Source organism: Malaciobacter pacificus (genome assembly GCF_004214795.1).
In the GTDB taxonomy this organism is placed as follows: Bacteria; Campylobacterota; Campylobacteria; order Campylobacterales; family Arcobacteraceae; genus Malaciobacter_A; species Malaciobacter_A pacificus.
The window spans coordinates 1,730,147-1,787,817 of the sequence record NZ_CP035928.1 but is presented as its reverse complement, the minus strand read 5'-3'; the positions used below and the strand labels follow the sequence as shown (position 1 = coordinate 1,787,817).

Below are 57,671 nucleotides of genomic sequence, written 5' to 3'. Positions count from 1 at the left end.
TTTGAGATGAATTAATTATCTTTAAATTCATCCTCTTTTTTCTTTGTAAAATATGCAAGTATCAGTACTGTAAATGTAATTATGATAAATGAAATTACTTCTTCTAAAAATGTATCCATATTAAAAAGGTATTACCATATCAACTACATCACCTGTTGCAGAGATAGTATCTCCTACAATATCTGGTGTTACAGTATTTACAACTGCACCTGCAACTTTGAATGGTGCAGCTACAACTGTACCTACAATACAACCTTGAAATAAAAAAGTAATTAATAGTATAAAAATTGATTTAAGTAATAAACTCATATAAGTTAAGCCTTTGTTTTTTTGAAAGTCTATCTAAATATTTATAAATAAATAATATTTATTTAATTTTATTTAGTATCACTCCTTGATATACTATTGTTTAAGAAATATTAACAGGATAAATATGATTAATTATAGAGCCACTTGCAGATTATAAAAAACAACCCGTAATTTAAGCTGATTTAAATTTTAAAAAGTTGAATCAAACTTCAGATAAGTTATAATTTTTTACTACAAAAATTTAACAGAAGAGCGATTCAACTTATGGAAATTATTCTACCAAAAATATCTTCAAGTCTATCTAAAATGTGGACTAAGGTTTTAAATCTTGAAAATTCACTTTTTCCTTCTTTGAAAAGAGAGCTTCAATTAGAAGAGTTGTCAAATAAAGAGCAAAAGCTTATTAAGATATTAGACTTTGCTGCGATTGAAAAAAATATCACTGTCGTATCTATTACAAACACTCCAAAGCATAGAGAAGAGATTGCACGAGCATTTATTGCAAAGAGTGTTTACAATATCCAAACAACCAGAGACCTTATCGATAGACTTCATAGTGATAGAACGCTGAGGATCTTGTGTGGGTGGAGATATAAAAACGATATTCCAAGTGAGTCTAAATTTAGTAGAGTCTTTAAGGAGCTCAGTGAGCTTAAAATTGCACAAAAGACGCATGAGCAGTTTGTGAAGGAGTATCTAAGGGATACACTCTTTTTTTATAATGCAAGTGATGCAACAAAAATACCACTGAGAGAAAAACCTGTAAAAGTAGAAAAAGAAAAGTTTAAACCAAAAAGAAGAGGACGACCTAAAAAAGGTGAAACAAGAGAGCCTAAAACACCCAGTATCTTGCAGCAACAAGAAGATATGAAAACCACAAAGCAGATGCTATCTTTGGTATCAACGCAGTGTGGAGTTGGAAGAAAACAGAATTCCAAAGGCAACTTTGAAACATGGATAGGAGGGAAACTCCATATCAGTGTAGTAGATGGAGATATCCCTATTACTGCTATTTATTCAGGGGCAAATGTTCATGATAGCTCAGTAGCACTTCCTCTTATAAACGAGACAAGCAAAAAAGTATCATATCTTTATGACTTACAAGATGCAGGATACGACAGCAATATTATCAGAGATTTTTCCAAAAAACTAAATCATAGACCGCTTATTGATATCAATCCGAAGAACTCCAAAGAGTTAAAAGAAAAAATTCAACTTATAAAAGATGAAAAAAAGAAATTTAAAATTCTAAACCTTACTCAAAGTTTAGATACCCATCACTATAATCAAAGAAGTATGGTTGAGAGAGTCAATAAATACCTCAAAGAAGACTTTGGATGCAGTAATATTTATTATAAAGGAGCTACAAAAGTAGCTTCTGTTTTAGCATTTGGTATTTTATCAGTTTGTATTCATCAGAGTTTGAAACTGGTAACATAACTTTTAGCTAAAAACACTAAAAATTAGCCATTTTTAAAACTCAACCATCAAGCACGCACCCAATAATAGTTTTTTATCTAAAATTGACCCATAAAGCGGTAAAATGATTAAAAGTTTAAAAGATCTGCTTGATAAGCTTAGTAGGTTTACAAATTCACTAGTTTATGATGGTGGAATTTGCAAGCGGCTCTATAAAAAAAGATTTACTTTACATAGAGAATTTTACCCATCATTTAATATAGAAACTTCAATCGAAAGTAATAGAGGTAGAATATTATCTTCTCCAGCTTTAAGAAGATTACAAAAGAGAACTCAAGTTTTTGCACTAGAATTAAATGCTTCAATAAGAACAAGACTTACTCACTCAATGGAAGTAGGGCAAAATGCAAGATTTATAGCAAAAACAATATTAGATAAGCTAAAAAAAGAGAAAGGACTTGAAGCTTATGGTTTAGAAGAGTTAGAAAATGCTTTTATCTCAACATCAGAGATGACAAGTTTACTTCACGATATAGGAAATCCTCCTTTTGGACATTTTGCTGAGCAAACTATAAATGCTTGGGCTAAAAATAATTTAGCAAATATTTTAAATAATTTTAGTTCAACAACAAAAGAGAATCAAAAATTAAAAGAAGATTTAATACGAGATATTTGTGATTATGATGGAAATGCCCAAGCAATAAGAGTAATTACAAAACTTCAAAGACTTAATTTATCTTATAGCCAAATACTTTCAGTTTTAAAGTATACAAGAGGTGCATATGAAATAAAAGATTCAAATGATAAATTAAACTACTTAAAGAAAAAGCCAGGTTTTTACTATAGTGAGAAAGATTTAATCGAAAAAATCCAAGATACTTTAGAGGTAAAAAGAGCTCATAGATTTCCTGTAACATACATCATGGAAGCAGCTGATGATATCTCTTATTTAACTGCTGATTTAGAAGACTCTGTAGAAAAAGGAATTTTGTCTTTAGAAGAGATTTATAATTTGATTATAAAAGAGTGTGAAAAGCAAGGTGAAACTTACTTAAAAGAGATTTTAAATAAACAGTATGAAAAAGCAAAAAAAGATGATGAACCATATCAATTTAATATGTTTTTTACTCTAGTTCGTTCAAAGCTTGTAACAGCTTTAGTGGCTCATGTATCAAATGTATTTATCTCAAATCATAAAGAGGTTTTTGAAGGAAGTTTTAATAGTGCATTATTAGATTATGATGAAAATAGTGAATTTCATAAAAGTATAAAAGTCATAGAAAAGGTTTCACAAAAGTATATCTATCAAAACAAAGAGGTTCAAACTTTAGAGTTAAAAGGTTATACAATTATAAATACACTTCTTGAAAAATACAAACCTCTTTTATTATTAAGTAGTGAAGATTTTAGTAAACTTTTAAAAGATAAAAAGATTGATTGTTTTATATCTATGAGATTGATAAAAAGAATATCCTCAAAACAAATAGTTGCTTATAAGCACGATGTTGAAAAATTAGATATAAAAGAAAATGAGAAATATGACTTATTAGAGTGGTACTTTAGAGCTAGATTAATCATCGATTATATAAGTGGTATGACTGATGATTATGCACTTGAAGAGTACAGACTTTTAAGTGCTTTGAAATAAAAATATAAAATAAAGGATTTTTTATGCAAACAAATTTATTTGGAGAGCCATTACAAATATGCTCAACTTCACCAATGACGGGATTTTATAGAGATGGAACTTGTAGAACTTCAATAGAAGATGGAGGAAGTCATAGTGTTTGTGCTGTAGTTACTGATGAGTTTTTAGGATATTCAAAAGCTATGGGAAATGATTTAACAACTCCAATTCCACAGTATGGTTTTACAGGATTAAAAGATGGTGATAGATGGTGTTTATGTGCAGCTAGATGGTACGAAGCATATAAAGCTGGATATGCACCAAAAATAGACCCAAGTGCAACTTCTAGCCAAGCTACAAAGATAGTAGATAAAGAAATATTACTAAAATATGCTATTTAACTTACATTTTGTAATATTTTTATAGCACAGTTTTTTATTTTGTTAATATTCTAAAAAAAGTTTGGAGAATATTAATGGATGGAAAAATTGTGGTAACTTATAAAATAGTATATAAAAATGATTTTAATTTAGAATTGACACTTAATAAACTTTTAGCAAACGAAAAAGTTGCAAGAGCTATCAAAAATGAGTTTGCTAAAGGTGTGAGAAACTTAGATTTATTTACAAAAGATACAAATAGCAAAGTATTTATAGAAACTAAAAAAGAGTTATATGAATTAGAAGTAAATAAAGATGATTTCGCAGACTTATTAACACTTGCAGAAGAAGATGCTGCAACAAGAAAACTTATAAAAAAAGACCACTCTCATATTGAACTTGTAAATATTGAAACTATTGATTGAGATATTTACAAATTGAGCCATTTCTGAGACAATTATAAGATATAATTAAATAATTTAAATGAAAATAGGTTATATATGCGTATCTTACACACCTCAGATTGGCACTTAGGACAAAATTTTATGGGTAAAAGTAGAGTTGAAGAACACTCTACTTTTCTAAACTGGCTTTTAGAAATAATCAAAGAACAAAACATCGAAGTACTTTTAGTATCAGGGGATATTTTTGATACGGGAACTCCTCCAAACTATGCACTAGAGCTTTACTATAACTTTCTAAAAGAGTTAGCAAATATAAAGACTTTAAAAAACACTATCATAACAGCTGGAAATCACGATAGTATCTCAACACTAAAAGCACCAAAACAACTACTTGAAGTACTTAATGTAAATGTAATCACAACTGGTGATGAAGATGAAAATATCATAATACCAATAAAACAAGATGAAAGTGTAAAAGCCATAGTATGTGCAGTACCATTTTTAAGAGATAGTGTTATACGACAAGCAAACTCTGGTCAAACGATAAGCGAAAAAGAGAAAGTAGCAAATAGTGGTATAAAAGCATACTATGAAAGTGCATATAAAAGAGCAAAAGAGTTAAATCAAAATATTCCTATAGTTGCTATGGGACATCTTACAACAGTAGGAAGTAGAACAAGTGAGAGTGAAAGGGATATCTATATAGGTGGAACACTTGATATTGGTGGGGATTATTTAGGAGGTCTTTTTGACTATGTGGCATTAGGGCATCTTCATATCAATCAAACAGTTTCATCAAATCATGTGAGGTATTCTGGAAGTCCAATACCTCTAAGTTTTTCTGAGTCTAAAAATACTCAAAAGGTAAATATAGTAGATATTAATGATAGTGTAGAAGTTCAAGAACTAGAAGTACCACAAATGCGAAAGCTAATAGTTATCAAAGGTGATAGTAAAACTGTACAAAATGAACTTAAAAATATAGAAGATAAAACCTCATGGATAGAAGTTCATCTAAAAGATGATAATCCTATGTTTGCAAATACAGAAATAAGAGAACTAGCCACAAAATTAGAACTTACCATCTTAGCTATAAAAATAGAAAAAAGTGAAAAGCAAATAAGAGCAAAAGAGTTAAAAGCTATAAGCTTAGATGAACTTAGTGTCAATGATGTATTTGCAAAAAGAGTTGAGCTTGAAAAAATAGAAGACAAAGAGTTTGAAAGTGAACTAATCAAGAACTTCAAAGATGTAGCTTCGAAAGTGTCTCTTAATGGAAGTGCTACATGAAAATACTAAAAGTAAAATCACTAAATATAAACTCCCTAAAAGGTGAGTTTGAAATAGACTTTGAAAAGTTCTTACAAGACGAATCCCTATTTGCCATCACTGGACCAACTGGTGCTGGTAAAAGTACGATACTAGATATCATCACTTGTGCTATGTATGGAAGAACTGCAAGACTTCAAAGTCCTCCAAATGACTTGATGAGTAGACACACAGGTGAGTGTCTTTGTGAAGTAGAGTTTGAAGTAAAAGCTAATCGATACCTTTGCTCATGGAGTCAAAAAAGAGCAAGAAAAAATCCAAATGGAAATTTCCAAACTGCAAAGATGGAGATAGTAGATTTACAAACTAATAAAATACTAGAATCAAAACTTCGAGAAGTACCAAAGGTAGTAGAAGAGTTATCAGGACTTGATTTTGATAGATTTGTTCAATCTATGATGTTAGCCCAAGGAAGTTTCGATGCATTTTTAAAAGCAAAGGAAAATGAGCGTTCCAACTTACTAGAAAAGATTACTGGTACATATATCTATAAACAAATATCACAAGAGATATACAACACATACGCAAATAAGAAAAAAGAGATAGATACAGATACTATTGCACTTGGAAGTATAGAGTTACTTGAAAAAGATGAGTTAGAAGAAAAAACAAACAAACTAACACAATCAAAGGAAGAAAAACAAAACCTAGATACAAAAGAAAAAGAGTTAAAAACTATATCTTCTTGGCTAGAGGGTTTAAAAAAGCTAGAAACCGATAGTATCAAATACACACAAGAGTTTGAAGAGATAAGTAAACAAAAAGAGCAAAACAAAGAACAGTTTACAAAACTAGACTTAGCAAACAAAGCTTTACAAATACAACCACTATATAAAGAAAAGACAATACTATCAAATACTCTTACTCAAGATAAACAAACACTAGAATCTCTAAAAGTAAACTCAACAAATATCAAAAAAGAGTGTGAGTCTAAAACAGAAGAATACAACACTACAAAAGAGCAGTACGAAAAAGAGAAACTCTCATATGAGCAAAATAGTTCTAAACTAAAAGAGGTAAGAGTTCTAAACACTAAAATAGAAGCAAATCAAAACTCATACTCGCAACTTCAAAACAAACTACTAAATCAAAAGCAAGAGTTAGCAAAACTATTTGGTATAGATATAAACACATTACTAGAAGATGAATCACAAATAAATCAAAGGTATCAAGAGTTTATAAAACAAACACAAGAGCTAACAAAAGAGTTTAAAGCAAAAGTAGAAGAGTACAACAAAGCACAAGAGAGTACAACTAAACTATCAAGTGAAGAAAATAGTACAAGAGCAAAACTATCAAACCTAGAGCAGCTTCAAAAAGCACTAGTAGAGTATGAAACAGTTTTAAAGAATATAAAAGATGAGGTAGAGCTACAAAGTAAGTATAAAGTAGAGCTAGAAGCAAACACAAAACTAAATGATGAAAAATCAAAACTACTAAACCAAATAAATACAACACTAGAAGCCCTAAATCAAACAAAGCAAAAAGAACTACTAATCAAAAACTATGAAGAAGACAGAGCAAAACTACAAAGTGGGCAAGAGTGTTTCTTGTGTGGTTCGGTAGAGCATCCATATATCACTGATAGTATAGTTGTAGATATAGATACAACTACACAAAAGATAAAAGAGCAAGAATCAATCTTAGCAAAAGAACAAGATGCCAAAAAAGAACTAGAGTTATCAATAGTAAGATTAAACTCAAAACTAGAGTCTTCAACATTACAAGAGCAAAAACTACAAACTACAAAACAAACTATAGAAGAGCAATTTAGCCAAAGTGAATTCAAACTAGATAGTGATGCAAAAGCAAACATAGAAGAACAAAAACAAAAGTGCCAAGAGCAACTAAAAGAACTAAACACTCAAAGAGAGCAAAGAGATAAACTAAACACACAAAAAGATAGTTTACAAAATGCAGTAAATCAAAAGCTAAGTGATGAACAAAAACTAAAAACTATCATAAGTGCTATAGAAGAGATAAACAAAGAACAAAAAGACCTAAGTGAACAAATAGCTTTAAACAAACAGCAAAGTAAACAAATACTTGATGTAGAGGATATAAACGAGTTTGAAAAAACAATCACTGAGTCTATAAACACAATCATAAAAAAATACAACACTTTACAAAATGAACTATCAAGTCTAAAATCAAAAGATGAATCACTAAGTACTCAAATTTTAAGCCTTGATGAAAAGCAATCAAAAGATACAAATACACTAGAAGAGTTAAACCAAAAGTTTGAAAAAGAACTTGCAGTGTATAACTTCACTTCAAAAGAGGAATTTGAAAAAGCACTACTAGACAAAGAGCAGTTTGAAACACTATCAAGCTTTTGTAAAAGTATAGAAGATAAATACACACAAACACAAACACTAAAAACTGATACAACAAACAAACTTCAAGAGCAAAAAGAACTAAATCTTAGTGTACGAAAACTTGATGAGGTAAATGAAGAACTAAACGAAATATCAATTACGATAGATGAACTTCAAAAAGCCATAGGAAGTTTAGAAAAAGAGTTAGAAATAAACGCCCAAAATATCAAAAAATCAGAAGATAAGATAAAAGAGCTAGAAAAGAAAAAAGAGTCTTTTAAAGTATGGGTAAAACTAAATGACATGATAGGTTCAAGCCAAGGGGACAAGTTCGCAAAATTTGCCCAAGGTATCACACTAGACCAGCTAATCTATCTAGCAAATAAACACCTAGAAATACTAAGCCCTAGATATGAACTTCAAAGGGGACTTGATAGCTCAAAACTACTTGAAATAGAGATATGTGACGGTTTCCAAGGTGACGTGGTAAGACCTGTAAATACTCTATCAGGTGGAGAGAGTTTTATAGTGAGTTTGTCTTTGGCTTTAGGATTATCAAGTCTAGCTAGTCAGAAGATAAGTATAGATTCACTTTTCTTAGATGAAGGATTTGGGACACTAGATGCTGACAGTTTAGAACTAGCACTAAATGCACTAAATCAACTACAAAGTTCAGGAAAGATGGTAGGTGTGATTTCCCATGTGGAAGCACTAAAAGAGCGAATTCCATTGCAGATAAAGGTTGAGCCTAAGGGTGATGGGACGAGTGGTTTGGATTTGAGTTAAATTGGTAATATTCAAAACATCTATATCTTTTATAATTATTGTTTCTAGAGATTAGATGATTATTGAGTCAAAGTAATAAATATTCTATTTATTTTTTATGATTTATATAGTATACTTTCGACTTTTTTATAGGCTATATAATTTTATAATGTTATAATTTATTTAAAAACTGGAGAAATAATGTCAGAATTCAAAAATTTATATTTAAAAAGAGAACTTATAATAGATGCTATTAATTCATATTCAGATAATACAAATTTTGTTAAAGAAGAAGGTTCAGCAAAGGATAGAAAAAATTACATAATTAATTCTGAGGGAAAAGAAGTAAAAATAGGTATTTTTTTTAAAAGTTGTGGAGAGACAACATTAAATCCTAAAATTGGCAAGAATCAAGAGATTGGTACAAATATTGCAACTCATATAAAAGAATATGCAAAAATGAGTGAATTTTCACAAAAGAATATTACTTTTAGTAACAAAAATATAATTGATGAAAACTTTGACTTATTGTTAGAATTTTTAAAAGAACAATTTACTGTAAAAGAGCCATTAGATGTAAATGGAAAAGGAAAACAATATATTATAAATAATGAATTAGGACAAGATTCTTTTTCAATAATTAGATATAACAATAAAAATACTTTTTTTCAGGGGAAACCCTTAGGAATATTTTTAGAAATTTATAGTTTATTAACAGAGTTATTAAATTTAGAAGATATTATTATTGTAAATGAAGAAGTGTATAAAATTGAAATAGATAAGAATAATGTTAAGGAAGAACTTAGTTGTTTTCTTCCTAGATCATATGATTATATTGATGATACAAATAAGAAAATACTTCAAACTTCATTAACATTAAAAAAAATAGATATTGATTTACCAGATTATACACCTTTTGCCTTCAATGCATTAAGAGGATTAGAATTATATATGAAAAGGGTTCTTTTAGATAATGGAGTGGAAACAACAAGAAAAGGAAATTTTAAAGATATTTTTACTGAAATTTCAGCTTCAAGATTTGTTTTAACACAAAATGCTGAAAGTAAAATTGCAAATACTAATATTTGTAATAAACTTAATGAATGTTGTAGTTACTATTCTACTCATAGGCATCCACTATTTCATTCTGACCCAAGACCTGAAATAAGTAGAATTATAGAAGATAAGCAAGAAGCTGATAGAATAATTACAAAAACATTAGAATTAATTGAAAGGACATATTGTGAAATATTATAAAATAAATAAAATTAACAATGATACTATTTTTATTCATTCTCTTTCTCATCATAGTCCAACAGAGCAATTAGAAACAATAGAAAGAGAACTAAATAAAATCTCTTTTCAAGGTACTTTAATATTTGATTTATTGCTAACAAATGGGAATACTAAACAAAGATTCTTTGAAACAAATTTTGAAGGAAAATTTACAACAGATAAATTTATTAATGTTTATTCTAAATCTTCAGAATTGAGAAATATTGCATTTTCTTTTTACAAACAAAACTTATCATTTGTAGAAAATAGCCTGATTTTAAATAATGCTTGTAAATTTCTAATAAAAAAGGGTAAAGTTATATAATAATATATCTTCAAAATTAAAAAACTTTTAAAATCTTAGCTTTCTGTTTCCCGTTTTTCTGATTCTCTATTTTAAATTTAACTTTTTTATCTTTCTGAATTTTGATACATAACTTAATATGTGAAGGAATTGAAAAGTAATAACTTCCTTTTTTAGATTCAATAAATCCATTTTTCCCTTTTTCATTCTCATTAAGTATCTTTTTTATATATCCAGAAAAAATTTCATCTTGTTGTGTGTTTCTATTATTTGATTCTTTATCATTTTTTGAAAAAGAATTCCAATATTCGTTCAAGTGCTTTAATAAGTTTGTATCATCAATATTTATTTCTAATGAGTTTAATTCATTTTCTAAGTCCAAAGACTCTTTCCATGAATTATTATTTCTAATTTGTTTTACTAAAAGAAAATGCATTTTAGCTAAAGCAAATTCTTTTTTTAATTTTAAAATTTTACCAATCAACATTATTAACGAAACTTTAAATTCAATTTTACTTTTCGAATTTATTGCTATGAGAGCATTTTCAAAAGATTTTTCAAAATCATTGCTTTCAAAATATAACTCAGCTATTTCTTTTTTTATAAACCAATCTTTCTTTTTTAAATAAATTTCTTCAAGGTCTAGAATAGCTTCATCTAAATTGCCTAAGTATTTTTTTGACAAAGCTAACCTTCTCGCTAACCATAATTCATTACCAAAATGAAATTTGTTCAAGTTAGCTAATGCATCCTTAGAAAATTTAAACGAATTATTATACATTTCTAATTCAAACAAAGATTTGGACATTTCACTATACCATTTTTCTTTGTCTGAATCTTGTTCTACATCTTTCCCTTTAATATTATATATTTCACAATCTTCAGATAATTTTTGAACATCAAATAATTCACAAAATTCTTTAATAAACTTAAAATCTCTATTTTGACTTTCTTTTGATACTTGAATACCAGCTCTAAAAATATTAGAAACAATATTATTAGAATATGTGTCATTCTTCTCTTGTAGAATAGAAATTATATTTTTTATATTAGTTAGTATGTCATTCTTATTATAATATCTGTTTTTAATATTGTCATAGATAGACCAACCATATAAATTCAATAAGATTTGATTAGTCTTATTATTTATTGGAATATTAAATTCAGTTAAAAAACTATCTATATATTTAGAATTATTTGTTTTTCTTAAAGCAGTTAATATATTTGGTATTAAATATTTATCATTAGCAATTTGTTTTTTTGGGAAATTCAATTTATTTTTTTTAAAATGATTAAGCAACTCTTTATATTGATTATTTTTCTTAAATTCTATAATCTTTTTATTGAATTCAAAATAGTTATCTATCAAAATTAATATGACTCCATTTTTAGTATTTCATATATATCATCATATATATACTCTGTATAATTGACTTCTTTAGTTTTAATTGCATATACAGCCATTCTATCTGATAATTCATTACCTTCTATTCCAGAATGACCTTTAACATGTTCTAATCTAATTCTATCTTTCATATTTTCAAATAAAAAATGACCTTCTTTAATAAGTTCAAGGTTTTTAATTTCTCCACCTTTTTTTGTCCAATTATTTTCTTTCCACTTATAAGACCAATTAGAAATACAATCAATAGCGTATTTTGAGTCTGAATAAATAATTACTTCACTATCATGACTATTAGCTAATTTTAAGCCATATAATAATGCATTTAATTCTGCGGTATTATTCGTTCCAAAACTATCATAATTCCCAAAAAATAATTTTGGTTTATTTTCCCCCTCATAAACGATAATACCACTTCCTGCCTCACCTGGATTATTTTTACAGGCACCATCTGTATATATCTCTAATTTATTATTTGTATATGATTTTAAATTCTTTTTTTCATCTAAAATACTTTCTTCATTAATTAAAATTGTCTCTTTTAAAAAAGAATAATTTTTAGATACTTGCTGTTGATTTTTTATAGATAAATCACCTCTTAATAATATTAGAAGTTCAGCTTCTGTGATTAGAATCTCTTTTCCTAAAATACTTACTTCCCAATTTTCAATTAAAGGAAAATCTATATTTAAAATTTTACATTGCTCTTTATTTAATTTAAAATTATGAAGTATTTTTTCAACAAAATCTTCTGTAATCAAGATTTTATTCATGTGACACCTTTTATTAATTAAAATATTTTCTATAATTAGATATGTTTAGGATTTATTATACCTATCAAAGAATTAAAAAATAATGATTTGTAAAATTAAATAATACTTTTTAAACTGTCTGAACTTTCTTGTTGAACTACTAAAACATATCTAAATGACAAACAAAATGAACCAAATATAGATATAGGAAAACACTGTAATAAACCTTACGAATGCGATGCAAAAGAGTATTGTTGGAAGACTCAAAGGCAAATTCCAGATTATTCTATATTTAATATCTTCAATCTAGGAAGCAAAAAACAAATCGAACTATACTCAAAAGGCATAGTAAATATCGATGATATACCCCATGATTTTGACCTCACGGCAAATCAAAAGCAAGCAGTAGAAAACTACAAATCAAAACTTACATATATAGATACATCATCTATCAAAGAGTTTCTAAAAGATATCACATATCCTATCTATCATCTTGATTTTGAGACATACCAGCAGACAATACCACAGTTTAAAGGTATAAAACCCTTCGAGCAAATTCCATTTCAATACTCACTTCATATACAGCACGAAGATGGAACATTAACTCACAAAGAGTATCTAAGCCAAGATAGTGTTGATAGTAGATATGACTTAGCTTTGAATTTTTGTGAAGATATACCAAGTGATGTTACAGTATTGGCTTATAATATGAGTTTTGAAAAGGGTGTGATAAAAAGACTAGCTAGTAATTACGATGACCTAAGAGAACATTTACTTAGTATAAATGAAAACATGCAAGACCTTATGATACCTTTCCAAAAGAAGTGGTATGTAACACCAGATATGAAAGGAAGCTACTCTATCAAGTATGTATTGCCCTCACTAGTTCCACAGTTTGAAAAAGCATACAAAGAACTAGATGGAGTACAAAATGGAAGCCAAGCTATGAATGCCTTTGCAAATCTTGGTAAGCTTGATGAAGAAGAAAAACAGAAGATGAGAACTTCACTTTTAGAGTACTGTAAACTTGATACTTTGGCTATGGTGAAGATTTTGGAAGTGTTGAAAAAGGTTTAAAACTTTTTATGAACTGGTCACAAATTGTGACAGGTTTAATATATTGAGTACAGTTTTGGAATTTGATGTAGAAGTAGTAAATCAAAAGATATAGTAACACCCCAAAAGTCATTGGGGAGCGTCCCGAAGGAATAGTAAATTATCTTATCAAAAATATGGTATGAAGTCAATTTACAAAAGCCAAGTTTACTAGAACTTTGTTATACAGAAAAAATAAACTGGACACAAAAAAAGTCTTTAGAATCTTTTGATTACAAACTGTAATATTTTTAAATAAAAATACTTTTTAATGTTATTATTTCTTCAAATGAGGACTATAACATGAATGAATTGATAATAGATGAAGATATAAAAAATAAAATATATACCATAAGAGATATGCAAGTTATGATAGATAGAGACTTAGCAGAGTTGTATCAAGTAAAAGCGATAAGGCTTAGGGAACAAGTAAAAAGAAATATTGAGCGTTTCCCTGAAGATTTTATGTTTCAACTTACAGAAAAAGAAGTAAAAATTATGGTATCGCAAAATGCGATACCTTCAAAACAACACTTGGGTGGTAGTTTGCCTTATGCATTTACAGAGCAGGGTGTTTCTATGCTAAGTGCAGTACTTAAAAGTGAAATAGCAATAAAAATAAGTGTAGAAATCATAAGAACTTTTGTAAACATGAGAAAAGTTATTTCAACTAATAGTTTGATATATCAAAGATTGGATAGCCTAGAAAAGAAACAAATATCAAATGACGAAAAGTTCGAGAAACTATTTAATGCTTTAGAAGATAAATCTATAAAAGAAAAGCAAGGAATATTTTACGATGGACAAATGTTTGATGCCTATAGTTTTGTATCTGATTTAATAAGAAGTGCAAAAACTAAAATCATCTTGATAGATAATTACGTTGATGATAGTGTCTTAACATTATTATCAAAAAATCAAGATGTAGAAGTAATGATACACACCAAAACTATCCCAAAACAATTGAGCCTAGATTTAAAAAAGTACAATTCACAATATAAAAAAATAGAGATAAAAAAGTTTGAAAACTCCCACGATAGATTTTTAATACTTGATGATAAAGAGCTTTATCATATTGGAGCTAGTTTGAAAGACTTGGGTAAAAAGTGGTTTGCTTTTTCTAAGATGGATATTGGGAATTTTGATATTTTAGAAAGATTGAAAAGTCTTTAAAACTTTTTATAATATACTTCCATAAAAAAGGAACTCCATGGCAAAAGTAACAGCTAGGCATATTTTACTAAACAACGAAAAATTAGCTAGAAAACTAAAAAAAGAGATTATCAAAGATGAAATCACTTTTGAAAAAGCTGCTAAGAAGTTCTCAAAATGCCCTTCTAAAAAAAGCGGTGGAAACCTAGGAACTTTCTCAAAAGGCGAGATGGTAAGAGAGTTTGATACTGTTGTTTTCAAAGAAGATTTACACAGAGTTCATGGACCAATTAAAACAGAGTTTGGATATCATCTAATAGAGATTTTAGCTAGATACTAATAAAAAATTAAAGGAGCAATTTATGGCAAAATTTATAAAAATAAAACTTGAAGAGACTTATCAAATCCCAGATGAATGGGAACTTGTTACAAATGAAGAAGGAATAACAAAAATAAAAGTATCAGAAAATGAATTCTATGACTTTGGAACGATTCCTTATTGTTCACCTTCTTTACAGTCTGATGAAGAGATGATGTTATTACCAGAAGAGTATCTTGAATTACAAACTAAGGGATTAGATTTGATTATGGCTGATGGTAAAGTATCTGTTGTTGAAGATGAAAATGAGATAAAAGAGATAATTGATTTAGCAAATGAAGAAGATTAAAAACTAGGATACTTATGAATAAAATAGTTATAAAAACAAATAAAAAAACAAAATTTAGTTTATATTGCCCATTTACAAATGAAAAATTATACAATGAAGATAGTTCATTTGAGATTTATGAAGGTGCTGGAAATTATCTTTTTTCTATCTGTGAAGATTGTCTTTTCTTTGATGCAGGAAACAATGATGAGATTGAAAAATATTGGAATGATTCAGCCTTAGAAGCTATTGAAAAGTTTGTTGAAAATCATAAAGAAGAGAATATCTTAGTTATAGAAGTTCAAGATGGTGAAGATACTTATTGGTTTGGTTTTTTAAATGAAAACAATATGGAATTAAGCAGTAAAGAAATAGAAGAAAAATTTATTAGATAAATTAAAAGTTTGGTGGAGTAAAATATTACTCCCCAAACAATATATTCTCTTTTTGATGTATGATTTTAGATGTAAATAAACTCACAACCAAAATAGTAATAAGTGGGATCAATAAGAAATAAATAGCAAGTACATCAGCTCTAAAGTCCCAATAAGATTCAAAAAGTAAATTACTTATTAAGTATGAACCTAAACTTCCAATTATTATTCCAATACAACTTGCCACAAAAGATATCAATCCATACTCAAGTAAAAAAGAGTTTTTGATTGTTTTATTTTTTATTCCAATCATTTTTAATCTTAAGATATTGTTTTTTTGTAGATTCATTTGATATTGAATTATTATAAAACTCATTAGTAAGCCAATAATAATAGAGTAATAACTCATTTTTTCAGTTATAGCACTAACATCTTTTACAACTGTAGCAAAGGTTTCAAATAGATTTTTTACATCAATTACTGTTAAAGTTGGGAATGTATCTGTAAGTTTTAAAAGCATTTGAGTTGCATCATAGTTACCAGTTGATATTGTAGCTAGCATAGTTTTAGGTGCGTCATTTATAGCTTTATCTTGCATGATTAAGAAAAAGTTTGGTGTAAACTCTGTCCATTTCACCGTACGGATATTTACTACTTTTGCAACAACCTCTAATCCTAATACATCAAAAGTTATTGTATCTCCTAGTTTTATCTTTTTTCTTGAAGCATATCTCTGCTCAACACTTAACTCAATTGGTTTTGAAAAATTATTTGAATCATAAGCACCACTAAAATCTCTACCTTCTACGATAGTTTCACTTTTCTTAAGTTCAGTTCTATATGATAAGTTTACTGTTGATTGAGTGCTATTTTTTTCATCATTTTCTATACGGTCATTTATTTTTATAATTCTAGCTCTAATCATAGGAGCAATATTTTCTAGTTTTGCTCCTAAAGTTTCAACTTGAGAGCTTATATCTTTTATTTGTTCCTCTTTTGCATCAATTACAAAAAATCTTGGTCTTTCATTTACACTTTGAGTTAAGGCATTTGAAAGAGATGAGCCAACTTGAGGAATTAAACTAAAAAATGCTGTACATAATAATATAGCTGTAAAAAGAGTTAACGATGTTCTTTTTTGTCGTGTTATATTTTTAAGGGCAAGGGATAAAGAAAGATTATCTAAATGCCCAATAAAGTCAAGTTTTTTTAGAACAATTGAACCAACAGCGAAAAATATGATTATAAGTAATAATACACTTAGGGCAAAATATAAACCTATATTTCTACTTGGAGTTACTAAGTTTGATAATAAAAGTAAAAAAAGTACAAATGGAGTAAAACTAATAATTACATTTAAAAAACTTCTTTTTTCTTTTTGAACTAAAGGCAAAATCAAAGGTAATCCAACACTAAGACTTAGTGCAAATAAAACAACAGATGACTTTAAAAAGAACATATAATCAAGTGAAAAATCAAAATTAAACTCTATATATTTTTGAATAAAAGGTCCAATAAATTGTGAAGTAAGAGCTATAAAAGAAAAAACCAAAATTGTTGCAATACTAATTAAAACAAATAAATGCACAAGATAAGTAAGTATAAGATTTTTTTTACTTACTCCAATATCACTTAAAACATTTATGTCATTTTGATGTTTTCTTAAAAATCCAGAATATAAATATATAAGACCAACTAAACCTAAGAAAAATGATATAAGTGAAACTAGAGATAAAAAGTTTGTAAGGAAGTTTAATACTCTTAGAAGTCTATCTCTTCCATCATTTGGAGATGAAACTCTAAGTGTTCTATCTAGTTTTTCTTCTAGGTTTTTTTCTAAATTCTCTAATTCATCATTTGTGAAATTTTCATTGAATATATAATTAAGTTTATATCTTCCCGTTGAACCAAACTTTAAAAGTTCACTTCTTTTTAGTCCTTGGCTACTTAGATAAACTTTTGGCATAAATCCATTGAAATTGATATTTTTTAGTGAGTCTGAATCAATCACTTTTTTTATAATATACTCTTTATTTCCTATTTTTAAAGTGTCATTAATTTTTAATTCTAATAAGTCTAAAACCTCTTGATAAACCCAAACTTCATTCTCTTTTAGTATTTGTAAGTCTTGGGGATAAGTTGTTTTATCTTTGAAAACCAATCCTCCATAATATGGAAAACCCTCATTTACTTGAACTAACTCCATAAGTCTTGCTCTTTTTGAAGAAGATACCATACTAACAGTTGATATCCCTTCATCATAACTTTTTATAGAAGGGAGTAAACTATTTACTAACTCTTTTTGATTTTCACTAATAGGAAATCTTGAAGATATTACAATATCAGCTCCAAGCAAGCTTTTTGCTTTTGCATCTAAAGATGAATCAATACTACTTTTAAAAAATTGTAAATATGAAAGTGAAGCAATAGCAAGACAAAAATTTAATATAAAAATAAAACTAAAAGATTTTGACCTTGATAAAGCTTTTGTAACTAATTCTAAAACTAGCATTTTTTTAGATTACCTGAAACTAGTTCATAAGTATCTTCACATCTAGCAGCAACTTCTTTTGAGTGAGTTACTAAAATCAAAGTTGTATTATTTGCTTTGATAAGTTCAAAAAGTTTATCCATTACTGCTATTCCAGTCTCTTCATCTAAGTTTCCACTTGGTTCATCTGCTAGTATTACTTTTGGATTATGAATAAGTGCTCTTGCTATTGCTACTCTTTGTCTCTCACCTCCACTTAATTGTGATGGAAGATGATCTAATCTATGTGATAGACCAACACTTTTTAAAAGCTCAATTGCTTTTTCTTTTGCATTTTCTATGTTATTTACTTTAGCTGGTAACATTACATTTTCTAAAGCATTTAAATATGAAACTAAATGAAAATTTTGAAATACAAAGCCTATATTTGAGGCTCTAAAGTCATTTATTTCACTTTCATTCATAGTTTTATATGAAGTGTTATTTAGTATTATATCTCCACTATTTGGTTTAATTATTCCAGATATTAGTGAAAGTAAAGTTGATTTACCACTTCCTGATTTTCCCATAATCGCAACTCTTTGAGCCTCTTTTACTTGGAAGTTTAAATCTTCAAAAATCTTTACTTCTTGATTTCCTTGAGTATATGATTTTTTCAGTGATTTTATTTCTAACATTATAACTCTTCCTTTAAAAATTCAAAAACCTCTTTTGCCATTATTTCATGTCCTTTAATATTAGGATGAATACCATCTGCTTGATTTAAACTTTGCTCTCCTGCAACACCTTTTAGTAAAAAAGGCATGAACATTAGATTATATTTTTTTTGTAAGTTTTTATACATATTCTCAAAATCTTGTGAATATTTCATCCCATAATTTGGCGGAATTAACATACCTGCTAGTAATACTTTTGCATTTGATTTTAAGGCATGGTTTATAATCTCTTCTAAGTTTTTTTCACTTTGAATTAGATTTAAACCTCTTAAGCCATCATTTGCACCAAGGGCAATAAATACAATATCAGGTTTTCTTTTTAAATACCATTGTAGTCTTGATAAACCATCACTTGTTGTTGAACCACTTACTCCACCGTTGATTACATTAATGTTTTTATTTAATTTAGTTTTGAATAAATTTTTTACTAAATTAGGATAGGCTTGTTCTTTTGTAACTCCTAAGCCTTCAGTTAATGAATCACCTAAAAATAAAATAGTTTTGCTATTTGTATTTGCGCTTAATATTTGTAATGTAAATATAAATATGATAATAATTGTCTTTTTCATAATTGTATATTAACAAAAAGAATTAAAAAGATAATAAAAATAAATCTAATAAATGCTAAGATTAAATTAAATTTATATAAGCCCTAGGATATTTTATTAATGGACAATAATCAACAAAAAAACGTAGCAATGTTTATTGATTGTGATAATGTTAGTGCAAAATACATAGATAGTATTTTTAAAGACCTTTCTCAATATGGAAGAATCACAATTAGAAAAGCATATGGTGACTGGACAAATAGACATCTTCACAATTGGCAAAATGTTTTATTAGACTACAACATTCAACCATATCAACAGTTTGCTTACACAAATAATAAAAATGCCTCAGATATCGCAATAGTAATTGATGTAATGGATTCGATTTATACAAAAGATATAGATATTATAGCTTTGGTTACAAGTGATAGTGATTTTACACCTTTAGTTGCAAGAATTTTATCTGATGCTAAAACAGTACTTGGATATGGAGAAGAAAAAACTCCTGACTCACTTGTGAAAGCTTGCTCACAATTTATTTATGTAGAAAAGTTTATTCAATTACAAGAAAAAAATAAAGAGTTTGAGGATGTCGCTGAAGATAAGCATGATTTTAAAAATCGTTACAAAGGTAATGATTATGATGCAAAAAAAGATTATCACCTTAAGAAATCTCTTTTAAATGCTATTGAACAGGTATCTGGAGATACAGGTTGGGCTGATTTAAAAGATGTAGGTTTATATATCAGTCAAAATAGTTCTTTCTCTCCAATTAATCATGGATTTAATAAATTAGGAACTTTGATAAAATATCTTGATATATTTGAAGTTAAATATATAAATGATAATTTAACTATGTTAGTAAAACCTAGCAAGAAAACTTTTGATAAATATTAATTTGTATGGAAGTTTATTAACTTCCATACATTAGATTTGGTAGCCACAGAGCAATATCAGGGATATAAGTCACTAATAATAATCCGGCTAAGATAGTCATTGTCCACGGGAATGCTGCAACAATAACATCTTTAATACTCATACCTGTAAGTCCTGAAGTTACAAATAGATTCAGACCAACAGGAGGGGAAACCATTCCTAGTTCCATATTGATTGTAATTACAATACCAAAGTGAATTGGGTCAATTCCTAAAGCAATTGCCACTGGTAATAATAGTGGAACCATAATCATAATAATAGCACTTGGCTCCATAAATGAACCTGCTAAAATTAGAAGTAAGTTAACCATTAATAAGAACATTACTTTATCTACATTTGCTGCAACCAATGCTTCTGTAATTTGTTGAGGAATATTCTCAATTGTTAAGAAGTGAGCAAATAACATAGCGTTTGCAATAATAAACATAATCATTGCTGTTGTTTTAGCTGAATCTAAAGCTGTTCCCCAAATTTGTGATACTTTAATATCTTTGTAAACAAATACTGAGATGAAAAATGCCCAAACACAAGCAACAGCAGCTGCTTCAGTTGGTGTAAAAATACCACCATAAATACCACCAATAACAATAACAATTGTCATTAATCCCCATGCTGCATCTTTCATTTTTGACAGTCTAACTCTTAATGGAGCTGGTTCAGTTCTTTCAAATCCTAATCTTCTTGCACCAATATAAGTTACAACCATAAGCATAATACCAAGCATAATACCTGGAACAACACCTGCCATAAATAGTTTACCAATAGAAACTTCAGCAGTAACACCGTATACGATTAATACAATTGAAGGTGGAATTAAAATACCTAAAGAACCAGCAGTTGCAATAGTACCAACAGCATATTTTTTAGGATAACCAGCTTGCATAATTGCACCAAACATAATAGATCCAATTGCAACAACAGTTGCAGGAGAACTACCTGAAACAGCAGCAAAGATAATTGATGCAAAAATAGCAGCGATTGGTAAACCACCTGGTAAGTGTCCAACACAAGCTTTTGCAAACTCAATAATTCTATTTGCGGCACTTCCTTTACTTAACAGATTTCCTGCAAAAATAAACATTGGAATTGCCATTAATGAATAGTGATGAACTTTTTCAAAAATCATTGCAGAAATTTCAATTGGAGAAATATCTGTAAATAGCATTAATGTTGTGAATGTTGCAGCACCTAAACAAATTGCAATAGGAGTACCAAGAACCATTAAGAAAAGGAAAATACTAAATAATACACCAACACTACTCATAGCATTCCTCCTGTTTTCTTTTCAACATCTTTAACCATTTTTTCTAAACCTTTATCTTCTTCAATATCACCAGCCATTCCATGTAAATGCATTTCATGTTCACTTACTCTTACAACTTGTTCATGTGGTGTTTTAATAATTTCAACAAGTTTTTCAATAACTCTATATCCACCAAATAAAAATGAAATAGGAACAACTAAGTAGATAATCCACATAGGCATATCCCATAAATCGATAGATCTTTCATCTAAATCTATAACTAACAATAAGTATTCATATCCATAATATGATACTGCTAATAAGAAAATGATTGTAACAACATGAGATAATATCAACATAATTTTTGCAATTTTAGTTGGCATAATATCTAATATAATTGTTACAGCAATATGAGCATCTTTTTTAAAACAGTACGCTGCTGCAAAAAAGGCACTCCATAAAAATAAATAAACTGTTAACTCAGTTGCCCATGTAAAAGAGGCATCAAAGCCATACCTAGCAACTACATTAATAAATGCAACTGCAACACCGGCTGTTATACCGATTGCTGCAATTGATTGATTAATAAAACCGATGATTTTACTAATTACATTAAACATAATAAACTACTTAGTAGCGATTGTTTTTTCGATTAAATCTTTACCAATTAATCTATCGCTGTAGAATTCTGGATAAATTTTGCTAACAGCTTTTCTCCATGCTTCTCTTTGCTCATCAGTTAATGTGTAAATTTCTAATTTACCAGTTTTTTGTGCATATTCTTGGATAGCTTTAAATTGTGTATCATTTAATTCTTTTGCATATTCTCTCTCTTTTTCTGTAGCTTCTTTCATAGCTTGTTTTACATTTGCTTGTAAATCAGCAGGTAAAGAGTTCCAGAATTTTTTAGACATTACAACTAAGTAACCTAAGTAACCATGGTCAGAAACAGTTAAGTATTTTTGTACTTCATGGAATTTTTTAGTGTAGATGTTAGAAAATGGGTTCTCAGCTGCATCAATTACACCTTGTTGTAATCCAGAATATACTTCAGAGAATGGCATCATTTGTGGGTTACCACCTACTGCTTTAATTTGTGCTTCTAATACTTTAGAAGACATAATTCTAAATTTTTGACCTTCTGCATCACTTGGATTAATTAATGCTTGTTTAGAAGAAGAGAATTGTTTAAATCCATTATCCCAGAAATCTAATGCAACAATTCCTTTTGCCGTAACCATATCTTTTAATGCTGTACCAACTTCACCGTCTTGAACTCTGTGTAAGTGATCAATATCTTTAAAGATAAAAGGCATATCAAATAATGCTAATTGAGGTACAATTTTACCAAATTTAGAAAAACTTGGTGCTGCCATTTGAACTGAGTTTAATCTTAAAGCTTTTACAACTGCACCATCAGTATATAATTGAGATGATGGGTAAACTTGAACATCAATTTTTCCACCTGATAACTCTTCTAGTCTTTTTTCAAAGAAATCAGCTGCTTTACCTTTTGGTGTGTTTGGACTTACAACGTGAGAAAATTTAAGAGTATACTCTGCTGCTAACCCTGAAGTTGCTACCATTGCTGCTGCAATAGTTCCTAAAACTAATTTTTTCATATCTTTACTCCTTAATGTTTTGATATAAATTAATTATAGTCAAATGTTATGTACCTATTATGTATGAAAAACCAAATTTAAAAATTTTTTATTGCAGTTTTGTATATATATAATAATGTATATATTTTAATACTTTTTTTTCTCAATTAGTGTTACATGTTGTGTAAAATGTATTTACTCAAACATACCTTATGTTCAGTGATTAACCGTTTTTTAAACAATTTTACTATATACTATTCGACTTTACTAGGAGTATGAAGAGTACGCGGAATATAAAAGATTAATATAAAGGAAAAAGATGGGTTGTAATTTAGACTTATTAACATCTTTCAAAGACAACTGTGGTTTTGGTCTTGTTGCTGATATGAAAAACAGACCAAGTCATGGAAACTTGGAAGATGCAATCACTTCACTTGAAAGAATGATGCACAGGGGTGCAATCGCAGCAGATGGTAAAACAGGAGATGGTTCTGGTTTATTATTATCTATGCCTGATTCTTTCATGAGAAAAATTGCTACTGCACAAAATGTAGATTTACCTGAAATTTATGCAGTTGCTATGATTTTTGCAAAAGATTTAAAAGATATTGATACTTTCAAAGAGTATTGTGAAAAGAATGATTTAAAGGTAGTATTAACTAGAGAAGTTCCTGTTGATACAGATGCATTAGGACAACAAGCTTTAGATAGCTTACCAAATATTATTCAAGTATTTGTAACACCAAATACACTTATGTCATCAAAAAGATTTGATGCAATGCTTTACTTAACAAGAAAAGAGTGTGAGCATAAATTAATAGATAAAAAAGATTTTTATATTCCAACTTTCTCATCTAAAGTAATTGCGTATAAAGGGCTTGTAATGCCTACGCATATTAAACATTTTTATATTGACTTAAGAGATGAAGACTTCAAAATCTCATTTGCCTTATTTCACCAAAGATTCTCAACAAATACATTACCTCAGTGGAGATTAGCTCAACCATTTAGAGCAATCGCACACAATGGTGAGATTAACTCTGTTGAAGCAAATAGATTTAATACTCAAATTAAATCAGAACAAATTAAATCTGAAATATTTACAGATGAAGAAATTGATAGATTATTACCAATTTTACAGCCAGGTGGTTCAGATTCAGCATCATTAGATAATATGTTTGAGTTTATGTTAGCAAATGGAGTTGATTTCTTTAAAGCTGCTAGAAGTTTAGTTCCAGCTCCTTGGCAAAATGCACCACATATGGATGCTGATTTAAGAGCATTCTATGAGTATACTGCAACAGCGATGGAAGCTTGGGATGGACCAGCAGCGGTTTCATTAACTGATGGTAGACATATTGGTTGTTTAATTGATAGAAATGGATTAAGACCTTCTAAGTATGTTATTACTAAAGATGATAAATTATATATTACATCTGAGTATGGAACATTAAAACTTGATGAAGAGAATATTTTAGAAAGAGGAAGATTACAATCAGGACAAATGATTGGACTTGACCTTAAACATGGAAAAATCTTAAAAGAAAATGATATTAACGATTATTTAAAATCATCTCAAAACTACTCTAAGTGGTTAAATGATGATATGGATTACATCCAAGAGTATATTGAAGATTCATTTTTAAATACAAAAGATTATAAAATTGAAGATTTAGAAAAGAAACAAAAATATTTTAATATCACTTATGAAGCATTAGATCAAATTATTGAACCAATGGCTAAAGATGGTAAAGAACCAGTTGGATCTATGGGTGATGATACACCATTAGCATGTTTTTCTACTGTAAACAGAAACTTTACAGACTTCTTTAAACAAAAATTTGCGCAAGTTACAAACCCACCAATTGACCCATATAGAGAAAAATTAGTAATGTCTTTAGAAACAGGTTTTGGTAGAATTCACAATATTTTAGATGAAAAACCAGAATATGCAAAAAGATTAAAAGTTGCTAGTCCAATTTTAATGAAAGAAAAATATGATGTTTTATACTCATTTGGTGATGAAAACTCTCCAAGATATGATGAGTACTATAAAAATAGAGTATTCTCAACTATTTTCAAATCGAACTTAAAAAAATCATTAGAAAATTTAGCATCATATGTTATTAAAGCTGTTAGAGATGATAATGTTAGTGTTGTTATCTTAGATGATAGAACTTTAAATGAAAATGAAAAAGTAATTCCTATGGCTATGGCTGTTGGATATGTAAATCAAACTTTATTAAAAGAGGAGATTAGACATAATGTTTCAATTATCTCTATCACTGGTGAAGTTTATGATCCACATATGGCAGCAGTTTTAGTTGGGTTCGGTGTTACAGCTATTTACCCATACATGATGTATGCTTCTACTGTTAATTTATTTAAAAGAGAAGAACCATCAAAATATGAGATGCAAAGATTATTAAAAAATACTCAAAAATCTTTAAATGCTGGTTTATTAAAAATCATGTCTAAAATGGGTATTTGTACTATTGCTTCATATAGAAACTCTGGATTATTTGATGTAATTGGATTATCTGATGAAATCGTAAATGATTGTTTCACAGGCGCTCATAGTGATTTAGCTGGTTTATCTTATGATGATATTGAAGAAAGAATTAATAAATCACACTTTAATGCATTTAAAAAAGAAGGGACTATGCTTCCTATTGACCTTGGTGGTTTCTACAAATTTAGTAGAGGTGGTGAGTACCATGATTATGGTCCAGCAACTACTAATGCAATGCATAATAAAAATGCTTCTAAAAAAGAAGACATTTCTGATTTCAAAGGTTTAAAAGAATTAATTGAAAATAGAGATAAAAAATTCATTAGAGACTTCTTTGAATTTAATTCAGATAGAGAACCAATTTCTATTGATGAAGTTGAGCCAAAAGAAGAGATTTTCAAAAGATTTGCAACTGCAGCTATGTCATGTGGTTCTATTTCTCCCGAAGCTCATGAAGCTTTAGCTCAAGCTATGAATACAATTGGTGGAGCTTCAAACTCTGGTGAGGGTGGAGAAGACCCAGCAAGATTTAATACACTTAAAAACTCTAAGATTAAACAAATTGCTTCAGGTAGATTTGGTGTTACTCCAGGGTACTTAAGAAGTGCTATTGAGTTACAAATTAAAGTTGCTCAAGGTGCAAAACCAGGTGAAGGTGGTCAGTTACCAGGACATAAAGTAACTCCATTAATTGCTACACTTAGACACACAGTTCCAGGTGTTACATTAATTTCACCACCACCACACCATGATATTTACTCTATTGAAGATTTAGCGCAGTTAATTTATGATTTAAAACAAATTAACCCATTAGCTAAAATCACAGTTAAGTTAGTATCTTCAATTGGTGTAGGAACAATTGCAGCTGGTGTTGCAAAAGCATATGCAGATAAGATTATTATTTCTGGTGGAGATGGTGGTACAGGTGCTGCTCCATTAACATCAATTAAGCATGCGGGTAATCCATGGGAACTTGGTTTATCAGAAGCTCATAATGCATTAAAAGCTAACCACTTAAGAGAGTCTGTTCATGTACAAACAGATGGTGGATTAAAAACTGGTATGGATGTAATTAAAGCAGCAATGCTTGGTGCTGAATCTTACGCATTTGGTACAGCTTCATTAACTTTAGTTGGATGTAAAATATTAAGAATTTGTCATACAAATAAATGTTCTGTTGGTGTTGCAACTCAAGATGATGATTTAAGAGCACACTTTACTGGAACTGTTGAGAGATTAATCTCTTACTTTACATTTATTGCTGAAGATGTTAGAGAAATTATGGCATCTTTAGGTTACAAAACTATGGAAGAATTAGTTGGTAGAAGTGATTTATTAAAAGTTATTGATGACAAATTTGCTCAAAAATTTGATTTCCAAAATGTTTTAAGAAGAATTGATGGTGTTGATACTTGTCAAAAAGAATCAAATGATCCATTCGATGATAATAAATTTGAAAAAGAGTTATTAAAGAAAGTTCATAGAACAATTGAAAATCCAAATACTCCAGTTAAAATCAATACTGAAATTAGTAACTTAAATAGAAGTTTTGGTGCTTTAATTTCTGGTGAAATTGCAAGATTCTATGGAGATAAAGGTCTTCCTGAAAACTCTATTAATATTAATTTAACTGGTATTGCGGGTCAATCATTTGGTGCATTCTTATCTAAAGGAATGAATTTACATTTAGATGGTGCAGCTAATGACTACGTTGGTAAAGGTATGAATGGTGGTAAAATTATCATTAATCCAAGACACCAAGGACCAGAGTTTGCTGGTGGTGGTAACACTTGTCTATATGGTGCTACTGGTGGTAAACTTTACATTAGAGCTGCTGTTGGTGAGAGATTCGCAGTTAGAAACTCTGGATGTACAGCTGTAGTTGAAGGTACTGGAGATAACGCTTGTGAATATATGACAGGTGGTATTGTTGTAATCTTAGGAAATACTGGTGTTAACTTCGGTGCTGGTATGACTGGTGGTATTTCATTTATCTATGACCCAGAAAAAACTTTTGTTGATAAAATGAACCAAGAGTTAATTGAGCCAGTAAGAGTTGATACTGATGATACAGAAAGAGAAAGATTATATTTAAAAAGATTATTATCTGATTATGTTCATGAAACAGAAAGTGAAATTGCAGAAAGAATTTTACAAAACTTCAGAGCAGAGATTAGAAACTTCTGGATGGTTAAACCTAAGAATATGACAGTTTTACCTCTTAACCCAGAAGAAGGAGTATAAGAGATGTTAAACTTTACAAAATTTGAAAGAATAAACCCTGAGAAAAGAGATGTACTTCAAAGAATTAAAGACTTTGATGAAGTATATCAAGTATTTAACAAGCAAAGAGCTAGAGAACAAGCTGATAGATGTATGCAGTGTGGTGACCCATACTGTCATACAGGATGTCCATTAGGAAACTATATTCCAGCATGGCTAAAACAAACAGCTACAAAAAATCCTGATTATGCTTTTGCAATTTCAAATGAAACATCTCCTTTCCCTGAAATCTTAGGAAGAATTTGTCCTCAAGATGTATTATGTGAAGGTGCGTGTTCTTTAAATACAGGACATGGTGCAGTTTCTATTGGTGCAGTTGAAACATTTATCTCTGAAGATGCTTTTGCAAATGGTATGAAACCAATTTTCCCAGCAAAATCAAATGGTAAAAAAATTGCCGTTATTGGTTCTGGACCTACGGGAATTTCAGCAGCAACTTTCTTAATCAGACAAGGTTTTGAGGTTGAAATGTTCGAAAGAGCAGATAGAGCTGGTGGATTACTAATGTATGGAATTCCTGGGTTCAAACTTGATAAAACTACAGTTGATAGAAGAATTAACTGGTTATTAGAAGCTGGAATGAAACTTCATGTTAATTGTGAAATTGGAAAAGATAAATCAATTGCTGAGTTAGAAAAAGAGTTTGATGGTATCTACTTAGGTATTGGAGCAACAAAAAGTAATTCAGTAAGAATTGAAGGTGAAAACTCTTCTAATGTTCATTTTGCAATTGACTTTTTAACGGGTATTCAAAAAAGAAACTTAAATACTAAAACTGAATATATTGATGTAAAAGATAAAAAAGTTGTAGTTATTGGTGGTGGAGATACTGCTATGGACTGTGTTAGAACATCTGTTAGAGAAGGTGCATCTTCAGTTAAATGTCTTTATAGAAGAGATGAAGCTAATATGCCTGGAAGTAAAAAAGAGGTTGTTAATGCAAAAGAAGAGGGCGTTGAATTTGTATTTAATGTTTCTCCAAAATCAATTAAAACTGAAGGTGATAAAGCAGTTGCAGTTGAATTATTAACTACATCTATGAGTGAACCAGATGAATCAGGAAGACAAAAAGTTGTTATCAATGAAGGAAGTGAATACTTAGAAGATGCAGATGTAATTATTCTTGCTCTTGGATTCTCTCCAGAAGTTCCTGAATTCTTAAAAGAATTAAATGTTGAAACTAACTCTTGGGGTGGTGTAATCATTGATTCTAAATTTAGAACATCTAACTTAAAAGTATATGCAGGTGGGGATTGTAGAAGAGGTGCTCACTTAGCTGTTACTGCTGCTGTTGATGGTAGAGAAGCTGCTAAATCTATGGCAGAGGCTTTATCTTAATATTATGAAGACTCTTACAGCCTTTGATAAAAACTCATTTATAAAGGCTGTAAAACTTGCAAACAAAGAGATATTTGATTATATAAATAATCAAATATCATTTAAAGATTATCAATACTCAAATACAATTGGCTTTGGTGGAGATAACTCTTTAAACTTTGATTTAACTGCTGAAAATATATTTATTAAACATCTTGAAAAATTTGGTAATATTTATTCTGAAGAGTGTGGTTTTTTAGATAATAACAGTGAGTATACAATAGTTATAGACCCACTTGATGGAAGCAATAATTTTTTGAACAATTTACCATATTATGGTACATCTGTTGCTTTGAAAAAAAATGAAAAAGTTGTTGCAGGATTTGTTACTAATTTAATTAGTTCAGTATTAACTTACAAAATTTTTGAAGATGATGTTAAATACTTTTCATTAAAAGATAATTTATATGTTCAGTCAGAAAACTTTTCTAAATCTAATTTAGCAATTTTTGAAAGAGCCTATAAGTTCCCAAATATTTGTTATAAATTAAATGAAAATAAAATAAAGTTTAGATGTTTAGGTGCAGTTGCATTGTCATTATGTGATGCTAGAAACTATGATTTTGTTTTATTTGGCGGAGAGCATAGAGAGTTTGACATCGCAGCTGCTTTATATATTTGTGAAGACTTTTTTACTCATAAATCAAACAAATTTCTACTCATATCAAAAAATAAGCTTAAATTTGAACAAGTTTTAGAAATAATTAAAGAAATATAGGTTATAACTCCAACATAAATATTAATAGTAGGAAGAAGTCAAATGTCATTAATTATTACTGATGAATGTATCGCTTGTGATGCATGTAGAGAAGAATGCCCAAATTATGCAATTGAAGAGGGTGATCCAATATATGTAATTGATTCAGATAGATGTACTGAGTGTGTGGGACATTTTGAAGAGCCTCAATGTGTTGAAGTTTGCCCAGTTGACTGTATTATCATAGATCCAGATAATCAAGAAACAATGGAAGAGTTAAAGTTCAAGTATGAACAATTAATGGAAGAAGAAGCTTAATATGGCAAAAGTCACAACTATTATCGACATTGGGTCAAACTCAATGCGAATGGTTGTATTACAAAAGAGTAGTCGATATGCTTTTAGTTTAATTAATGAGACTAAAAGTAGAGTTAAAATCTCAGAAGGTTGTTATGAGAATAATGGAAACCTTCAAGAAATTCCTATGCAAAGAGCATACGAATCTTTTAAATCTTTTTTAAATATATCTAATTCACTTAAATCACGTAAAATTATCTGTGTTGCAACATCTGCACTTAGAGACGCTCCAAATGCAAAAGTTTTTTTGAATAGAATAAAAAATGATTTTGGAATAAATATTAAAGTAATTGATGGTGAAAAAGAAGCATATTATGGTGGGGTTGCTGCACTTAATTTAATTGATAGTAATGATTTTGTTACTGTTGATATTGGTGGTGGTTCTACAGAATTTTCATTTATTCACGATGGAAATATTACAAAATCAATTTCATTAGATTTAGGTACAGTTAGATTAAAAGAATTGTATTTTAATAAAAATGATGTAGATGGTGCAAAGAAATATATATTAGATAATTTGAAAAAGATTTTTGATTTAGGTATAGAAATTCCTCAAACGGTTGTAGGTATTGGTGGAAGTATTAGAGCCCTAACTAAAATGATTATGAAAAAAAATGAGTATCCACTTGATGTTTTGCATGGATACAAATATAAAGTTGAAAAGGAAATAAATCTTTTTAAAGATATTGTTAATGCAAAAAATGAAGATGAACTAAGAGATTTAAATGTTAAAAAAGATAGGCTAGATACTATTAAAGAGGGAACATTTATTTTTAAAACAATTTTAGAAGAGTTAAATACAACTAGCGTTATAACTTCAGGGGCTGGAGTTAGAGAAGGTGTTTATTTAGCTGATTTATTAAGAAATTGTAATCATAAATTTCCAGCAAATTTCAATGTAAGTGTTAGAAGTTTACTTGACAGATATGGAATTGATAAAAAGCAAAGTGCATATTTAGGTAATAATGCTGCTAAAATTTTTGATGTTTTAAAACCACTTCACGAACTTGATGAGAAGTATAAAAGTTTGTTAATTGTTGCATCAAAACTTCATTCAATTGGTTCAACGCTTAATTTTTATAAATCAAACGACAATGCTTTTGATTATATTTTAAATGGTCTAAGTTATGACTTTTTACATTCATCAAGAGTTGTTGTAGCACATACAATTAAGTTTTCAAAAAAATCTTTACCTACTAAAAATGACATTGAAAAATATGAAGAATTTTTACCTGATATAGAAGTTTTAAGATGGATGAGTTTTATGATATCTTTAAATCTAGCTATTAATCTTGATTATTCAAGACCTAATGTAAATTATGATTTGATTGATAATGTTTTAAATCTTGAATTACCTAATAATTCTTTTTTAATTACTTCAAATATTGAGAAATTAGAAAGTCCTAAAGAATTAAATATTAAAATACTATAATGAAAAAAATAGTATATAAAATATTCTTAGGATTAGTATATATCTTAAGAAAACTACCTAAAAGTATCAGACGTGGATTTTTTAAAGTTATTGCAAAACTAGCATATCTTTTTGCAGGAAAAACAAATAGAATTATTGAATCAAATCTAAAATTAGTATTTGGAAATAAAATTTCTAAAGATGAAATAAAAGAGATACAAAAATATTCATATTTTAATATGGTTTTATGGGTTCAGTCTTTAATTGAAAATTTAGATGTCACTGATGAAGAATTAAAAAAGAGTGTTTCAATTGAAAATACAAAGTTTGTAACTGATTTAATAGAAAATAATAAGCCAATAATTTTTATATCAGCACATTTTGGTAATATGGAAATGTTAAGTACTTATATGAATAAATTTGTAATTCCTATACATCAAGTAGCTAGACAATCTAATTTTGCAGAGTTTGATGAATTTGTTGTTAATGCAAGAGAGAAGTCAGGAAGTAAAATAATTTTTAGAGATGGTGCATTAAAGAAACTATTTAAGGCATTAAAGAAAAATGAAGTTATTTCTTTAATTATTGACCAGAATATTAATTCAAGAGAGGGACAAGAGGTAACTTTTTTAGGTAAAAAAGCAAATCAAACAGCTTCTAGTGCATCTTTAGCTAGAAAATTTGATGCATATATTATACCTCTTGCAATTTTTAATAAAGCAGATTACAAATATCATATAAAAATATATGAACCAATTAAGCCAGTTAAAACTGAAAATGAAAAAGAAGATATAAAAGTTATTTCTCAATTAGAAGCTAATGCAATTTCTGATATAATATTAGAAGATAAAAAACAGTGGTTTTGGCCACATAAAAGATTTAAAAGCCACTATAGAGAGATATATGAAAAGAATTTTAATAATTAGTGATGGTAAGCCAGGTCACTTAAATCAATCAATTGCTTTTTGTAAAATTAAGAAGATTAGTTACGATATTTTAGAAGTAAAATTTAAATCTAAATTTCATAAGGCTATATCATATATCTTTGATAAGATTGGGCTTTATACTGATAGTTTATATAAAGATTATAAAAAATACTACTATGAGTTTTATGATGCAGTTATAAGCACAGGTTCATCAACATATTATTTAAATAAAGTTATTTCTAAAAACAATAACCTGAAGTCCATCACTCTAATGTATCCAAAAGGTTATAAAACCAAAGATTTTGATTATATTATTGCACAAGAACATGATAGTTTTAAAGAGGATTTTAATATTGTAAAAATTCCTTTAAATTTATCATATATTAAATCTAAAAAAATATTGAATCAAAAAGAAAATGAAAAATCTCTAGCTATTGTAATAGGTGGTAATAATTCTATTTTTTCAATAAACAGTGAAGATATTAGAGAAAAATTAGATTCTATTTTTGAAGAATACCCTGATTATTTAAAGTATATAACAACTTCTCCTAGAACCTCTTTTGAAATTGAAGCGTTAATTGATGAGTATGATTTTGATTATAAATTGATTTATTCAAGAGAACCTAATGTAAATCCAATAGGTGATTTTATAGAAAATTGTGAGAAGTTTTTTATAACTATGGATTCTACTTCGATGATTAGTGAAATTAGAGCAAATAGTGATGCTAATATTGAGATTATAAAATTAGATTCGAAAAAAGAGAATACAAAATATCATAGACTAATAAATATCGTAGAAAATATTGATAATAAGTTAGATTATGAAAAATTATTGAAAAGAGTAGAGATTTAAATGATAGATTTAAAAAATAGTAAAATATGTATTATTGGTTTAGGTTATGTAGGACTACCTTTAGCTCATGCATTTGCAAAAAAGTTTGATGTTGTTGGATTTGATATCTTTGAAGAAAGAATTAATGAATTAAAAAAATGTTTTGATAGAACTTTAGAGTTAGATAAAAAGCAATTAGATGAAGTAAAGGATAACATTATTTACACAAATAAGATTGATGAGATAAAGGATTGTAATATTTTTATTGTTACAGTTCCAACTCCAATTGATAGTTCTAATAGACCTGATTTAACTCCATTAATTAAATCTTCTCAAACAATAGGAAAAGTTCTTAAAAAAGATGATATTGTAATTTATGAATCAACAGTTTATCCAGGAGTTACAGAAGAAGTTTGTGTTCCTCAATTAGAAGAAGTTTCAGGTCTTAAGTTTAATGAAGACTTTTACTGTGGATATAGTCCAGAAAGAATTAATCCAGGGGATAAAGAACATACTGTTACAAAAATATTAAAGATTACTTCAGGAAGTACTCCTGAGATTGCAAATCTTGTGGATGATTTATATTCATCAATAATTACTGCTGGAACACACAAAGCAAGTTCAATAAAAGTAGCAGAAGCAGCTAAAGTTATTGAGAATACTCAAAGAGATGTAAATATTGCCCTTATAAATGAATTAGCTTTAATTTTTGATAATTTAGGAATTGATACAAATGATGTTATTGAAGCAGCAGCAACTAAGTGGAACTTTATTAAATTAAAGCCAGGATTAGTTGGTGGTCATTGTATTGGAGTTGATCCATACTATTTAACACATAAAGCAGAAGAGTTAGGATATAAACCAAATCTTATTTTAGGTGCTAGACAAATAAATAATGGTATGGGCAAATTTATAGCAGAAAAAACTATAAAATTAATGATTAAAAATGGAAAAATAATCAAAGACTCAAATATTTTAGTAATGGGATTAACTTTTAAAGAAAATTGTCCTGATGTTAGAAATACAAAAGTTGTAGATATTATTGAAGAGTTAAAAGATTATGGTGCAAATATTGATGTTTATGAACCATGGATTGATGAAAAAGACAAAGCTTATTACAATTATAACTTTATTGCAAATCCTTTCGAATCTACAAAAAAATATGATTCAGTTATTGTTGCTGTTGGTCATGATAAGTTTAAAGAATTTACACAAGAACAGTATGAAAATTTAATTCATGGTGATACAGTAATTGTTGATGTAAAATGTATTGTTCCAAATCCTACTTGGAAATTATAGAAAATGACAGTTGTACAGTTACTTCCTGAACTTAATGAAGGTGGAGTTGAACGAGGTGTTGTTGAACTTAGCCGAGAATTTACAAAAAAAGGATTAAATTCTTTTGTAATTAGTGCAGGTGGTAAATTTGAGAATACTATAGAAAAAGATGGTGGAAAACATATTAAACTTGATGTATGTAGTAAAAATATTCTTACAGTTTTTTCTAGAGTAAATAAACTAAAAAAAATATTAAAAGATATTAATCCTGATATTATTCATGTTAGAAGTAGAGTTCCTGCTTGGTTAGTTTATTTAGCCAATAAATCATTGGGATTTAAAGTAGTTAGTACCGTACATGGATTTAATAGTGTTGGATTTTACAGCTCAATTATGCAAAAATCTGATTCAGTTATTTGCGTAAGTAATAGTATCAAAGAGTATATTCAAAAGAATTATCATACAAATGAATCTAAAATAACAGTTATTACTAGAGGAATAGATTTAGATGTTTTTAATCCTCAATATGTTGATAATAAGTTTATTGATGATTTTGTTTTAGAAAATAAATTAAGAAATAAATTTATAGTAACAAGTGTAGGAAGAGTAACTCAGCTGAAAGATTATGAAACATTTATAAAATCAATATCTTTAATCAAAAAACAAAAAGAAAATGTTATTGGTTTAATAGTTGGTGGAGTTAGAGAAGATAAGCAAGATTATTTTAATTCATTAAAGAGTTTAGTTAAAGAATTAAATCTAAATGATAATATTATCTTTACAGGAAGTCAAAGTAAAATTGCTGAAATATATGCATTAAGTAATGTAATTGTTAGTAGTTCTAAAAAACCAGAAAGTTTTGGAAGATCAGTTGCAGAAGCAATAGCTTTAAACACTCCAGTAATTGCAACTAATCATGGTGGAGTTAAAGATATTATTAAAGAGAATATTAATGGTTTTTTCTTTGAAATTGGTGATGAAAAAGAGTTGTCAGAAAATATATTAGAAGCTGAAGATTTAAAATTCGATGGATATAAATATATTTCTGAGAACTTTTCTTTAGATAATATGTTAAATAAAACATTAGAAGTTTATAGAAAGGTTATTTAATATGAAAATAATTCATTGTGCTCCATTTAATTTATTTACAAAGACAGGAGGTTCTTTATATTCTAATCCTGTTAAAATTTCAATGGGTTTTATTGAAAATGGACATTTTGTGCATAATTTTGATTATAGAGATTCTTCAAGATATTATTCTTTATTTAAAAATAAAAAGAATGGTCAAAAAAAAATGAATCAATTATTTAAAAAGTTAATAGATGAAATTAAACCTGATTTAGTAATTTTTGGTCATGCTGAGCTTATAGAAGAGGATTTATTTTACGACTTAAAAAAACGTAATATTAAAATGATTTTTTGGTATAACGATATGATTATTGATACTTTATTTAAGAAAGTTGGACATTTATTTGATAAAGTTTTTATCACTGGTGCTGGCAAGATAATAGATGATTTAAAGCAGATTAATAGTGAGTCTTTTTTCCTCCCTAACCCAGTTCATAAAAGTATTGAAGCTAATATTGCTTATGAACATAAACAAAAATTTGATTTACTTTTTTCTGGTAGAAAAGATAATGAGAGAAAAAAGTTAATCTCTTTTATGGAAATGAACTTTTCTGAATTAAATGTTAAATATATTGGACAAAATCCAGAAAATACAATTATTGGTAATGAATATTTTGATCTGATATGTGATTCTAAAATAGTATTAAATCATAGTAGAGATATATATAAAATAAACAAATGGTATACTTCAGATAGATTAATGCATATATTAGGGAATGGTTCTTTTTGTTTAAGTAGAACTATTATTGATGGTGAAGATTTTTTTGAAGATAAACTTGATTACTATAAAGATGAGAATGAACTTAAAGAAAAAGTTTTTTACTATTTAGAGAATGAAGAAGAAAGAATTTCAAAATCAAAGTGGTTACATAAAAGAGTACACGACCTATTTAATACTAAAAATGTTTCATCATATATTATTGATATTTTAAATGAAGATGATAATAAACTTTCTAAATATGAGTGGTACAGATGATAAAATATTTATTTAGACATAATAAAGATTATTCAAGATTTAATATTATAAAAAAAATTTGTGGAAATATAGAGACTAAGAATGATGTTTATTTTTTAATGCCTTTTTCAAAAAATCAATTTTTTAAAAACTTTTTCAAAAGAGAAAGAATCATAAATGACTTTTTTATATCAAATTATGATACCTATGTTTATGATAGAAAAAAAATTTCTAAAAAAAATCCTAGAGCGTGGTGGAAATATTTTCAAGATTGGTTTAATTTTAGGTTTTCCAAATATTTATTGAGTGATACAATGGCACATTTTAAATACTGGGAAAAACTGTTTGGAAAATTTCATGGTAAACATTTAGTATTTCCTGTCTTAGCTGATAGAGGTATCTATTTCCCTTCAAAAAATGAAATTACTAGTAAAAAAATCAAAATACTATTTTATGGCTCTTTTATCCCACTTCATGGTATTGATGTTATACTAAATGCATTTTCAATTATGGAAAAAGAAAATATTGATTTTGAAGCAAGAATTGTAGGAAAAGGTCAAATTTTTAATCAAATGCATACTTTATATGAGGAATTAAACTTATCAAATGTAACTATGAATGGTGAGTTTATGGCAGAGGATGAATTAGCAAATTTAATAAGAGAATATGATATTGTTCTAGGTATATTTGGTGATAGTCAAAAGGCAAAAAGTGTTATTCCTAATAAAGTTTATCAGTCAACAGCTTGTAAAAAATGTACAGTAACTATGAAAAGTGATGTTCTAAGTGAATTCTATACAAATGAAGATATGGTAACTTGTGAAAATACTCCAGAGTCATTAGCCAACTCTTTAAGTGAATTAGTTAATAATAAAGAAAAAATTTATGAAGTCGCTAAAAATGGTTTTAATAGATTTGAAAAGATTTATAACCAAGCTCAAATTGATTTAGAAAATTTTATAGAAAAAGTACAGAAGGAGAGAAGATGAAAGGAATAATACTAGCAGGGGGAAGTGGAACAAGACTATACCCAATCACAAAAGGTATATCAAAACAATTAACTCCAATTTATGATAAACCTATGATTTATTACCCACTATCAGTACTAATGCTTTCAGGTATAAATGAAATACTTATTATCACAACCCCTGATGATCAACAAAGCTTTAAAAACCTTTTAGGTGATGGAAGTGATTATGGACTAAAATTAGAATATGTAATCCAACCAAGCCCAGATGGATTAGCTCAAGCATTTATTTTAGGTGAAGAATTCTTAGATGGTGATGATGCTTGCCTTGTTTTAGGTGATAATATTTTCTATGGCCATGGCTTAACTCAACTTCTTTCAAACTCAATTAAAAATATAAAAGATGAAAATAAAGCAACTGTATTTGGATACTATGTAAATGACCCACATAGATATGGTGTTGCTGGATTTGATGAAAATGGTAATGTAACTTCTATAGAAGAAAAACCAGAAAACCCAAAATCAAATTATGCCGTTGTAGGATTATACTTTTACCCTAATGATGTAGTTAAAAAAGCAAAAGAAGTAAAACCAAGTGAAAGAGGTGAATTAGAAATCACAACTCTAAATGAAATGTACCTACATGAAGAAAGATTAAAAGTAGAACTTATGGGAAGAGGTTATGCTTGGCTTGATACTGGAACTCATGAAAGTATGTTAGAAGCATCTAATTTTATTCAAACAATTGAACATAGACAAGGTCTTAAAATAGCTTGTTTAGAAGAAATAGCTTATGAAATGGGATATATCTCAAAAGAAAAACTTTTAGAATTAGCAGAACCATTAAAGAAAAATCAATATGGACAATACTTAATTAAAAGAGCAAACCAACCAAGAGGAATGGGTAGATAAATATGAATTTTATTAGAACTGAAATTCCTGATGTAGTTATTATTGAACCAACTGTTCACGGTGATAATAGAGGTTACTTTGTAGAAACATTTAGAGCAGATAAACTTGAAGAATTTCTTGGATATAAAATTAACTTCTGCCAAGATAATGAATCAAAATCTTCAAAAGGTGTTTTAAGAGGACTTCACTATCAATTACCACCACATGCTCAAACAAAACTTGTTAGAGTAATTTCTGGAAGAGTTTTAGATGTAGCAGTGGATATTAGAAAAAACTCTCCTACATTTGGTAAACACGTAGCAGTTGAATTAAGTGATGAGAATAAAAGACAACTATTAGTTCCAAGGGGATTTGCTCATGGTTTTGTAGTTTTAGAAGAAGATACCGTATTTGCTTATAAAGTGGATTCTTACTATTCTCCAGAATGTGATAGAGGAATTGCTTTTAATGATGAGAAATTAGGAATTAATTGGCAATTAGAACACGCTGAATTAAAACTATCAAATAAAGATACAAAACAACCAAAACTATTTAATATTACTGATGATAAAGAAATATTTGAGTTTGGAGTAAACTATTATGCTTAATATTTTAGTAACAGGATCAAATGGTCAACTAGGAAGTGAATTAAAAGAACTTAGTTCAAATTATGAGTATAACTTCTTTTTTACTACAAGAGATGATATTGATATTACAGATAAAGAAAATATTAAATCTTTTTGTGAAAAAAACTCTATTAATGTAATTATCAACTGTGCAGCATATACTGCAGTTGATAAGGCTGAAGATGATATTGAGAATGCTGATAAGATAAATCATAAAGCAGTTAAAAAATTAGCAAAGATTTCAAAAGAAAAAAATATTAAATTAATTCATATCTCTACTGATTATGTATTTGATGGAAGAAACTTCAAACCATATTGTGAAGAGTATCAAACAAATCCACAAGGAGTTTACGGTAAAACAAAACTTGATGGTGAAACTGAGATGATAAATATAAATCCATTAAATTCTATTATTGTTAGAACTTCTTGGGTTTATAGTTTCTATGGAAATAACTTTGTAAAAACAATGTTAAGACTAGGAAAAGAAAAAGAGTCTTTAGGTGTAATATTTGATCAGGTTGGATCTCCTACTTATGCCGCACATTTAGCATATACTATTTTAGAGATATTACCTAAAATAGAAAATTCTAAAGTAGAAATTTATAATTATTCAAATGAAGGTGTACTATCTTGGTATGATTTTGCAAAAGAGATTATGAAGATGGCTAAGATTGATTGTAAGATTAATCCAATTGAAACTTATCAATACCCAACTCCAGCTATAAGACCTCATTACTCACTACTAAATAAAGCAAAAATAAAAAAAGAGTTTGATATTGAAGTTCCTTATTGGAAAGATGGATTAGATGATTGTTTAAAAAGATTAGGAGAAAGAAAATAGATGTTCAATAATAATTATAAAACAATACTAGTAACAGGATGTGCTGGATTTATAGGTGCAAACTTTGTGCCATACTTTTTAGAAAAATATGAAAACTACAATGTAGTTAATTTAGACCTTTTAACTTATGCAGGTGATTTAGAAAATCTAAAAGAAGTAGAAAAACACCCTAGACATAAATTTATCAAAGGTGATATTTGTAATAGAGAGTTAATTGAATTTATATTTCAAGAATATGATATCAGAGGTGTAATTCACTTTGCAGCTGAATCTCATGTAGATAACTCTATTAAAAACCCAGGAGTATTTGTACAAACAAATGTAAATGGTACATATACATTAGTTGATGTAGCAAAAAAATACTGGATGAATAAACCATTTGAGTATAAAGATGAATACCAAAACTGTAGATTCCATCATATTTCAACTGATGAAGTATATGGAACACTAAGTGATGATCCAAATGACCTTTTTACTGAAACTACACCTTATGCTCCAAACTCTCCATACTCTGCTTCTAAAGCTTCTAGTGATATGATTATTAGATCTTATGTAGAAACATTTGGAATGAACTGTGTTATTACAAACTGCTCAAATAACTATGGACCAAAACAACATGATGAAAAATTAATTCCAACAATTATTAGAAATGCTCTAAATAATAATCCAATTCCAATATATGGAGATGGAAAGAATATAAGAGATTGGTTATATGTATTAGATCACTGTAAAGGAATTGATTTAGTTTATCATGCTGGATTAAAAGGTGAGACATATAATATTGGTGGGAGAAATGAAAGAACAAATTTGCAGATTGTAAATAGAATTTGTGAAATCTTAGATAAAGAGGTTCCAAAAGAAGATTCTACTTCATATAAGGATTTAATTACATTTGTAGAAGATAGAGCAGGACATGATAGAAGATATGCAATTGATGCAACTAAGTTAGAAACTAAGCTTGGTTGGAAAGCTGATGAGAACTTTGACACTGGTATTGTTAAGACTATTCAGTGGTATTTGAATAAATATGGGTTTTCTAAATGACAAGTTATAAGTTAGTAGATTTTAAAACATTAGGTGATGAAAGAGGTTCACTTATTGCAATTGAAGAAGGTTATAATGCGCCATTTGAAATAAAAAGAGTTTATTATATCTTTGATACTAAAAAAGATGTAGAAAGAGGATTTCATGCTCATATAAATCTTAAACAAATTGCAATAGTGGTAAAAGGTAGTTGTACATTTGTTTTAGATAGTGGTGAAAATAGAGAAGAAATTAAACTTGAAAATCCAAATAAAGGTCTTTTTATAGAAGGTCTTATTTGGAGAGAGATGAAAGATTTTAGTTCAGATTGTGTATTAGTTGTTTTAGCAAGTGAACATTATGATGAAAGTGATTATATAAGAGATTATGATAAGTTTCTAAAAGAGGTTGAAAATGGGAAAAACTAAAAAATTAGTTATTATTGGAAGTGGTGAAACAGGCTTAATTGCTTATGAGTATTTCCAGTTTGATTCAAATTATGAGGTAGTAGCATTTAGTGTAAATTCTCATTATATTAGTGAATCTACTATAAATAGCTTACCAATAGTTCCATTTGAGAATTTAGAAGAAAAATATGATCCAAGTGAATATGAAGTTTATGTAGCTATAAGTTCTGGTAAATTAAATAGAAATAGAACAAAAATTTACAATGAAGCAAAAGAAAAAGGATATAAGTGTGCAAGTTATATTAGTTCAAAAGCTTTTGTATGGAGAAATGTAGAAATAGGAGAAAATTGTTTTATATTTGAGGATAATACACTTCAACCTTTTGTAAAAATTGGAAATAATGTAACTTTATGGAGTGGTAATCATATAGGACATAATACATATGTTAGAGATAACTGTTTTATTTCTTCTCATTGTGTTATATCTGGATTTTGTGAAATTGGAGAGAACTCTTTTTTAGGTGTTAATTGTACTATTGAAAATAATGTAAAAATTGCAAAGGATACCTTTATAGGTGCCGGAGCTTTAATACAAAAAGATACAGTAGAAAAAGGACTATATCAAACAACTCAAACAGAATTATCAAAAGTAAATACTCATAGATTATTTAGAATTAAGGAAGATTAATGAAGTGGCAAAAAAAAGGGTTAGTTTATACTCCACCTAAAGATAATAGTTGGAAACATAATTCGGCATTGACTCCTACAGCATTTTTATTAAATGAAAATACTATACGAGTTTATGCAAGTTTTAGAGATACTAAAGGTGTTGGAAGAATTGGATATGTTGATTTAGATGCTAAAAAACCTTCAAATATTTTAAAGGTTTCTAATAAGCCTGTTTTAGATATTGGTAAAGATGGAATGTTTGATGATAATGGTGTAATATTAGGAGATTTAATTCGAGTTGAGGATAAAATATATATGTATTATGTTGGATTTCAATTAGTTAATAAATCTAAATTTTTAGCTTACACGGGTTTAGCAATCAGTAGTGATAATGGAGAAACATTTAAAAGATATAAAAATACTCCAATTATGGATAGAGAAAATGAAGCTTTATATATTAGAGCAATTCATTCTGTTATTTACGAAGATAACAAGTTTAAATTTTGGTATGCAACAGGTAATGGGTGGGAAAATATAAATGGAGTTGATTTTCCTCAATATGATATAAATTATATAGAATCAAATGATGGAATTAATTTCAAAGAAAGTGGAATTAAATGTATAGAAAATGATAAAAATAATTTAGAATATAGAATAGGCAGACCAAGAACATATAAAAATAATAACTCATATATTATGAATTTTACTTATGGAACAACTGACGGAAGATATATTGCAGGACAAGCTATCTCATCTGATGGTGTAAATTGGAAAAGAGATGATAAAGATTTAGGGATTGAATTATCTAAAGAGGGATGGGATTCTATTCATCTAAGTTATCCATCAATAGTACATACTAAAAATAAAACTTATATGTTTTATAATGGGAATAATATGGGACAAGATGGTTTCGGTTATGCAGAGTTAATTGAGGAATAAATGAGAATAGTTAAATACACACTAGAACATAAAAATATTTGGAATGAATTTATAAGAAATTCTAAAAATAGTCATTTCTTTTTTCAAAGAGATTATATGGAGTATCATAGTGATAGATTTGATGATTTTTCACTTATGGTATTTGATGAAACAGATAAATTAATAGCATTATTGCCAGCAAATATAAAAGAAAATATTATGCATTCCCATCAAGGATTAACCTTTGGTGGTTTTTTAGTTGATGATAAAATGAAAACAGAAACTATGTTAGAGATTTTTGAATCATTAAAACTATTTTTAAAAGAACAAAATATAGAAAAAATTGTTTATAAGTGTATTCCATATATTTACCATATAAAACCATCTGAAGAAGATAGATACGCTTTATTTAGAAATGATGCAAAATTAATACGAAGAGATGTTACTTCAACTATAGATTTAACTGAACAAGTTAGGTATTCAAAAGGTAGAAAGTGGACTATAAACAAAGCAAAAAAAGAATCTATAGAAACTTTTGAATCAAACGATTATGAAGCTTTTTGGAAGCTCCTAACTGGTGTTTTAGAAGTAAATCATGAAGCAAAACCAGTACATTCACTAGAAGAGATAGAAAAATTAGCTAATTTATTTTCTAAAAATATTAAACTTTTTTTAGCTAAAAAAGATGAAAGAATCGTTTCTGGAGCTTTAATTTATGAAAATCAAAATATTGTACACACTCAATATTTAGCTAATAGTGAAGAAGGAAGAGAATTAGGTGCTTTGGATTTATTGATTGATTATTTAATAAAAGATATTTGTAAAAATAAAAAATACTTTGATTTTGGAATATCGAATGAAGATGTAGGTAGATATCTAAATACAGGGCTAATTGCTCAAAAAGAAGGCTTTGGGGCGAGAGCTGTAGTACATGATTTTTATGAATTGGAGATAAAGTAATGATTCCATTCTTGGATTTAAAAAGTTTGAATGCTCAGTACCGTAATGAACTAATTGAAGCATGTACAAAAGTAATTGATAGTGGTTGGTATGTTCAAGGGAATGAATGTAATGAATTTGAAAAAGAGTTTGCTCAATATTGTGGAACAAAATATGCAGTTGGCGTTGCAAATGGACTAGATGCATTAATTTTAATTTTACGAGCATATAAAGAATTAGGATTTATAAACAATGGTGATGAAGTAATAGTTCCTTCAAATACTTATATAGCTTCAATTCTGGCAATTTCTCAAAATGATTTAGTACCAGTTTTAGTAGAACCAGATTTAAATACTTATTTAATTGACTCAAATAAAATTGAGGAAAAAATCACTTCAAAAACAAAAGCTATTATGCCAGTTCATCTTTATGGTCAAACTTGCGATATGGATAAAATAAATGAAATAGCTAAAAAATATAATTTAAAAGTTATAGAAGATTCTGCACAGGCTCATGGTGCGTATTATAAAGATAAGAGAGCTGGTAACTTAGGAGATGCTAGTGGATTTAGTTTTTATCCTGGAAAAAATCTAGGAGCATTAGGTGATGGTGGAGCAGTAACTACTAATGATGAAGAATTATCAGATATTATTAGAGCACTTGGTAATTATGGAAGTCATAAAAAATATGAAAATCTTTATAAAGGTGTAAATAGTAGATTAGATGAAATACAATCAGCAATGCTTAATGTAAAGCTTAGATATTTAGATAATGAAATAGAGAAAAGAAGAGAAATAGCAAATTATTATCTTAATAATATAAAAAATGATAAATTAATTCTTCCAAATGTTAGGAAAGATGATAATCATGTATGGCATTTATTTGTGATAAGAACTGATAAAAGAGATGAATTACAAAAATATTTATTAGATAATAATATTCAAACTTTAATTCATTATCCAATAGCACCACATAAACAAGATGCATATAAAGAATGGTGTAATGATAAATATTTAGTTTCTGAGCAAATACACAAAGAAGTTTTAAGTTTGCCAATAAGTGGAGTTCAAAACTTAGAACAAACTGAAAAATTAGTGGAGGTAATAAATAATTATGAGTGAATTACCATTAGTTAGTATTCTTATTCCTCTTTATAATCATGAAAAATTTATTGAAAATACTTTAGAATCGATAAAAAAAGATAAATATAAACAAAAAGAAGTTTTAATAATTAATGATGGATCAAATGATAATTCACATGAAATTGTTTTAAAATGGATAGAAAAAAATAAAAAAGAAATTAATGTTATATATAAATATAGGGAAAATAAAGGTGTTAGGATAACGTTAAATGAATTGATTTCTTTAAGTAAAGGTAAATACATAATTCAATTTTCAAGTGATGATTATTTGATAAATAATACAATTTCTGAAAGAGTAAAAATATTAGAAAATAATCCTTCTAAATTAATGTTGATTGCAGATGCAATAGTAGTTGATGATGATGATAATAAAATTTTTGATAGTGCAAATTTTCAATTACATAGTGGAAAAAAAGAAAATTACTTTTCAGATAAAACTTTAAAAAAAGAAATTCTTTACAATTGGTCTGTTGTTGGTCCTGTATATATGGTAAATAAAAGAATTTATGATAAAATTGGTTATTATGATCCTGAAATTTATCTTGAAGATTGGGATTATGCAGTAAGAACTATTTCTAAAAATGCAATATTGTTTTTTGATGAAAAAGTTGCAGCTTACAGACTACATGAAAATAACACTATTAAAAATAAAGATGCAGCAATTAAGTTTTCAGAATCATGTATTAAGACCATTGAAAAACATGGAAATAAATTTTCTTTAAAAGACAGACTTAGATTATGGAATAAAGCTAGAAAACTAAAAAGAAAAGTTAAAAGATTAAAAAATGGAAACTAAAAAACAAAATAACCTAGTAACAGTTGGTGTTGCATTATATAATCACGAAAATTACATAGTTAAATGTTTAGAATCAATTGTGAAGCAAACATATAAAAATATTGAATTAATTGTAATTGATGATGGTTCTCAGGATGACTCTTTTCAAGTAGCAAAAGATTATTTAGAATCACAAGATTTTAATAAAAACTATAAAATTTACACAAGACCAAATAAAGGTATGTGCAATACTTTAAATGAGATTGCACAACAAGCAAATGGTAAGTATATATCTTTTGTGGGGTCTGATGATTATTGGTTTTTAAATAAAATTGAAGAACAAGTATTTTTTTTAGAATCTCATCCTCACTATGCATTAGTGCATTCTAATTCTCAAGTAGTCGATAATGATGATAATAAAAAAGATATTTTAGATTATTCAACTAAAAAAAATACAGGTTTCTTATTTGATTCAATATATGAGGGTAAAGGTGGAATTAATACTACATCTCATCTTTATAGAACGGAAGTGTATGGTAAAATAGGTTACTATGACCCAAGTTTAAAGTTTGAAGATACAGATTTCTGGCTTAGATTAACAAAAAAATATGAAGTAGGATATTTAAATAAGATACATACCTTTTATAGATGGCATGAAAATAATTTAAGTGGAAGTAAAAATTTACTTAGTTTTTATTACGAAGAAATTGTAAAAATTTATAATAAAAATATTGATGATGAAAAAAAGAGAAAAAAAGCTATATCAAAAATATACAAAAAAGCTTTTCAACGAGCAATTAGAAGTTTTCAATTAATGTATTTTGTTAAATATTTCTATAAATATCTAAAAGTAAAATTTAGATAAAATTTTAATTTAATTTTCAAAAGGTAAAAAATGAATAAAAGTAAAAATGTAATTTGTATTAAGTGGGGAACAGTTTATAGTGCTGATGATGTAAATAAATTACATAATATGGTAAAGAGAAATAGTTCTTATAATATAGACTTTTATTGTTTTACAGAAGACACAGAAGGCTTAAATGAAGACATAATCGTAAAGCCTTTACCTATATTAGATACTATTGAAGGATATAGACGTAAGTATGCCTATGAAAAAGAAGCAGGTTTATGTGATGATAACTTAGGAAACTTAAATGGAGAAAGGGTATTTTTCTTTGATTTAGACGTTGTAATTGTTTCTAGTTTAGATGATTTATTCTCTTATCCAAAAGAAGATAAGTTTTATATTATAAATGATTGGAATACAAAAGGTGAAACTGTTGGTCAAGCAACATGTTATTCATGGGAAGTTGGAACTTTAGGTTATATAAAAGAATATTATGAAAAAAATCCTAAAGAAGTAGTAGATAAATTTTATAATGCTTCACAAGAGTATTTATCAAGTAAGGTAATAGAAAAATATGGTAAATTGAATTTTTGGCCAGAGGATTGGTTCTGTTCATTTAGATTCCATTGTATGGCTAAATTCGGACCATTAAGGCACTTTATTACACCTAGTATACCTAAAAATATGCCAAACCTAAAAGTTATAAATTTTCATGGATACCCTAAGCCAGAAGATGCAATAAAAGGTTTTTGGTATATTAAAGAAGGTCAAAATTGGAAAAAATTATATAAAGTGTGTAAACCAACTCCTTGGATAAAAGATTACTGGTATTAATATGAAAAGTAATGATAAATTATCAAATAAATTAGGTGTTTCTTTAGGTGTTGGAATTTTAAGTTGGAAATCGCATAAAACATTAGAAAAAAGTTTACAAAGTTATGAAAAAATTGGCTTTAAAGATTTATTTGATGATGTTAAAATCATATTTCAAGAGATATCAGAGGATGATAAAAAATTAGCAGAGAAATATGGATATGATTATGTAGGAACAGAAAAAAACTTGGGAATTCAAGAAGGACATAGATTAATTCATGAGAATTTAAATACAGATTATATATTAGTTCTTGAAAATGATAATCCAATTATTGAAAGCAGAAGAATCACTGAAATGACTTTAGAAAATTCAATTAAGTTACTAGAAGAAAATAAAATTGATGTAATGAGATTAAGACATCGATGGCAATTTGGAGAAGGGTTTAGTTTAGAAAAATATTTAACTTGTTTTAATATTACTAAATTACATGAAAAATATATAAAAAGTGATTTAGATTTAAAAGGTGTATCTTCTTTAGTTAGGTTCTTTAATAATTTATTTAGACCATCAAAAGCTTTAAGAATTGCAGGTTATGGTTTATACTTTGAAAAAGAACCTCAAAAGGTTTTTCCAAAATATGTAGAAAAAATTGGAGAAGAAATATATTCGGTAAGTTCAGAAATTATGAATTGGACAAATCAAAGTGTACTTCTAAAAAAAACTTTTTATGGTGAACTATTAAATTATGCATATGCTAATCCAACAAAACGAACAGCAAATGGATTTCAAGATTTAGAAAAACCTTTAAACTCAAAGTGGTGGAGAAATCAAAACTTTAAAGTGGGTATTTGTGATGGTTTATTCACACATAATAGATTTGATGATAGTTGGAGAAAAACTCACCATGCTTATAATAGTCAAATAAAGAATTAAAGGTATCTAATTTGTCTTTCACTATCTCATTCAAAACAAAAACAAATTTAATTAGTAGTTTATTAAATCAAGAAAATATAAAAGAATTAGAAAAAAAATCACTTTTTTCTAAACTTTTTACTTCAAATAAAAATTTTGCAGATATATATTTTCACAGTGGAAATATTGATAAAGATTCAATTGAAAATATTAAAAATGCAAAAGCAACTATAGTAAATTCTCAAAACTTAAAACACAAAGTAATACTTCAAACAAATATTGATGCGTCAAAAGTTCATGTAGTTTATCCAAGTATTGATTTGTTATATGACAAACCTAAAACTATTAAAAAGAATCTTTGTGAAGAATTAAATATTGATTCTAAAAAAAGACTTATATTATTTACTTCAAAAAACTTTGAAAAAGCAGGTATAAAAGAGTTTATCCAAATAGTTGCAAGTTTAGGAAATGATAATTTTCATGTGTTAATTGCTGGAGATAAAAGGGAAATTACTACATTAAAATTTAAAATGTCAAAGATAAATCTTTTTGAACATATAACTTTACTAGAAGATTATGCAGATATTGATAAACTTTTTTTAGCAAGTGACATTTTTATATTACCATCTCATATACCAAATTTTGCAACAAATGTACTAAAAGCAATGTTTTGTAAATGTGCTGTATTTGTAACATCACTTAATGATTCTAATGAATTAGTAGATATTTTTGCAACTATGGATGAACCAGATGATAGGTCAATGGCTTTTAAAGTTGATGCTTTATTATCAAATAAAGATGATTTAAAATTAATAAAAAAAGAGAATAGAAAAAAAGCATTAGAATACAGTTTAGAGAACAATTTAAAAAGATTAAATGAGATAATCGCTAATATTTAAATTTAACTTAAGATTAAAAAGATACAATACGCGAATATTTTTCACTATTAAGGAAAGACAATGTCAAGAAGATGTGCAATATCAGGAAAAGGACCTATGGTTGGTAACAACGTAAGTCACGCAAAAAACAGAACAAAAAAGAGATTTTTACCAAACTTAAGAACAGTTAAAGTTACTTTAGAAGATGGAACAACTCAAAGAATTAAAATTTCTGCTAAAGAGTTAAGAACTCTTAAAAAAGACTCATAATAGAAAGCGCTAGAAGAGTGCTTTCGTGAGCTTCTTCACAAAACTTAAAAAAGCTCTTGGCTGGGAAATTAGAACAGTCAAACCAGAATACGATTTAAATACTGAAATATATTCTCAATTAAAACCCTTTAGATTACCCTTAATTTTAATACAAGCAATAATGTTAATTGGAACATTAGGTTATGTATATATTGAAGATTATTCAATTATGCATGCAATTTTTCAATCAGCTTATACATTTACAACTACTGGATTTGGTGCTTTAAATGAAGCCAATTTTAGTAACCAAGGTATTGTATTTACTGTAACACTGATGCTTATGGGATTTGCTGTACTTACATTTTCTGTGGGTATTGTAATTGATGTTATTGCTAATGGTTCTTTATTGGAATTACTTAAGGAAAGAAGAATGTTATATAGAATTGCTAGATTAAGAAGACATTTTGTTATTTGTTATCATAATGAATATACAGCTCAATTAGCTAAACAATTTAGGGCTAATCATATTCCATTTGTGGTTGTTGACCCAAGTGAAGATATAGAAGAAATAGCAAAAGAGAACAATTATCCTTATTTTGTCAAAGAAGAACCATATAAAGAGGTAGCTTTCTTAAAATCACATTTAAGTTCAGCAAGGGGTGCAATAACACTATCAAAAGACATTTCAGATAATATTACATTAATTGCATCAGTTAGACTTTATGAAAAAGAGCTTGGAAGAAACCCATTTTTAATCATTTCAAATGCAGAAACGCAAAATGAAAAAATTAGACTTATGAAACTTGGTGCTGATAAAGTAGTTGCAACACCATCTCTTATGGCAAAAAGAGTTAGTGCAATGGCGATTAGACCAGATATGGAAAATGTTCTAGATGAGTTTTTGTATAAAAAAGATACACCAATTGATATGGAAGAGATTTATGTAAATGAAGAGTCTTGGGTTGTAAATAGAGAAATAAAAGATTTACACTTAAGGGATAGATTAAAAGTATCAATTATTGGAATAACTGAACATAAAGGAAAATTTGTTCAAATGCCAAAAGGTACAACTCAAATAAATGCTAATTGTAAATTACTTTTAGTTGGTTCTCAAAAGGGTATTTCAAGAGCAAAAAGAATGATAAATTTAACTAAACAACCAGAGGAATTATAATATGTTTACTATTTTACCTATTAAAGGTTTTATTGACCAAATTGATGGATTTTATTGTGATGGAATTCATGCAGGTTTAAAACCAAATGGAAATAATGATTTAGGGTTTATTTACACAAAAGAAGCCTGTAATGTTCAAGCTATCTTCACAGAAAACAGATTTCAAGCAGCACCTTTAAAACATTTTCAAAACTATGAAAAAAATTTTCAAACAAATTTTGTACTTATTAATTCAAAAAATGCAAATGCATTAACAGGTAAAAAAGGTATTCAAGATATTGATACTCTTTTTTCATCTTTAGACTTTGATTTAATAAACCCTATTATGAGTAGTACTGGAGTTATTGGAAATCCACTACCATTGGAAAAATTAATAAATGGTGCAAAAAGCTTTGATTTAAATGCAAAAAATGGAGAAGAACTGTCAAAAGCTATTATGACAACTGATGCGTATCCTAAAACATGTATGTATGAAGTAAAGCTTGAAGACGGAAGCTCTTTTAAAATAGGTGCTGTTGCTAAAGGTGCAGGGATGATTAATCCAAACTTAGCAACGATGCTTTGTTTTATTTGTACTGATGCAAAAGTTTCTTCTCAAGATATGAAAGAGGCTTTAGAAGTTAATAGTGATTCAACATTTAACGCTATTTCAGTTGATGGTGATACTTCAACAAATGACACAGTTATGTTACTTGCAAATGGAAAATCAAATGCGTATGATAAAGATGCATTCTTTGAAGCATTAAGATTAGTTATGCATGATATGGCAATGTTAATGGTAGCTGATGGTGAGGGTGCAAAAAAAGTAGCTGCGTTTGAAGTTATTAATGCTTTAAGTGATGAAGATGCTCAAATTGCTGCAAAAGCTTTATCAAACTCACTACTAGTTAAAACTGCACTGTTTGGTGAAGATCCAAACTTTGGAAGAATCGCTTCAACAATAGGTGCTAGTAAAATTGCAAGTGATGAAGAAAAACTTGTTATTTCATATAATGATGTTATTGTTTATAACAAGGGTGAATTATGTTTTACTCCTGAAGTTGAGGAAAAAGCTGGAAAAGTTTTACAAAATGATAAATATAAAATTACTTGTGATATTGGTTTAGGAGAAGGAAAATTTACAGCTTATGGTTGTGATTTAGGTTACAAATATGTAGAAATTAATGCAGATTATAGAACGTAAATTTAAAAATTATTAAGTACTAAATTTGTATAATAATTTTACAATATAAATAAAAGGATACGACTATGTTTCATGAATATAGAGATTTAATTTCAGAATTAAAACAAAAAGACGCGCATTTTCACAAATTATTTGATAAGCATAATGCATTAGATGATCAAATTGTTGAGTTAGAGAAAAAACATGCTGATCAGTTTGAAATAGAGTCATTAAAAAAAGAGAAACTTAAATTAAAAGATGAAGTTTATGATGCAATTATAAAGTACAAAAATAGTAAATAATTTTTATACTTTCTCAATAGTTTAAAAAGGGGCTAAAAGTTCAACTTTTAGCCCCTTTTTTTATGTAATTAAAACTGTTATAAGTTATACTAAGGGCTTTTTAGATAAAATATCTTAATTTTATAACCAAAGGCCTTTTTTTATGGAAAACCTTTTCGAAAATCAAGATATTATTGACATTAATATTGAAGACTCGGTTAAAGCTTCGTATTTAGATTATTCTATGAGTGTAATCATCGGTAGAGCACTACCTGATGCTAAAGATGGACTAAAACCAGTTCACAGAAGAATTCTTTATGCTATGCATGATTTAAATATCTCTTCAAAATCTGCATATAAAAAATCTGCAAGAATTGTTGGAGATGTTATTGGTAAATATCACCCTCATGGAGATACATCTGTTTATGATGCATTAGTAAGAATGGCACAAGACTTCTCTATGAGAGCACCACTTGTTGACGGTCAAGGAAACTTCGGTTCTATTGATGGTGATAATGCTGCCGCGATGAGATATACAGAAGCTAGAATGACTAAGATTTCTGAAGAAGTTTTAAGAGATATTGATAAAGATACTGTAAATTTTGTTGCTAACTATGATGATACTATGAAAGAACCTGCTGTTCTTCCAACAAGAGTTCCAACACTTTTATTAAATGGAAGTGAAGGTATTGCAGTTGGTATGGCTACAAAAATTCCTCCTCATAACTTAAGTGAGTTATTAGATGCTGTTTTACATGTAATTGATAATCCAAGTGCTACAGCTGATGAATTAATGGAATTTATCCAAGGTCCAGATTTCCCAATAGGTGGTACTATCTTTGGTAGACGTGGTATTATTGATGCATATAATACTGGACGTGGAAGAGTTAGAATTAGAGCTAAACACCACATTGAAACTAGAGGTAAAAAAGAGATTATCGTTTTAGATGAACTACCATACCAAGTTAATAAATCAAGACTTATTGAGTTAATTGCAAATCTGGCAAAAGATAAGCAAATTGAAGGTATTTCAGAAGTTAGAGATGAGTCTGATAGAGAAGGTATTAGAGTTGTAATTGAGCTTAAAAAAGATGCAATGAGTGAGATTGTTTTAAACAATCTTTATAAATCAACTCCTATGGAAACTACATTTGGTATTATTTTACTTGCAGTGCATAACAAAGAACCAAAAGTATTTACATTACCACAACTTTTAAATGTTTTCTTATCGCATAGAAAAACAGTAATTATTAGAAGAACTATTTTTGATTTAGAAAAAGCAAAAGCAAGAGCACATATCTTAGAAGGTTTAAAAATTGCAGTTGATAATATTGATGAAGTAGTTAAAATTATTAGAGCTTCTTCTAATGACCAAGAGGCTAAAGATAGCTTAATGAGTAGATTTGATTTATCTATTATTCAAGCTCAAGCTATTTTAGATATGAGACTTGGAAGATTAACAGGTCTTAATATAGAAAAATTAGAAGCTGAATATCAAGAGTTACTAGCCTTAATTGCAGAACTTGAAGCTATTTTAAAATCTGAAGAAAAATTAAATGAAATTATTAGAGAAGAATTAACTGACATTAAAGATAGATTCTCAACTAATAGAAGAACTGAAATTGAAGATTCGTATGATGAAATTGATATTGAAGATTTAATTCCAAATGAACCAATGGTAGTAACTATTACTCATAATGGATATGTAAAAAGAGTTCCAATTAAATCTTATGAAAAACAAAGAAGAGGTGGTAAAGGTAAAGTAGCTGTTACTACACATGATGATGACTTTATTGAAAAATTCTTTGTATCTAATACCCATGACACATTAATGTTTATTACAAATATGGGTCAATTATATTGGTTAAAAGTTTACAGAATCCCTGAAGGATCTAGAACGGCTAAAGGTAAAGCAGTTGTTAATTTAATTAATTTAAGACCTGAAGAAAAGATCATGGCAATTATTCCAACACCTGATTTTGATGAGTCTAAATCTTTAGCATTCTTTACTAGAAATGGTATTGTAAAAAGAACTAATTTATCAGAGTTTAGTAACATTAGAAGTAATGGTGTAAGAGCAATTGTTCTTGATGATTTAGATGAAATTGTTACAGCTAAGATTACAGATGTTGAAACACAGTTCTTAATGATTTTCACAAGTCTTGGTCAATGTATTAGATTCGAAGTTGACAAAACAAGAGAACAAGGAAGATCTACAAGAGGTGTTAGAGGTATTAAGTTCAAACACGATACTGACTTCGTAGTTGATGCAGATGCTATTACAAATGAAGAACAAGAGTTATTAACAGTATCTGAAAAAGGTATTGGAAAAAGAACTCAAGTAGAAGAGTATAGATGTACAAATAGAGCAGGTTCAGGTGTAATTTCTATGAAACTTTCTGGAAAAACTGGAAATGTTATTGGAGAAGTTTTAGTTGATGATACACAAGACTTAATGCTATTAACTTCTATTGGAAAAATGATTAGAGTTGATATGAATACAATTAGAAAAGCTGGAAGAAATACTTCTGGAGTTATTATTGTAAATGTTGATAAAGATGATAAAGTTGTTTCAATTGCAAAATGTCCAAAAGAGGATGAAGAGATTGAAGTTGATGAAAATGGAAATGTTATTAGATATAACGAAGATGGTGAAATTATCGAGTCTATTGATTTAGAAAGTGGTGAATCTACAACCCCTTCTAATGAAGTTAAGAAAGAAAATGATACACCATCATTAATAGATAATTTAGAAGAAAATAAAGACGAGGAAGAGTAATAAATGAGAAAATTTAATGTTGCAGTTGTTGGGGCTACTGGTGCCGTTGGTGAAGAGTTATTTAGAGTTTTAGCTGAGTATGATTTTCCTATCAATAATTTAGTACCACTAGCAAGTTCTAGAAGTGCGGGTTCAACAATTGAATTTAAAAATAAAGAGTACACTGTAAAAGAGTTGACAGAAACATGTTTTGAAGAAAATGATGTAGAAATTGCATTTTTTAGTGCAGGTGGTTCAGTTTCTGAAAAGTTTGCAAAATTTGCAGTGGAAGCAGGTGCTGTTGTAATTGACAATACAAGTCACTTTAGAATGGATCCAAATGTTCCATTAGTAGTTCCAGAAGTAAATCCTGAAGATATTGTAAATTGGAGAGAAACAGGAATTATTGCAAATCCTAACTGTTCAACAATTCAAATGGTATTATCTTTAAAACCATTAGATGATTTATATGGAATTAAAAGAGTTGATGTATCAACTTACCAAGCAGTAAGTGGTGCTGGTAAAACTGGTATGGAAGAGCTTGTAAAACAAATGCAAGACTTTTTCGCATTTAAATTAGATGAAACAGAAATCAAAGCATTTGCACACCAAATTGCTCTAAATGTAATTCCTCAAATTGATGTAGCTCAACCAAATGGATTTACTAAAGAAGAAATGAAAATGGTTTTAGAGACTCAAAAAATTATGCACAAAGAGCTTCAAGTAGCTGCAACTTGTGTTAGAGTTCCAGTTCTAAGATCACATTCAGAATCTATTACTGTAACTTTTGAAGATGGTGTAGAAGTTGATGTTGATGCTGCAAGAGATGCATTAGCTGCATTTGATGATGTGGAAGTAATTGATGATTTAGCAAATAATGCTTATCCAATGCCAATTGTATCAACTGATACTGATATTACTTATGTTGGAAGAATTAGAAGAGATGTTTATGCTCCAAATGTATTACATTATTTCAATGTTGCAGACCAAGTTAGAGTAGGAGCTGCTACAAATGCAGTTAGAATTGGTCTTAAATGGATTGAAATGGAGAATGACATTTAATGATTGAAAAGCTTTTTGAAGGAGCTATGTGGCGAACAAGGATGTTAATTCTCCTTGCAGTCATTTTTGGACTAATAGGTTCAATGATTCTTTTTATAGTTGGTTCAGTTGATATTTTTGAAGTTTTAACTTATGTAGTTAATGTATATTCAAATGGATTACATCCAAAAGATTTTCATGAAGTAATAGTTAGTAAAATAATAGGTGCAGTAGATATTTATTTAATTGCTGTGGTAATGTTAATATTCGCTTTTGGTTTATATGAATTGTTTATTTCTAAAATTGATGTAGCTGAAGATTCAAATAAAGAACAAAATATATTAGCAATAACTTCTCTTGACCAATTAAAAGATAAAATTGCAAAGGTTGTTGTTATGGTACTTGTAGTTGGTTTTTTCCAAAGAGTACTTCATACTAAATATGATGGTGCTTTAGAGATGCTATATTTTGCAATATCTATAATGGTACTTTCAATAGGACTTTACTTCTTAGGTAAAGTTGGTAAAAAAGAATATAAGAAAGAAGGACACTAATGTCAAAAATATTTGTAGATGCATGTTTTAGAAAAGAGACTCCTTATACTCCTGTATGGATGATGAGACAAGCTGGTAGATATTTACCTGAATATATGGAAGTTAGAGCAAAAGCTGGTAATTTTTTAAACCTTTGCCATAATCCTGAGATGGCAGCTGAAGTAACTATTCAACCTCTTGATATAGTTGGAGTTGATGCAGCTATTTTATTTAGTGATATTTTAGTTATTCCAAATGAAATGGGTATGCATTTAGAGTTTATTAAAGGTGAAGGACCAGTATTTAAAGATCCTTTAAAGTCACAAGAAGAATTAGATAATTTATTAGGAGGAGAAGAGGCTGCTAATAAATTAACTTATGTTTATGAAACAATCAAGTTATTAAAACAACAACTTCCTGAAGATAAAGCATTAATTGGATTTACAGGAGCTCCTTGGACACTAGCAACTTATATGATTGAAGGCCAGGGGACTAAAACATATAATGTTTGTAAAAAAATGATGTATTCTAACCCTGAACTTTTACATAATATTTTAAGAAAAGTAACTGATGTAGTTAAGTTTTATATGGAAAAACAAATTCAAGCAGGTGCTGATGTTGTTCAAATTTTTGACTCATGGGCAGCTGCAATTGAACCAGGTAAATATGATGAGTTTTCTTGGAAATACATGGTTGAAATTGCAGAGTTTATTAAAGAAAAATATCCTCATATTCCAGTAATTATGTTCCCTAAAGGAGTTGCTGCATTTATTGAAAGAGGTTTAGTTTACGGAAACTTTGATGTATTTGGAGTTGATTGGGGAACACCAATGGCATTAGCTAAAGAAAAGCTAGGTGATAGATATGTTCTTCAAGGTAATATGGAACCAACAAGACTTTACTCAAAAGAGCGAACTACAGAGTGTGTAGAAGCAATTCAAAATATAATGCAAGGTGAAGGTCATATTTTTAACTTAGGTC

57 protein-coding genes (2 of these 57 running past the window's edge) are annotated in these 57,671 nt (G+C 28.2%); 48 read left to right on the top strand and 9 right to left on the bottom strand.

Translation table 11 applies throughout. From position 1 onward, the window contains the following. Nucleotides 1–15 carry the 3' portion of a cache domain-containing protein gene (locus tag APAC_RS08980; RefSeq protein ID WP_130233785.1) on the top strand. The gene continues 1,578 nt to the left of window position 1, outside the view, so 15 of the gene's 1,593 nt are visible here — the last part of the coding sequence; the start codon falls outside the window, past its left edge; the stop codon is at nucleotides 13–15. A 105-nt stretch (nucleotides 16–120) separates the two neighbouring features. Here APAC_RS08980 and APAC_RS08975 read toward each other — a convergent pair whose 3' ends face one another. Further along, nucleotides 121–309, bottom strand: a complete 189-nt coding sequence (locus tag APAC_RS08975; RefSeq protein WP_130233784.1) for a DUF6726 family protein — start codon at nucleotides 307–309, stop codon at nucleotides 121–123. A gap of 264 nt (nucleotides 310–573) precedes the next feature. On the opposite strand from APAC_RS08975, the gene APAC_RS08970 reads away from it, so the two are divergent. The 8 genes from APAC_RS08970 (at nucleotide 574) to APAC_RS08935 (ending at nucleotide 10,151) form a co-directional block, all read left to right on the top strand. Beyond that, a complete protein-coding gene (locus APAC_RS08970; RefSeq protein WP_130233614.1) occupies nucleotides 574–1,749 on the top strand; it encodes a transposase in 1,176 nt (391 codons plus the stop codon). 103 nt (nucleotides 1,750–1,852) lie between these two features. After that, entirely contained in the window at nucleotides 1,853–3,376 is a 1,524-nt protein-coding gene (dgt, locus tag APAC_RS08965) for a dGTPase (RefSeq protein ID WP_130233783.1), read from the top strand. A 23-nt stretch (nucleotides 3,377–3,399) separates the two neighbouring features. Then, nucleotides 3,400–3,756 (top strand): DUF2237 family protein, encoded by a 357-nt coding sequence (locus tag APAC_RS08960; RefSeq protein ID WP_130233782.1) that lies wholly within the window; start codon nucleotides 3,400–3,402, stop codon nucleotides 3,754–3,756. Between the two features lie 74 nt (nucleotides 3,757–3,830). Beyond that, nucleotides 3,831–4,160 (top strand): hypothetical protein, encoded by a 330-nt coding sequence (locus APAC_RS08955; RefSeq protein ID WP_130233781.1) that lies wholly within the window; start codon nucleotides 3,831–3,833, stop codon nucleotides 4,158–4,160. 75 nt (nucleotides 4,161–4,235) lie between these two features. Then, nucleotides 4,236–5,429, top strand: a complete 1,194-nt coding sequence (locus APAC_RS08950; RefSeq protein WP_130233780.1) for an exonuclease SbcCD subunit D C-terminal domain-containing protein — start codon at nucleotides 4,236–4,238, stop codon at nucleotides 5,427–5,429. Continuing rightward, entirely contained in the window at nucleotides 5,426–8,572 is a 3,147-nt protein-coding gene (locus tag APAC_RS13375; RefSeq protein WP_130233779.1) for an SbcC/MukB-like Walker B domain-containing protein, read from the top strand. The genes APAC_RS08950 and APAC_RS13375 overlap by 4 nt, the downstream gene beginning before the upstream one ends. A 180-nt stretch (nucleotides 8,573–8,752) precedes the next feature. Next, entirely contained in the window at nucleotides 8,753–9,808 is a 1,056-nt protein-coding gene (locus tag APAC_RS08940) for a type II toxin-antitoxin system RnlA family toxin (RefSeq protein WP_130233778.1), read from the top strand. Continuing rightward, nucleotides 9,795–10,151, top strand: coding sequence for a type II toxin-antitoxin system RnlB family antitoxin (locus APAC_RS08935; RefSeq protein ID WP_170170145.1), 357 nt, complete (start codon nucleotides 9,795–9,797; stop codon nucleotides 10,149–10,151). The genes APAC_RS08940 and APAC_RS08935 overlap by 14 nt, the downstream gene beginning before the upstream one ends. A gap of 16 nt (nucleotides 10,152–10,167) precedes the next feature. On the opposite strand, the gene APAC_RS08930 is transcribed toward APAC_RS08935, so the two are convergent. Both APAC_RS08930 and APAC_RS08925 read right to left on the bottom strand, forming a co-directional pair. Next, on the bottom strand, nucleotides 10,168–11,499 hold the full coding sequence (locus APAC_RS08930) for a hypothetical protein (protein ID WP_130233776.1): 1,332 nt from the start codon (nucleotides 11,497–11,499) through the stop codon (nucleotides 10,168–10,170). A gap of 2 nt (nucleotides 11,500–11,501) precedes the next feature. Next, complete coding sequence (locus APAC_RS08925; protein WP_170170144.1) at nucleotides 11,502–12,305, bottom strand: ribonuclease H family protein; 804 nt, start codon at nucleotides 12,303–12,305, stop codon at nucleotides 11,502–11,504. 177 nt (nucleotides 12,306–12,482) lie between these two features. Between APAC_RS08925 and APAC_RS08920 the strand changes: the two genes are divergently transcribed. From APAC_RS08920 to APAC_RS08900, 5 genes are all read left to right on the top strand, one after another. Further along, complete coding sequence (locus tag APAC_RS08920) at nucleotides 12,483–13,361, top strand: DUF2779 domain-containing protein (RefSeq protein ID WP_308738330.1); 879 nt, start codon at nucleotides 12,483–12,485, stop codon at nucleotides 13,359–13,361. A 321-nt stretch (nucleotides 13,362–13,682) separates the two neighbouring features. Then, nucleotides 13,683–14,552 carry an ORF6N domain-containing protein gene (locus APAC_RS08915; protein WP_130233775.1) on the top strand — a complete coding sequence of 290 codons (870 nt, stop codon included), beginning with the start codon at nucleotides 13,683–13,685 and terminating at the stop codon, nucleotides 14,550–14,552. A gap of 37 nt (nucleotides 14,553–14,589) precedes the next feature. After that, nucleotides 14,590–14,871, top strand: coding sequence for a peptidylprolyl isomerase (locus APAC_RS08910; protein ID WP_130233774.1), 282 nt, complete (start codon nucleotides 14,590–14,592; stop codon nucleotides 14,869–14,871). Between the two features lie 22 nt (nucleotides 14,872–14,893). Further along, on the top strand, nucleotides 14,894–15,199 hold the full coding sequence (locus APAC_RS08905; protein WP_130233773.1) for a hypothetical protein: 306 nt from the start codon (nucleotides 14,894–14,896) through the stop codon (nucleotides 15,197–15,199). Nucleotides 15,200–15,213: 14 nt separating this feature from the next. Then, the gene (locus APAC_RS08900; RefSeq protein WP_130233772.1) at nucleotides 15,214–15,573 is read left to right on the top strand and encodes a hypothetical protein; all 360 of its coding nucleotides are present in this window, start codon (nucleotides 15,214–15,216) and stop codon (nucleotides 15,571–15,573) included. Between the two features lie 25 nt (nucleotides 15,574–15,598). On the opposite strand, the gene APAC_RS08895 is transcribed toward APAC_RS08900, so the two are convergent. Genes APAC_RS08895 through APAC_RS08885 form a run of 3 tightly spaced genes read right to left on the bottom strand, consistent with a single transcriptional unit; the run spans nucleotide 15,599 to nucleotide 19,328 of the window. Continuing rightward, complete coding sequence (locus tag APAC_RS08895) at nucleotides 15,599–18,064, bottom strand: ABC transporter permease (protein ID WP_130233771.1); 2,466 nt, start codon at nucleotides 18,062–18,064, stop codon at nucleotides 15,599–15,601. Continuing rightward, on the bottom strand, nucleotides 18,058–18,720 hold the full coding sequence (locus tag APAC_RS08890) for an ABC transporter ATP-binding protein (protein ID WP_130233770.1): 663 nt from the start codon (nucleotides 18,718–18,720) through the stop codon (nucleotides 18,058–18,060). Before APAC_RS08890 ends, APAC_RS08895 begins: the two co-directional genes overlap by 7 nt. Then, on the bottom strand, nucleotides 18,720–19,328 hold the full coding sequence (locus APAC_RS08885; RefSeq protein WP_196781788.1) for an arylesterase: 609 nt from the start codon (nucleotides 19,326–19,328) through the stop codon (nucleotides 18,720–18,722). Before APAC_RS08885 ends, APAC_RS08890 begins: the two co-directional genes overlap by 1 nt. A gap of 99 nt (nucleotides 19,329–19,427) precedes the next feature. On the opposite strand from APAC_RS08885, the gene APAC_RS08880 reads away from it, so the two are divergent. After that, complete coding sequence (locus APAC_RS08880) at nucleotides 19,428–20,204, top strand: NYN domain-containing protein (RefSeq protein ID WP_130233769.1); 777 nt, start codon at nucleotides 19,428–19,430, stop codon at nucleotides 20,202–20,204. Nucleotides 20,205–20,220: 16 nt separating this feature from the next. On the opposite strand, the gene APAC_RS08875 is transcribed toward APAC_RS08880, so the two are convergent. From APAC_RS08875 to APAC_RS08865, 3 genes are read right to left on the bottom strand one after another with little or no spacing between them, the layout of a single operon-like run. Further along, complete coding sequence (locus APAC_RS08875) at nucleotides 20,221–21,507, bottom strand: TRAP transporter large permease (protein WP_130233768.1); 1,287 nt, start codon at nucleotides 21,505–21,507, stop codon at nucleotides 20,221–20,223. Next, on the bottom strand, nucleotides 21,504–22,106 hold the full coding sequence (locus APAC_RS08870; RefSeq protein WP_130233767.1) for a TRAP transporter small permease: 603 nt from the start codon (nucleotides 22,104–22,106) through the stop codon (nucleotides 21,504–21,506). Before APAC_RS08870 ends, APAC_RS08875 begins: the two co-directional genes overlap by 4 nt. 6 nt (nucleotides 22,107–22,112) lie before the next feature. Then, nucleotides 22,113–23,108, bottom strand: coding sequence for a TRAP transporter substrate-binding protein (locus APAC_RS08865; protein WP_130233766.1), 996 nt, complete (start codon nucleotides 23,106–23,108; stop codon nucleotides 22,113–22,115). Nucleotides 23,109–23,406: 298 nt separating this feature from the next. Between APAC_RS08865 and gltB the strand changes: the two genes are divergently transcribed. The 33 genes from gltB to hemE form a co-directional block, all read left to right on the top strand. Then, nucleotides 23,407–27,843: a glutamate synthase large subunit gene (gene gltB, locus APAC_RS08860; RefSeq protein ID WP_130233765.1), complete on the top strand. Its 4,437-nt coding sequence runs from the start codon at nucleotides 23,407–23,409 to the stop codon at nucleotides 27,841–27,843. A gap of 3 nt (nucleotides 27,844–27,846) precedes the next feature. Then, a complete protein-coding gene (locus tag APAC_RS08855) occupies nucleotides 27,847–29,220 on the top strand; it encodes a glutamate synthase subunit beta (protein ID WP_130233764.1) in 1,374 nt (457 codons plus the stop codon). Nucleotides 29,221–29,224: 4 nt separating this feature from the next. Then, nucleotides 29,225–29,977, top strand: a complete 753-nt coding sequence (locus tag APAC_RS08850; protein ID WP_130233763.1) for an inositol monophosphatase family protein — start codon at nucleotides 29,225–29,227, stop codon at nucleotides 29,975–29,977. Nucleotides 29,978–30,019: 42 nt separating this feature from the next. Then, nucleotides 30,020–30,274: a YfhL family 4Fe-4S dicluster ferredoxin gene (locus tag APAC_RS08845; RefSeq protein ID WP_130233762.1), complete on the top strand. Its 255-nt coding sequence runs from the start codon at nucleotides 30,020–30,022 to the stop codon at nucleotides 30,272–30,274. Nucleotide 30,275: 1 nt separating this feature from the next. Continuing rightward, the gene (locus tag APAC_RS08840; RefSeq protein ID WP_130233761.1) at nucleotides 30,276–31,745 is read left to right on the top strand and encodes a Ppx/GppA phosphatase family protein; all 1,470 of its coding nucleotides are present in this window, start codon (nucleotides 30,276–30,278) and stop codon (nucleotides 31,743–31,745) included. Beyond that, the gene (locus tag APAC_RS08835; protein ID WP_130233760.1) at nucleotides 31,745–32,650 is read left to right on the top strand and encodes an LpxL/LpxP family acyltransferase; all 906 of its coding nucleotides are present in this window, start codon (nucleotides 31,745–31,747) and stop codon (nucleotides 32,648–32,650) included. The genes APAC_RS08840 and APAC_RS08835 overlap by 1 nt, the downstream gene beginning before the upstream one ends. Further along, nucleotides 32,628–33,503 (top strand): ELM1/GtrOC1 family putative glycosyltransferase, encoded by an 876-nt coding sequence (locus tag APAC_RS08830; protein ID WP_130233759.1) that lies wholly within the window; start codon nucleotides 32,628–32,630, stop codon nucleotides 33,501–33,503. The genes APAC_RS08835 and APAC_RS08830 overlap by 23 nt, the downstream gene beginning before the upstream one ends. Next, the gene (locus APAC_RS08825) at nucleotides 33,504–34,781 is read left to right on the top strand and encodes a nucleotide sugar dehydrogenase (protein ID WP_130233758.1); all 1,278 of its coding nucleotides are present in this window, start codon (nucleotides 33,504–33,506) and stop codon (nucleotides 34,779–34,781) included. It begins immediately after the preceding gene. 3 nt (nucleotides 34,782–34,784) lie between these two features. After that, nucleotides 34,785–35,870 carry a glycosyltransferase family 4 protein gene (locus APAC_RS08820; RefSeq protein WP_130233757.1) on the top strand — a complete coding sequence of 362 codons (1,086 nt, stop codon included), beginning with the start codon at nucleotides 34,785–34,787 and terminating at the stop codon, nucleotides 35,868–35,870. A 1-nt stretch (nucleotide 35,871) separates the two neighbouring features. Beyond that, complete coding sequence (locus tag APAC_RS08815) at nucleotides 35,872–36,864, top strand: glycosyltransferase family protein (protein WP_130233756.1); 993 nt, start codon at nucleotides 35,872–35,874, stop codon at nucleotides 36,862–36,864. Beyond that, nucleotides 36,861–37,832: a glycosyltransferase gene (locus APAC_RS08810; protein ID WP_130233755.1), complete on the top strand. Its 972-nt coding sequence runs from the start codon at nucleotides 36,861–36,863 to the stop codon at nucleotides 37,830–37,832. The genes APAC_RS08815 and APAC_RS08810 overlap by 4 nt, the downstream gene beginning before the upstream one ends. Then, nucleotides 37,829–38,722, top strand: coding sequence for a glucose-1-phosphate thymidylyltransferase RfbA (gene rfbA, locus APAC_RS08805; protein ID WP_130233754.1), 894 nt, complete (start codon nucleotides 37,829–37,831; stop codon nucleotides 38,720–38,722). Before APAC_RS08810 ends, rfbA begins: the two co-directional genes overlap by 4 nt. A gap of 2 nt (nucleotides 38,723–38,724) precedes the next feature. Beyond that, nucleotides 38,725–39,309, top strand: coding sequence for a dTDP-4-dehydrorhamnose 3,5-epimerase (rfbC, locus tag APAC_RS08800; RefSeq protein WP_130233753.1), 585 nt, complete (start codon nucleotides 38,725–38,727; stop codon nucleotides 39,307–39,309). Beyond that, nucleotides 39,302–40,168: a dTDP-4-dehydrorhamnose reductase gene (gene rfbD, locus APAC_RS08795; protein WP_130233752.1), complete on the top strand. Its 867-nt coding sequence runs from the start codon at nucleotides 39,302–39,304 to the stop codon at nucleotides 40,166–40,168. Before rfbC ends, rfbD begins: the two co-directional genes overlap by 8 nt. After that, on the top strand, nucleotides 40,169–41,212 hold the full coding sequence (gene rfbB / locus APAC_RS08790; RefSeq protein WP_130233751.1) for a dTDP-glucose 4,6-dehydratase: 1,044 nt from the start codon (nucleotides 40,169–40,171) through the stop codon (nucleotides 41,210–41,212). Next, nucleotides 41,209–41,619, top strand: a complete 411-nt coding sequence (locus APAC_RS08785) for a sugar 3,4-ketoisomerase (protein WP_130233750.1) — start codon at nucleotides 41,209–41,211, stop codon at nucleotides 41,617–41,619. Before rfbB ends, APAC_RS08785 begins: the two co-directional genes overlap by 4 nt. Further along, nucleotides 41,606–42,286, top strand: coding sequence for an acetyltransferase (locus APAC_RS08780; protein WP_130233749.1), 681 nt, complete (start codon nucleotides 41,606–41,608; stop codon nucleotides 42,284–42,286). The genes APAC_RS08785 and APAC_RS08780 overlap by 14 nt, the downstream gene beginning before the upstream one ends. Beyond that, nucleotides 42,286–43,206, top strand: a complete 921-nt coding sequence (locus APAC_RS08775; protein WP_130233748.1) for a glycoside hydrolase family protein — start codon at nucleotides 42,286–42,288, stop codon at nucleotides 43,204–43,206. The genes APAC_RS08780 and APAC_RS08775 overlap by 1 nt, the downstream gene beginning before the upstream one ends. After that, nucleotides 43,207–44,145, top strand: coding sequence for a GNAT family N-acetyltransferase (locus tag APAC_RS08770; protein WP_130233747.1), 939 nt, complete (start codon nucleotides 43,207–43,209; stop codon nucleotides 44,143–44,145). Beyond that, nucleotides 44,145–45,245: a DegT/DnrJ/EryC1/StrS family aminotransferase gene (locus APAC_RS08765; RefSeq protein WP_130233746.1), complete on the top strand. Its 1,101-nt coding sequence runs from the start codon at nucleotides 44,145–44,147 to the stop codon at nucleotides 45,243–45,245. The genes APAC_RS08770 and APAC_RS08765 overlap by 1 nt, the downstream gene beginning before the upstream one ends. Beyond that, complete coding sequence (locus APAC_RS08760) at nucleotides 45,238–46,062, top strand: glycosyltransferase family 2 protein (RefSeq protein ID WP_130233745.1); 825 nt, start codon at nucleotides 45,238–45,240, stop codon at nucleotides 46,060–46,062. The genes APAC_RS08765 and APAC_RS08760 overlap by 8 nt, the downstream gene beginning before the upstream one ends. After that, complete coding sequence (locus tag APAC_RS08755; RefSeq protein ID WP_130233744.1) at nucleotides 46,052–46,906, top strand: glycosyltransferase family 2 protein; 855 nt, start codon at nucleotides 46,052–46,054, stop codon at nucleotides 46,904–46,906. Before APAC_RS08760 ends, APAC_RS08755 begins: the two co-directional genes overlap by 11 nt. 30 nt (nucleotides 46,907–46,936) lie before the next feature. After that, on the top strand, nucleotides 46,937–47,722 hold the full coding sequence (locus tag APAC_RS08750) for a glycosyltransferase (protein ID WP_130233743.1): 786 nt from the start codon (nucleotides 46,937–46,939) through the stop codon (nucleotides 47,720–47,722). Between the two features lies 1 nt (nucleotide 47,723). Continuing rightward, nucleotides 47,724–48,635 (top strand): hypothetical protein, encoded by a 912-nt coding sequence (locus tag APAC_RS08745; RefSeq protein WP_130233742.1) that lies wholly within the window; start codon nucleotides 47,724–47,726, stop codon nucleotides 48,633–48,635. A gap of 11 nt (nucleotides 48,636–48,646) precedes the next feature. Beyond that, nucleotides 48,647–49,513 carry a glycosyltransferase family 4 protein gene (locus tag APAC_RS08740; RefSeq protein ID WP_130233741.1) on the top strand — a complete coding sequence of 289 codons (867 nt, stop codon included), beginning with the start codon at nucleotides 48,647–48,649 and terminating at the stop codon, nucleotides 49,511–49,513. Nucleotides 49,514–49,573: 60 nt separating this feature from the next. After that, the gene (gene rpmB / locus APAC_RS08735) at nucleotides 49,574–49,762 is read left to right on the top strand and encodes a 50S ribosomal protein L28 (protein WP_130233740.1); all 189 of its coding nucleotides are present in this window, start codon (nucleotides 49,574–49,576) and stop codon (nucleotides 49,760–49,762) included. Between the two features lie 25 nt (nucleotides 49,763–49,787). After that, nucleotides 49,788–50,915 (top strand): potassium channel family protein, encoded by a 1,128-nt coding sequence (locus APAC_RS08730; protein ID WP_130233739.1) that lies wholly within the window; start codon nucleotides 49,788–49,790, stop codon nucleotides 50,913–50,915. A 1-nt stretch (nucleotide 50,916) separates the two neighbouring features. Next, on the top strand, nucleotides 50,917–52,098 hold the full coding sequence (gene argJ / locus APAC_RS08725) for a bifunctional glutamate N-acetyltransferase/amino-acid acetyltransferase ArgJ (RefSeq protein ID WP_130233738.1): 1,182 nt from the start codon (nucleotides 50,917–50,919) through the stop codon (nucleotides 52,096–52,098). A gap of 65 nt (nucleotides 52,099–52,163) precedes the next feature. Continuing rightward, nucleotides 52,164–52,379 (top strand): HP1242/YdcH family protein, encoded by a 216-nt coding sequence (locus APAC_RS08720; protein WP_130233737.1) that lies wholly within the window; start codon nucleotides 52,164–52,166, stop codon nucleotides 52,377–52,379. A 142-nt stretch (nucleotides 52,380–52,521) separates the two neighbouring features. Further along, the gene (gyrA, locus tag APAC_RS08715) at nucleotides 52,522–55,137 is read left to right on the top strand and encodes a DNA gyrase subunit A (protein WP_130233736.1); all 2,616 of its coding nucleotides are present in this window, start codon (nucleotides 52,522–52,524) and stop codon (nucleotides 55,135–55,137) included. Between the two features lie 3 nt (nucleotides 55,138–55,140). Continuing rightward, entirely contained in the window at nucleotides 55,141–56,178 is a 1,038-nt protein-coding gene (locus APAC_RS08710; RefSeq protein ID WP_130233735.1) for an aspartate-semialdehyde dehydrogenase, read from the top strand. Further along, nucleotides 56,178–56,711 (top strand): YqhA family protein, encoded by a 534-nt coding sequence (locus tag APAC_RS08705; RefSeq protein ID WP_188353759.1) that lies wholly within the window; start codon nucleotides 56,178–56,180, stop codon nucleotides 56,709–56,711. Before APAC_RS08710 ends, APAC_RS08705 begins: the two co-directional genes overlap by 1 nt. Continuing rightward, on the top strand, nucleotides 56,711–57,671 hold the 5' portion of the coding sequence (gene hemE / locus APAC_RS08700; RefSeq protein ID WP_130233734.1) for a uroporphyrinogen decarboxylase. Its footprint extends 77 nt past the window's final position; 961 of the gene's 1,038 nt are visible here — the first part of the coding sequence; it begins with the start codon at nucleotides 56,711–56,713; the stop codon falls past the right edge of the window. The genes APAC_RS08705 and hemE overlap by 1 nt, the downstream gene beginning before the upstream one ends.

What these genes read in the sequence shown, in the direction of transcription:
- APAC_RS08975 (WP_130233784.1), bottom strand. Translation starts at nt 309, where the DNA reads ATGAGTTTATTACTTAAATCAATTTTTATACTATTAATTACTTTTTTA.
- APAC_RS08970 (WP_130233614.1), top strand. Translation starts at nt 574, where the DNA reads ATGGAAATTATTCTACCAAAAATATCTTCAAGTCTATCTAAAATGTGG.
- dgt (WP_130233783.1), top strand. Translation starts at nt 1,853, where the DNA reads ATGATTAAAAGTTTAAAAGATCTGCTTGATAAGCTTAGTAGGTTTACA.
- APAC_RS08960 (WP_130233782.1), top strand. Translation starts at nt 3,400, where the DNA reads ATGCAAACAAATTTATTTGGAGAGCCATTACAAATATGCTCAACTTCA.
- APAC_RS08955 (WP_130233781.1), top strand. Translation starts at nt 3,831, where the DNA reads ATGGATGGAAAAATTGTGGTAACTTATAAAATAGTATATAAAAATGAT.
- APAC_RS08950 (WP_130233780.1), top strand. Translation starts at nt 4,236, where the DNA reads ATGCGTATCTTACACACCTCAGATTGGCACTTAGGACAAAATTTTATG.
- APAC_RS13375 (WP_130233779.1), top strand. Translation starts at nt 5,426, where the DNA reads ATGAAAATACTAAAAGTAAAATCACTAAATATAAACTCCCTAAAAGGT.
- APAC_RS08940 (WP_130233778.1), top strand. Translation starts at nt 8,753, where the DNA reads ATGTCAGAATTCAAAAATTTATATTTAAAAAGAGAACTTATAATAGAT.
- APAC_RS08925 (WP_170170144.1), bottom strand. Translation starts at nt 12,305, where the DNA reads ATGAATAAAATCTTGATTACAGAAGATTTTGTTGAAAAAATACTTCAT.
- APAC_RS08915 (WP_130233775.1), top strand. Translation starts at nt 13,683, where the DNA reads ATGAATGAATTGATAATAGATGAAGATATAAAAAATAAAATATATACC.
- APAC_RS08910 (WP_130233774.1), top strand. Translation starts at nt 14,590, where the DNA reads ATGGCAAAAGTAACAGCTAGGCATATTTTACTAAACAACGAAAAATTA.
- APAC_RS08905 (WP_130233773.1), top strand. Translation starts at nt 14,894, where the DNA reads ATGGCAAAATTTATAAAAATAAAACTTGAAGAGACTTATCAAATCCCA.
- APAC_RS08900 (WP_130233772.1), top strand. Translation starts at nt 15,214, where the DNA reads ATGAATAAAATAGTTATAAAAACAAATAAAAAAACAAAATTTAGTTTA.
- APAC_RS08895 (WP_130233771.1), bottom strand. Translation starts at nt 18,064, where the DNA reads ATGCTAGTTTTAGAATTAGTTACAAAAGCTTTATCAAGGTCAAAATCT.
- APAC_RS08890 (WP_130233770.1), bottom strand. Translation starts at nt 18,720, where the DNA reads ATGTTAGAAATAAAATCACTGAAAAAATCATATACTCAAGGAAATCAA.
- APAC_RS08885 (WP_196781788.1), bottom strand. Translation starts at nt 19,328, where the DNA reads ATGAAAAAGACAATTATTATCATATTTATATTTACATTACAAATATTA.
- APAC_RS08880 (WP_130233769.1), top strand. Translation starts at nt 19,428, where the DNA reads ATGGACAATAATCAACAAAAAAACGTAGCAATGTTTATTGATTGTGAT.
- APAC_RS08875 (WP_130233768.1), bottom strand. Translation starts at nt 21,507, where the DNA reads ATGAGTAGTGTTGGTGTATTATTTAGTATTTTCCTTTTCTTAATGGTT.
- APAC_RS08870 (WP_130233767.1), bottom strand. Translation starts at nt 22,106, where the DNA reads ATGTTTAATGTAATTAGTAAAATCATCGGTTTTATTAATCAATCAATT.
- APAC_RS08865 (WP_130233766.1), bottom strand. Translation starts at nt 23,108, where the DNA reads ATGAAAAAATTAGTTTTAGGAACTATTGCAGCAGCAATGGTAGCAACT.
- gltB (WP_130233765.1), top strand. Translation starts at nt 23,407, where the DNA reads ATGGGTTGTAATTTAGACTTATTAACATCTTTCAAAGACAACTGTGGT.
- APAC_RS08855 (WP_130233764.1), top strand. Translation starts at nt 27,847, where the DNA reads ATGTTAAACTTTACAAAATTTGAAAGAATAAACCCTGAGAAAAGAGAT.
- APAC_RS08850 (WP_130233763.1), top strand. Translation starts at nt 29,225, where the DNA reads ATGAAGACTCTTACAGCCTTTGATAAAAACTCATTTATAAAGGCTGTA.
- APAC_RS08845 (WP_130233762.1), top strand. Translation starts at nt 30,020, where the DNA reads ATGTCATTAATTATTACTGATGAATGTATCGCTTGTGATGCATGTAGA.
- APAC_RS08840 (WP_130233761.1), top strand. Translation starts at nt 30,276, where the DNA reads ATGGCAAAAGTCACAACTATTATCGACATTGGGTCAAACTCAATGCGA.
- APAC_RS08835 (WP_130233760.1), top strand. Translation starts at nt 31,745, where the DNA reads ATGAAAAAAATAGTATATAAAATATTCTTAGGATTAGTATATATCTTA.
- APAC_RS08830 (WP_130233759.1), top strand. Translation starts at nt 32,628, where the DNA reads ATGAAAAGAATTTTAATAATTAGTGATGGTAAGCCAGGTCACTTAAAT.
- APAC_RS08825 (WP_130233758.1), top strand. Translation starts at nt 33,504, where the DNA reads ATGATAGATTTAAAAAATAGTAAAATATGTATTATTGGTTTAGGTTAT.
- APAC_RS08820 (WP_130233757.1), top strand. Translation starts at nt 34,785, where the DNA reads ATGACAGTTGTACAGTTACTTCCTGAACTTAATGAAGGTGGAGTTGAA.
- APAC_RS08815 (WP_130233756.1), top strand. Translation starts at nt 35,872, where the DNA reads ATGAAAATAATTCATTGTGCTCCATTTAATTTATTTACAAAGACAGGA.
- APAC_RS08810 (WP_130233755.1), top strand. Translation starts at nt 36,861, where the DNA reads ATGATAAAATATTTATTTAGACATAATAAAGATTATTCAAGATTTAAT.
- rfbA (WP_130233754.1), top strand. Translation starts at nt 37,829, where the DNA reads ATGAAAGGAATAATACTAGCAGGGGGAAGTGGAACAAGACTATACCCA.
- rfbC (WP_130233753.1), top strand. Translation starts at nt 38,725, where the DNA reads ATGAATTTTATTAGAACTGAAATTCCTGATGTAGTTATTATTGAACCA.
- rfbD (WP_130233752.1), top strand. Translation starts at nt 39,302, where the DNA reads ATGCTTAATATTTTAGTAACAGGATCAAATGGTCAACTAGGAAGTGAA.
- rfbB (WP_130233751.1), top strand. Translation starts at nt 40,169, where the DNA reads ATGTTCAATAATAATTATAAAACAATACTAGTAACAGGATGTGCTGGA.
- APAC_RS08785 (WP_130233750.1), top strand. Translation starts at nt 41,209, where the DNA reads ATGACAAGTTATAAGTTAGTAGATTTTAAAACATTAGGTGATGAAAGA.
- APAC_RS08780 (WP_130233749.1), top strand. Translation starts at nt 41,606, where the DNA reads ATGGGAAAAACTAAAAAATTAGTTATTATTGGAAGTGGTGAAACAGGC.
- APAC_RS08775 (WP_130233748.1), top strand. Translation starts at nt 42,286, where the DNA reads ATGAAGTGGCAAAAAAAAGGGTTAGTTTATACTCCACCTAAAGATAAT.
- APAC_RS08770 (WP_130233747.1), top strand. Translation starts at nt 43,207, where the DNA reads ATGAGAATAGTTAAATACACACTAGAACATAAAAATATTTGGAATGAA.
- APAC_RS08765 (WP_130233746.1), top strand. Translation starts at nt 44,145, where the DNA reads ATGATTCCATTCTTGGATTTAAAAAGTTTGAATGCTCAGTACCGTAAT.
- APAC_RS08760 (WP_130233745.1), top strand. Translation starts at nt 45,238, where the DNA reads ATGAGTGAATTACCATTAGTTAGTATTCTTATTCCTCTTTATAATCAT.
- APAC_RS08755 (WP_130233744.1), top strand. Translation starts at nt 46,052, where the DNA reads ATGGAAACTAAAAAACAAAATAACCTAGTAACAGTTGGTGTTGCATTA.
- APAC_RS08750 (WP_130233743.1), top strand. Translation starts at nt 46,937, where the DNA reads ATGAATAAAAGTAAAAATGTAATTTGTATTAAGTGGGGAACAGTTTAT.
- APAC_RS08745 (WP_130233742.1), top strand. Translation starts at nt 47,724, where the DNA reads ATGAAAAGTAATGATAAATTATCAAATAAATTAGGTGTTTCTTTAGGT.
- rpmB (WP_130233740.1), top strand. Translation starts at nt 49,574, where the DNA reads ATGTCAAGAAGATGTGCAATATCAGGAAAAGGACCTATGGTTGGTAAC.
- argJ (WP_130233738.1), top strand. Translation starts at nt 50,917, where the DNA reads ATGTTTACTATTTTACCTATTAAAGGTTTTATTGACCAAATTGATGGA.
- APAC_RS08720 (WP_130233737.1), top strand. Translation starts at nt 52,164, where the DNA reads ATGTTTCATGAATATAGAGATTTAATTTCAGAATTAAAACAAAAAGAC.
- gyrA (WP_130233736.1), top strand. Translation starts at nt 52,522, where the DNA reads ATGGAAAACCTTTTCGAAAATCAAGATATTATTGACATTAATATTGAA.
- APAC_RS08710 (WP_130233735.1), top strand. Translation starts at nt 55,141, where the DNA reads ATGAGAAAATTTAATGTTGCAGTTGTTGGGGCTACTGGTGCCGTTGGT.
- APAC_RS08705 (WP_188353759.1), top strand. Translation starts at nt 56,178, where the DNA reads ATGATTGAAAAGCTTTTTGAAGGAGCTATGTGGCGAACAAGGATGTTA.